General features: G+C 42.2%; 46 protein-coding genes and 1 pseudogene (2 of these 47 cut by a window edge). 29 read left to right on the top strand and 18 right to left on the bottom strand.

Annotated elements, in window-relative coordinates; all coding sequences use genetic code 11:
* From hypE to MsAc7_RS01950, 8 genes are all read right to left on the bottom strand, one after another.
* A protein-coding gene (gene hypE / locus MsAc7_RS01985; RefSeq protein ID WP_338102933.1) for a hydrogenase expression/formation protein HypE crosses the window boundary here: on the bottom strand, positions 1-300 show its 5' end (the start). It extends 768 nt beyond the left edge of the window; the window shows 300 of its 1,068 coding nt (coding positions 1-300); its start codon is at positions 298-300; its stop codon lies beyond the left edge, outside the window.
* 94 nt (positions 301-394) lie between these two features.
* Entirely contained in the window at positions 395-1,084 is a 690-nt protein-coding gene (hypB, locus tag MsAc7_RS01980; protein WP_338102932.1) for a hydrogenase nickel incorporation protein HypB, read from the bottom strand.
* Between the two features lie 344 nt (positions 1,085-1,428).
* On the bottom strand, positions 1,429-1,794 hold the full coding sequence (locus MsAc7_RS01975; protein ID WP_338102931.1) for a hydrogenase/urease maturation nickel metallochaperone HypA: 366 nt from the start codon (positions 1,792-1,794) through the stop codon (positions 1,429-1,431).
* Positions 1,795-1,813: 19 nt separating this feature from the next.
* Entirely contained in the window at positions 1,814-2,917 is a 1,104-nt protein-coding gene (gene hypD / locus MsAc7_RS01970) for a hydrogenase formation protein HypD (RefSeq protein WP_338102930.1), read from the bottom strand.
* A gap of 100 nt (positions 2,918-3,017) precedes the next feature.
* Positions 3,018-3,260 (bottom strand): HypC/HybG/HupF family hydrogenase formation chaperone, encoded by a 243-nt coding sequence (locus MsAc7_RS01965; RefSeq protein WP_338102928.1) that lies wholly within the window; start codon positions 3,258-3,260, stop codon positions 3,018-3,020.
* Between the two features lie 164 nt (positions 3,261-3,424).
* Positions 3,425-3,802, bottom strand: a complete 378-nt coding sequence (locus MsAc7_RS01960) for a methionine-R-sulfoxide reductase (RefSeq protein ID WP_338102927.1) — start codon at positions 3,800-3,802, stop codon at positions 3,425-3,427.
* A 90-nt stretch (positions 3,803-3,892) separates the two neighbouring features.
* Entirely contained in the window at positions 3,893-4,141 is a 249-nt protein-coding gene (locus MsAc7_RS01955; protein ID WP_338102926.1) for a hypothetical protein, read from the bottom strand.
* A 504-nt stretch (positions 4,142-4,645) separates the two neighbouring features.
* Positions 4,646-5,014, bottom strand: a complete 369-nt coding sequence (locus MsAc7_RS01950; protein ID WP_338102925.1) for a DUF3467 domain-containing protein — start codon at positions 5,012-5,014, stop codon at positions 4,646-4,648.
* Positions 5,015-5,204: 190 nt separating this feature from the next.
* On the opposite strand from MsAc7_RS01950, the gene MsAc7_RS01945 reads away from it, so the two are divergent.
* Complete coding sequence (locus MsAc7_RS01945; protein ID WP_338102924.1) at positions 5,205-7,124, top strand: phosphoadenosine phosphosulfate reductase domain-containing protein; 1,920 nt, start codon at positions 5,205-5,207, stop codon at positions 7,122-7,124.
* Between the two features lie 149 nt (positions 7,125-7,273).
* Entirely contained in the window at positions 7,274-9,268 is a 1,995-nt protein-coding gene (locus MsAc7_RS01940; protein ID WP_338102923.1) for a threonine--tRNA ligase, read from the top strand.
* 121 nt (positions 9,269-9,389) lie between these two features.
* Here the strand turns inward: MsAc7_RS01940 and MsAc7_RS01935 are convergent, their stop codons facing one another.
* Entirely contained in the window at positions 9,390-10,916 is a 1,527-nt protein-coding gene (locus tag MsAc7_RS01935) for an MFS transporter (RefSeq protein ID WP_338102922.1), read from the bottom strand.
* 262 nt (positions 10,917-11,178) lie between these two features.
* Here MsAc7_RS01935 and MsAc7_RS01930 point away from each other — a divergent pair, with 262 nt between their 5' ends.
* The 7 genes from MsAc7_RS01930 (at position 11,179) to MsAc7_RS01900 (ending at position 19,136) form a co-directional block, all read left to right on the top strand.
* Entirely contained in the window at positions 11,179-12,417 is a 1,239-nt protein-coding gene (locus MsAc7_RS01930) for a beta/alpha barrel domain-containing protein (RefSeq protein ID WP_338102921.1), read from the top strand.
* Between the two features lie 106 nt (positions 12,418-12,523).
* Positions 12,524-13,453, top strand: coding sequence for a class I SAM-dependent methyltransferase (locus MsAc7_RS01925; protein ID WP_338102920.1), 930 nt, complete (start codon positions 12,524-12,526; stop codon positions 13,451-13,453).
* A 72-nt stretch (positions 13,454-13,525) separates the two neighbouring features.
* Positions 13,526-14,329, top strand: a complete 804-nt coding sequence (locus MsAc7_RS01920) for a YkgJ family cysteine cluster protein (protein WP_338102919.1) — start codon at positions 13,526-13,528, stop codon at positions 14,327-14,329.
* 83 nt (positions 14,330-14,412) lie between these two features.
* On the top strand, positions 14,413-15,690 hold the full coding sequence (locus MsAc7_RS01915; RefSeq protein WP_338102918.1) for a 3-isopropylmalate dehydratase large subunit: 1,278 nt from the start codon (positions 14,413-14,415) through the stop codon (positions 15,688-15,690).
* 48 nt (positions 15,691-15,738) lie between these two features.
* Complete coding sequence (locus MsAc7_RS01910; protein WP_338102917.1) at positions 15,739-16,041, top strand: phosphoribosyl-ATP diphosphatase; 303 nt, start codon at positions 15,739-15,741, stop codon at positions 16,039-16,041.
* Between the two features lie 107 nt (positions 16,042-16,148).
* Entirely contained in the window at positions 16,149-16,895 is a 747-nt protein-coding gene (locus MsAc7_RS01905) for a M48 family metallopeptidase (protein ID WP_338102916.1), read from the top strand.
* A 720-nt stretch (positions 16,896-17,615) separates the two neighbouring features.
* On the top strand, positions 17,616-19,136 hold the full coding sequence (locus tag MsAc7_RS01900) for a cobyric acid synthase (RefSeq protein WP_338102915.1): 1,521 nt from the start codon (positions 17,616-17,618) through the stop codon (positions 19,134-19,136).
* Between the two features lie 172 nt (positions 19,137-19,308).
* Here the strand turns inward: MsAc7_RS01900 and MsAc7_RS01895 are convergent, their stop codons facing one another.
* Entirely contained in the window at positions 19,309-19,632 is a 324-nt protein-coding gene (locus MsAc7_RS01895) for a DUF2551 domain-containing protein (RefSeq protein WP_338102914.1), read from the bottom strand.
* Positions 19,633-19,999: 367 nt separating this feature from the next.
* Between MsAc7_RS01895 and MsAc7_RS01890 the strand changes: the two genes are divergently transcribed.
* Positions 20,000-20,605: a hypothetical protein gene (locus MsAc7_RS01890; RefSeq protein WP_338102913.1), complete on the top strand. Its 606-nt coding sequence runs from the start codon at positions 20,000-20,002 to the stop codon at positions 20,603-20,605.
* Positions 20,606-21,845: 1,240 nt separating this feature from the next.
* On the top strand, positions 21,846-23,525 hold the full coding sequence (locus tag MsAc7_RS01885) for a phosphate--AMP phosphotransferase (RefSeq protein WP_338102912.1): 1,680 nt from the start codon (positions 21,846-21,848) through the stop codon (positions 23,523-23,525).
* A 114-nt stretch (positions 23,526-23,639) separates the two neighbouring features.
* Here MsAc7_RS01885 and MsAc7_RS01880 read toward each other — a convergent pair whose 3' ends face one another.
* From MsAc7_RS01880 to thiI, 4 genes are all read right to left on the bottom strand, one after another.
* Positions 23,640-26,078, bottom strand: a complete 2,439-nt coding sequence (locus MsAc7_RS01880; protein WP_338102911.1) for an autotransporter outer membrane beta-barrel domain-containing protein — start codon at positions 26,076-26,078, stop codon at positions 23,640-23,642.
* Between the two features lie 232 nt (positions 26,079-26,310).
* Complete coding sequence (locus MsAc7_RS01875; protein WP_338103447.1) at positions 26,311-26,709, bottom strand: carboxymuconolactone decarboxylase family protein; 399 nt, start codon at positions 26,707-26,709, stop codon at positions 26,311-26,313.
* Between the two features lie 381 nt (positions 26,710-27,090).
* On the bottom strand, positions 27,091-27,879 hold the full coding sequence (locus MsAc7_RS01870; protein WP_338102910.1) for a helix-turn-helix transcriptional regulator: 789 nt from the start codon (positions 27,877-27,879) through the stop codon (positions 27,091-27,093).
* A gap of 343 nt (positions 27,880-28,222) precedes the next feature.
* A complete protein-coding gene (gene thiI, locus MsAc7_RS01865) occupies positions 28,223-29,431 on the bottom strand; it encodes a tRNA uracil 4-sulfurtransferase ThiI (RefSeq protein WP_338102909.1) in 1,209 nt (402 codons plus the stop codon).
* Between the two features lie 226 nt (positions 29,432-29,657).
* Between thiI and MsAc7_RS01860 the strand changes: the two genes are divergently transcribed.
* The 5 genes from MsAc7_RS01860 to MsAc7_RS01840 all read left to right on the top strand — a co-directional run bounded on the left by MsAc7_RS01860 (position 29,658) and on the right by MsAc7_RS01840 (position 36,421).
* Entirely contained in the window at positions 29,658-30,236 is a 579-nt protein-coding gene (locus MsAc7_RS01860) for a hypothetical protein (protein WP_338102908.1), read from the top strand.
* A 148-nt stretch (positions 30,237-30,384) separates the two neighbouring features.
* Positions 30,385-31,017: a 6-phospho-3-hexuloisomerase gene (hxlB, locus tag MsAc7_RS01855; protein WP_338102907.1), complete on the top strand. Its 633-nt coding sequence runs from the start codon at positions 30,385-30,387 to the stop codon at positions 31,015-31,017.
* Between the two features lie 106 nt (positions 31,018-31,123).
* A complete protein-coding gene (locus tag MsAc7_RS01850) occupies positions 31,124-32,236 on the top strand; it encodes a pyridoxal phosphate-dependent aminotransferase (protein ID WP_338102906.1) in 1,113 nt (370 codons plus the stop codon).
* A gap of 212 nt (positions 32,237-32,448) precedes the next feature.
* Positions 32,449-33,693, top strand: a complete 1,245-nt coding sequence (gene hmgA / locus MsAc7_RS01845; protein ID WP_338102905.1) for a hydroxymethylglutaryl-CoA reductase (NADPH) — start codon at positions 32,449-32,451, stop codon at positions 33,691-33,693.
* Positions 33,694-34,021: 328 nt separating this feature from the next.
* Positions 34,022-36,421 (top strand): heavy metal translocating P-type ATPase, encoded by a 2,400-nt coding sequence (locus MsAc7_RS01840; protein ID WP_338102904.1) that lies wholly within the window; start codon positions 34,022-34,024, stop codon positions 36,419-36,421.
* A gap of 122 nt (positions 36,422-36,543) precedes the next feature.
* Here the strand turns inward: MsAc7_RS01840 and MsAc7_RS01835 are convergent, their stop codons facing one another.
* Together MsAc7_RS01835 and MsAc7_RS01830 are read right to left on the bottom strand one after the other, a co-directional pair.
* Entirely contained in the window at positions 36,544-37,926 is a 1,383-nt protein-coding gene (locus tag MsAc7_RS01835; protein WP_338103446.1) for a geranylgeranyl reductase family protein, read from the bottom strand.
* A 41-nt stretch (positions 37,927-37,967) separates the two neighbouring features.
* Positions 37,968-38,816, bottom strand: a complete 849-nt coding sequence (locus MsAc7_RS01830) for a methanogenesis marker 8 protein (RefSeq protein ID WP_338102903.1) — start codon at positions 38,814-38,816, stop codon at positions 37,968-37,970.
* A gap of 224 nt (positions 38,817-39,040) precedes the next feature.
* Between MsAc7_RS01830 and MsAc7_RS01825 the strand changes: the two genes are divergently transcribed.
* From MsAc7_RS01825 to MsAc7_RS01800, 6 genes and pseudogenes are all read left to right on the top strand, one after another.
* On the top strand, positions 39,041-40,207 hold the full coding sequence (locus tag MsAc7_RS01825; protein WP_338102902.1) for an LL-diaminopimelate aminotransferase: 1,167 nt from the start codon (positions 39,041-39,043) through the stop codon (positions 40,205-40,207).
* Between the two features lie 116 nt (positions 40,208-40,323).
* Positions 40,324-41,046, top strand: a complete 723-nt coding sequence (locus tag MsAc7_RS01820) for a UPF0280 family protein (protein ID WP_338103445.1) — start codon at positions 40,324-40,326, stop codon at positions 41,044-41,046.
* A gap of 179 nt (positions 41,047-41,225) precedes the next feature.
* Entirely contained in the window at positions 41,226-42,188 is a 963-nt protein-coding gene (locus MsAc7_RS01815; protein WP_338102901.1) for a mechanosensitive ion channel family protein, read from the top strand.
* A 324-nt stretch (positions 42,189-42,512) separates the two neighbouring features.
* Positions 42,513-43,814: pseudogene (locus tag MsAc7_RS01810) on the top strand (phenylacetate--CoA ligase family protein).
* 254 nt (positions 43,815-44,068) lie between these two features.
* Positions 44,069-44,497 carry a DUF6978 family protein gene (locus MsAc7_RS01805; protein WP_338102900.1) on the top strand — a complete coding sequence of 143 codons (429 nt, stop codon included), beginning with the start codon at positions 44,069-44,071 and terminating at the stop codon, positions 44,495-44,497.
* A gap of 59 nt (positions 44,498-44,556) precedes the next feature.
* Entirely contained in the window at positions 44,557-45,330 is a 774-nt protein-coding gene (locus tag MsAc7_RS01800) for a DUF1829 domain-containing protein (RefSeq protein ID WP_338102899.1), read from the top strand.
* Positions 45,331-45,458: 128 nt separating this feature from the next.
* Here the strand turns inward: MsAc7_RS01800 and MsAc7_RS01795 are convergent, their stop codons facing one another.
* Both MsAc7_RS01795 and MsAc7_RS01790 read right to left on the bottom strand, forming a co-directional pair.
* The gene (locus tag MsAc7_RS01795; protein ID WP_338102897.1) at positions 45,459-45,824 is read right to left on the bottom strand and encodes a DsrE family protein; all 366 of its coding nucleotides are present in this window, start codon (positions 45,822-45,824) and stop codon (positions 45,459-45,461) included.
* Between the two features lie 299 nt (positions 45,825-46,123).
* On the bottom strand, positions 46,124-48,748 hold the full coding sequence (locus tag MsAc7_RS01790; protein ID WP_338102896.1) for a valine--tRNA ligase: 2,625 nt from the start codon (positions 48,746-48,748) through the stop codon (positions 46,124-46,126).
* 120 nt (positions 48,749-48,868) lie between these two features.
* Between MsAc7_RS01790 and MsAc7_RS01785 the strand changes: the two genes are divergently transcribed.
* The 7 genes from MsAc7_RS01785 to MsAc7_RS01755 form a co-directional block, all read left to right on the top strand.
* Positions 48,869-49,189 (top strand): hypothetical protein, encoded by a 321-nt coding sequence (locus MsAc7_RS01785; protein WP_338102895.1) that lies wholly within the window; start codon positions 48,869-48,871, stop codon positions 49,187-49,189.
* Positions 49,190-49,845: 656 nt separating this feature from the next.
* Positions 49,846-52,890: an excinuclease ABC subunit UvrA gene (uvrA, locus tag MsAc7_RS01780; RefSeq protein WP_338102894.1), complete on the top strand. Its 3,045-nt coding sequence runs from the start codon at positions 49,846-49,848 to the stop codon at positions 52,888-52,890.
* A gap of 267 nt (positions 52,891-53,157) precedes the next feature.
* Positions 53,158-54,096: a DUF7847 domain-containing protein gene (locus MsAc7_RS01775; protein ID WP_338102893.1), complete on the top strand. Its 939-nt coding sequence runs from the start codon at positions 53,158-53,160 to the stop codon at positions 54,094-54,096.
* Positions 54,097-54,472: 376 nt separating this feature from the next.
* The gene (locus MsAc7_RS01770) at positions 54,473-55,390 is read left to right on the top strand and encodes a DUF7847 domain-containing protein (RefSeq protein WP_338102892.1); all 918 of its coding nucleotides are present in this window, start codon (positions 54,473-54,475) and stop codon (positions 55,388-55,390) included.
* Positions 55,391-55,736: 346 nt separating this feature from the next.
* Positions 55,737-56,732 carry a DUF7847 domain-containing protein gene (locus MsAc7_RS01765; protein ID WP_338102891.1) on the top strand — a complete coding sequence of 332 codons (996 nt, stop codon included), beginning with the start codon at positions 55,737-55,739 and terminating at the stop codon, positions 56,730-56,732.
* A 199-nt stretch (positions 56,733-56,931) separates the two neighbouring features.
* Positions 56,932-57,426: a homoaconitase small subunit gene (gene hacB, locus MsAc7_RS01760; protein WP_338102890.1), complete on the top strand. Its 495-nt coding sequence runs from the start codon at positions 56,932-56,934 to the stop codon at positions 57,424-57,426.
* Positions 57,427-57,465: 39 nt separating this feature from the next.
* On the top strand, positions 57,466-57,671 hold the start of the coding sequence (locus MsAc7_RS01755) for an isocitrate/isopropylmalate dehydrogenase family protein (RefSeq protein ID WP_338102889.1). Its footprint extends 835 nt past the window's final position; 206 of the gene's 1,041 nt are visible here — the first part of the coding sequence; it begins with the start codon at positions 57,466-57,468; its stop codon lies off the right edge, out of view.

Genomic DNA, 57,671 nt, shown 5'->3' with positions numbered 1-57,671 from the left:
CATCACAGACAAATCATTGACAGCACCGCAGACGGAAACCCGACCGATGTCGCCGCCCGGGAAAAAAATCGGCTTGACAACGTGGCTGTCGGTGGTCATCACGAGCTCGATTTTATCCGATTGAAATCCGCCGCAATTTTCTTTTAAAAGCGTAATGCTGGCGCCGTCATCCAAAGAGTCTAAACCAACTGTTCCGGCGCATGTTTTTTTCAAATTTTTCAAAATAACGCTGCCGATGAGTGACTGCATTTGCTGGCCGCCGGCGCCGTGTTCCATGGAGATTTTGTTTTCTCTTGCCAAAATAATCATCCTATGAATTGTGAATTGAATTATGAATCGAATTGGGACGAATTATGAATTGAATGTGAACGAATTTATAAATTTTTTGAAGTCCTTACTTTCCCTGCTTTTTGCTTAAAATTCCTTTTTCAATGACATTGACCCAAGCGTCCACGGTCTTTTGATCTTTTTTCGACGTCAACAGAACCGGGATTTTCGAATTTAAGAAATTGATGTCGCGGACCATTGTCGCCGGATCCACGCCAACAGCTTCAGCAATATCGATTTTATTGATAACGGCAAGTTCCGATGTTTTGAAAATAACCGGGTGCTTCAATATGATATCGTCGCCTTCGCTCACGCTCACGACAACAATTTTCATATCTTCGCCCAAATCAAAATCTGTCGGGCAAATTAAGTTGCCGACGTTTTCAATAAATAAAACATCATAATCCTTCAAATTGATTTCAGAGAGAGAGTGTTCCACCAAATGCGCGTCCAAATGGCATTCTTTCCCGGTGTTGGCCGGGATTGTGGTCACGCCGAGACGGATAAAGCGGGAAGCGTCCATGTCCGCAATGACATCGCCCGCAATCACGGCGATTCTGTATTTTCCTTTTAAGGCCTTTATCGCTTCTTCAATCAATGTCGTTTTTCCGGAACCGATCGCGCCCATAATATTGACGGCAAAAACATTCGAATCCTTAAGCATTTTTTTGTTCTTGCTCGCTGTATTCTTATTTTCTTTAAAAACATCGTGCTTCATACTGATAATATGAGACATATTGAGCATTCTCATCCACATTTTTGTCACCTTTAAGTCATGAAATTGTCAAAATCCGATAAATTTAGATAATAATTTTGATTGTTGTTTGAGATTATTTATTGTTTATATTTTGAAAGATTTATTTTAAAATATTTCTTAAAACACATTATTAAAAACACATATCTTTCAAGAGCTATTATATTTTTATATTTTTTATTTTCAAAATATAGTAGCTTTTTGAAATCAAAGGTAATTAATAAAATATATGTCCTCAAACATTTATTTTTAAAGGTATTTTTGAAATAATTTTTAAAAATATTCGTTATAAGATCTATTTTGTAATTTAAATTATTTTGGCAGAGATGTCAATTAAATGTCATATATTAGTCTATATCAATAGAATCAATCATCAGATCCCGCCCGCCAATGATTTCCGCGTCTTTGCCGCAGTTTGGGCATTTGAGAGAAATTAAATAATCCAAAATATCATTCTCTTCAATATCCTTTGGTTTTCCAAAATATCCGCACGTACATTTTAAATCGGGCGCGATCGGCTCAAAAACATAAATCGCGTTTTTGGCGATTGTTTCTTCGGCAATGCTTTGCAGGCAAAATTCCAATTGAACCGGATTAACGTGCGCCAGTTTTCCAACTTTAACGGTGATTTTATTGACAATGGCCGCGTCATTTTCATGGGCAACTGTCAGAACGTTTTCCATCAAATCCATTGCCAGGGAATATTCATGCATAATACGTCTCCGGCTTTTGTTAGTCCCGGCAGTATTTGTACCAGCTGTGGCACATACCTTCATCACTGACCATACAGGGTCCGATCGGTGTTGTCGGCGTGCATTTTTTGCCGAAAATCGGGCAGTTGGCCGGCGTTGCTTTTCCGGTCAAAATCGTTGCGCAAATACAGTTTTTCTTTTTCTTTTGCCGGACCTCTTCCAAGCGTTTGAGTTCGTCTTTGTAAAGGTCGAAAAATTGAATGGCAGCGTTGTGGTCCGCATACTTTTCTTTGAGAACAAAACCGGAATTCGGAATGATTCCAAGGCCGCGCCATTCGGAATCGGCAACATCGAAAACATCGTTCATCATTTTAAGCGCGATTTTGTTGCCTTCCGGTTTGACGGCGCGCGGATACGCATTTTCAATCTTAGCGTCGCCGGCTTTGAGCTGCTTTTGAAGAAGCGCAACCGCCAGCAAAATATCATAAGATTCGAATCCGGCAACAACGACCGGATATCCCAACTTTTCAAAATTGGAAAACGGCGCGGTTCCGGTAATGACGGCAACGTGCCCGGGCGCGATGAACGCGTCAACATTGATGTCTTGGATCAGAAGATCGATGGCCGGCGGCGTTAATTTGAGGGATGTGAAAATATAAAAGTTTTCGGGGAGGCCGCGCAAAACGGCGGCAGCGGTGGTTGGAATCGTCGTTTCAAACCCGATCGCCAGAAAAACAATTTTTTTGTCCGGATGGTCGGCGGCGATTTTAATTGCGTCGTCAATTGAATAAACCATGCGGACGTCGGCGCCTTCAGCGCGGGCGTCAAACAAACTTTCTTCTGTTCCCGGTACGCGGAGCATATCTCCGAATGTGATCAAAGTGAGTCCTTTTTTTGCTAAAACGATGGCTGTGTCAATGTCGTTGTCCGGCGTTACACAAACCGGGCATCCGGGACCGCTTAAAACTTCGATTTCCGGCGGCAAAAGGCTTCGAATTCCGAATTTGGCAATCGTGCGTTCGTGGGTGCCGCAAATGTGCATGATTCGGGCCGGTTTCGGGTTTTTGGAAATGTTCTCAATCAGTTTTTTTTGGATTTCAATCGGATTTTCCAAAAAAGGATCGGTTTTTGAAATAAAATCCACCTCGTTATGATCTAATATTTGATTGTTTGATTTGATTGTTTGACTGCTGATTTATCGGCTGCTTTATTCTCTCATTCTTGATTTGGTTTGATTTGTTGATTTACACGGTTTCGTCTTGAGCCGCCAAAATCATTTCAAAGGATTCAATCGTGAGCCGCGCTTCTTCTTCCGTAATCACCGAAATCGCGTATCCGACGTGAACCAATACGTGGTCCCCAACATTGACTTCGGACGCGCCGCCAAGCAAATCCAAGTTCACTTCGCGATAAACGCCGCCAAAATCCACCTCAGCTTTGTTTTCCGCGATAATTTTTGAAATTTTTCCGGGTATTGCAATACACATAATTCTCCCTCTCGTTTTATTTTACATTATTAGTCATATTTTTTCATTATCTTTCACGAACTAAAAATTTACTTTTATTTAAATTGATTGGGTTCTTTTTCAAAAAATTACCGGATAATTGTCATTTTTCGCGCATCATTCGCTATTTGATGATATTGAGATATTTATCTCGGAATAAATTCCAGAGAAACAGAATTCACGCAATGCCGCACATTTTTTTTGGTCAGCCGTTCGCCTTCAAAAACGTGTCCCAAATGAGCGCCGCAGTTGTTGCAAATAATTTCAATCCGAAAGCCGTCCGAGTCCGGAATTTTTTTGACCGCTCCCGGAATTTCGTCATCAAAACTCGGCCAACCGCATCCGGATTCAAATTTGTCTTCCGATTGATACAAGGCAGTGCCGCATCGTTTACAAACATAAGTTCCCGAAACTTTGTTGTGAAGGAATTTTCCGGTAAATGGCATTTCCGTTCCTTTGTAAACAATAACACGTTCTTCTTCCGGCGTGAGTTTTTTCAGAGATTGATTTTTGTTTTCAGTCATAGACAGAATTATATTTTTCAGACTATATATTTTTATGTTTTGTGAAATTGCCGTACGGATACACTTTGCGGTAGCGGTTGGTTGCAGCAGTCAACATTCCCAACAGAAACCCGCAAGTTCAGAACGCTGAGCGCCGAAGGCGTGAAGCGGGCTGAACTTGGCGGATTGCTCTGAAAAATGAAAGCAAATCTGAGTGTAAATTTCCATTGCGCTGTGCTGTTTGCGCTGTGCTGTTTGCGCTGTGCTGTTTGCGCTGTGCTGTTTGCGCTGTGCTGTTTGCGCTGTGCTGTTTGCGCTGTGCTGTTTGCGCTGTTCATTCAGTGCTGCAACTATGTACATCTCATTTCAGCTAAATCCGAGAAAATCAAACGCAAGCGTTTGATTTTTCGGGGCGGTTTACTTGGGATTTTAGAAGAGGGAGACTAATATTGAGCGACCGAAGGGAGCCGTTCGCGAAGCGAACTTGTTGCTGTAAACCGCTAACATCGCTTTGAAAAATTCCGGAGCGACGCGAAGGAATTTTTCGGTTGATATTTCGGGACGGTTTGCTTGGGATTTTAGAAGAGGGGGACTAATATTGAGCGACCGAAGGGAGCCGTTCGCAAAGCGAACTTGTTGCTGTAAACCGCTAACATTGCTTTGAAAAATTCCGGAGCGACGCGAAGGAATTTTTCGGTTGATATTTCGGGGCGGTTTGCTTGGGATTTTAGAAGATTTTAAAAACGGGAAACTCTTAATGATTTTCCAAAAAAACGCCCATGACTTTTGAAATCCAAAGGAAAATGTGTCGCCATAACGCGCGCGCCGACGCTTCAAAAAAAGAAATAATAAAAAAGGAAACGGTTACGCATATCCTTCCAAAATTTTACTCTTCGGCTGGTCGCCTTCTTCCGGTTTTTGATTTTTAAAGATTGGGCCGAACTTTCGCTCGTAATCTTTCACGTTCTGGTCAAGCCAGCGGGACAATTCAAGCGCCGCAATCGGGGACAAAATAATTTCCGTTCCGATTTTTCGGTGAATTTTTCGAATGCCAGCGCCTTGAGCGAGTTCCGGCTCATCGTTGTAAAAACTGATTCTAAAGTCGTAAATATTGTTGACACCAATCGCGCCGATCGCGTAAAATTGCTTGCAATCCGACTCTTTTGATAATTCCAGAACAACTTCAATTTTCTGCGGCTCATTCTTCTTTTGATTTGGTTCATTGTTTTCCATTGTTGTCAATCCTAATCGTTTGATTGAATTTATTGACTCCTTGATGATTGAAATCTATTTAATATGATTTATATTTAGATATTTGAATAAAAATGGAACCGCAAAAAAGAAACGAAAAAGAAACGAAAAGAAGGATAAAAGGAGACTTTTAAAGGAGGCTTTTTATACCCGCAACATGTAAAAAAGGCGCATGACAAAACAAACTGTCGGATCTCAATCCGTTTTATCTTCAAAGTTTTCAAATCCCACCGGTCATAAAAAGCCGAAAACCGGCGGCTATCATGCCGGTAAAAATGATTTTTTTGATAATAAAAACGGAAACGATCAAAATGAAAAGATTTCATCCGGCCAACAAAAAAACAACCGCGACAATGGCAATCAAAATAAAAACAGAATCAATAGTCGCGTTTTTTATGAAAACGATTCCATTTACTGGTGCAACCACTGTAATTTACCGCTCATCGGTGAAACGTGCGGCCTTTGCCAAAAATCCGGACGTGAAATCAAATTATCCCAGCCGGCTGATGTCCGGTTTGCGCAAGGATATGACATCGAACTTGTCAAAAAGCACTTGATTCGCCTTTTTTCATGTGACCCGCTGGAAGGCCGGGTTTTTTTGCTCAACAAAATTCCCGGGGACGACCAGACGCTTGAAATCATTGCTGACGGCTTTTTGATTGGTATTCTCCGGTTCGATTTAAAAAAGTTGGATTTTGTCTTTGAACTCGCTCCCGACGGCGCCCGCCTTTTCTTTGCCGAACCGTATATTTTCGCCGCGGCGGGAAGAATCGTCGACATTAAAAAAGCAAAATCCCATCTGAACGGCAAAAACATCTCTATTGACATGATTGAAAATTTTCCGGCCGGAATTTCAGCCGGCGAAACGATTCTTCTTCGAAGCGGAAACCTGATCGGTTATGGAATTTCGCATGTGGACAGCGCTGTTGTTTTTAAACTTCAAAAAGACGGCGGCGCGGTTAAATCGACGCTCAGTAATGATGAATTAAAAGAACGGCAAATCCTCAAAGTCAAAAACATCGCCGCCGATTCTTCTCCGGTTTTATCGCCCGAAAAGCCCGGCATGGACGAAATTGTCGCCGCGAATAAGGAATATATCAAAAGTCTTGGAAAAGACGCTCTGAACACGATTAAAGGCGTCTGCAACGCCCGTGAACAAAAAGGAAAGCCTGTCTATGTTTCATTCAGCGGCGGGAAAGACAGCCTGGTGGTTTTGGACTTAGCGACCCAAGCGCTTCAAAACAAAAGCCGTCCAACGCCTTTTACCGCTATTTTCTTCAACACGGGGATTGATTATCCGGAAACCATCGAATTCGCCCGAAACTTCTGCGCCGAGCGCAGCATTCCGTTTAAAGAATTCGATGCCGGCGATGACTTCTGGAAAACGTTAAAGAAACTGGACCATCCCACCAAAGATTCCCGCTGGTGCTGCAAAGTTTGTAAACTCAATTCCGGAAACAAACTGGGGGGCGGGAATGATCACATATCCCTTGACGGCAAACGAAAGCATGAGTCATTCATGCGTGCGAAAATTCCCGCGATGGATACCAATCCGAACGTTGCCGGACAACTGAATGTTTTCCCGATTCGGGAGTGGCGCGCGATTGAAGTGTGGCTTTACATCCACTGGAGAAATTTGCCGTACAATCCGCTTTACGACAACGGTCTTGAGCGAATCGGCTGCTGGATGTGCCCGGCGGCTTTCCAAGCGGAATACTCCAGAATGTCTGAAATTCATCCGGAACTGGCTGAAATTTGGGAAAACTATTTGGACGGCTGGGCGGCAAAAAAAGGCGTTTCAAAAGCTTATACCGACCACGGATTCTGGCGCTGGGAAAAGCTGCCGCCGAAAATGATTAAATTGTCGGAAGAATTGGAAATTGATTTGATTGAAACGGCCGAGGACGAGCCGGAAAAAATCAAGTCAAAGAAAGACAGCCGCCGTGAATATGCCGCGTCAGCGCCGGACCGGAAAAAACCGCAACCACCGGCAAAGAAAAAGAAACAAAGTAAAAGCCCGAATACGGTTGTCAACAATAAAGGAAAAACATCGCCGGTCAACCGCGGAAGAAAAGGCGGCGGAAGGACGTAAGAACAAAATTTTATTTTAATATATTTTTATTTTAACAGATATTTATATTCACCCAATTCAAAATCAAGTCATTTCAATGATTTTAAGTGAATCTATGAATTTAAATAATTGAATGGCATTTCTTTGTCAATTTAGAAGGTGTCAATCTTATGCAAATGCTTCTCATTCACTCGGATTACATCGAGTACGAAACCAAAAAGAAAACGAAAATGGCCGAAGAAATCGGCGACGATATGAAAGCCGGACGGCTTGAAGAAGCCTTGACGGCGTTTATCGCGGTGGAAAAATGCGACGAAGCCAACCCAAACACCGTTGTTCTGGCCGCCGTTTCTCAAATTAAAAATACGTTGGAACAGGTCAAAGCCGACAAAGTGATGGTTTACCCGTATGCGCATCTCAGTTCCAGTTTGTCCGCACCGGAAACCGGCATTTCCGTTTTAAAAGGCATCGAGTCCGCGCTTAAAAATGACGGCATTACCGTCAAACGCGCGCCGTTTGGCTGGTACAAATCTTTTAAAATCAGCTGCAAGGGACACCCGCTCTCGGAGCTTTCCAAACACATCTCTGTCGATGATATGGAAGACGTGGACGACTGCGGCTGCTGCGGAAACACTCCCAAACCAACAGTGAATGCGAAAGCAACGGCTGCCCTTAAGGCCAACGCTTGCGGCGCCAATGTTCAATTGTCCGAAGACGGTGACGTTTTGTCGGAAGCCTTAAAATCGGAAAGTGTCGCCAAATCCTACTTCAAAATTCTCGGAACGGACGGTGTCTTTTACGAGCCGAACGAATTCGATTTATCCAAATACCCGAACTTGGCTAAGTTTGTGAATTACGAAATCGCCAAAAACCGGGCGGTCAACGCTGCGCCGCCGCACGTCGAACTTATGAAGCGGCTGGAACTCGCTGACTATGAACCCGGGTCCGACTCCGGAAACATGCGTTTTTATCCGAAAGGCCGCCTCATGAAATCGCTTCTTGAAATGTATGTGGTGGATCGGACGGTTGTTGATTTCGGCGCGATGGAAGTCGAAACGCCGATCATGTATGACATGAATCATCCGACGCTGAAAAAGTATTTAGACCGGTTCCCGGCACGGCAATATTCTATTGAATCCGACAAGCGCCAGCTCTTTTTGAGATTTGCCGCCTGCTTCGGACAATTTTTAATGAACCACGACATGACGATTTCTTACCGGAACATGCCGCTGAAAATGGTTGAACTCACCCGCTACAGTTTCAGAAAAGAACAGCGCGGCGAATTGGTCGGCCTTCGCCGCCTTCGCGCGTTTACGATGCCCGACATGCACACACTTTGCCGCGGAATGCCGGAAGCCGTTACTCAATTCTTATCCCAATATGAATTTTGTATTGACATTTTGGACCACATCGGTATCAAAGTGAGCGACTTTGAAATTGCGATTCGCTTTACGAAAGACTTTTACAACGAAAACAAAAGTTTGATTGAAACGATGGTCAAAAAGGTCAACAAGCCGGTTTTGGTGGAAATGTGGGACACCCGTTTCTTCTATTTCGTTCTGAAGTTCGAATTTAACTATGTGGACAGTCTGGAAAAGGCCAGTGCGCTCTCCACCGTTCAAATTGATGTCGAAAATGCGGAACGTTATGACATCGTTTACACGGATTCCGACGGTGAACTCAAGCGCCCGACCATTCTTCACTGCTCCCCCAGCGGCGCGATTGAAAGATGCATTTACGCGCTTCTTGAAAAAGCCGCCATGGAGTCCGCCCAAGGAAAAGTTCCGACCATCCCGACCTGGCTTTCACCGACCCAGGTTCGTGTGATTCCGGTCACGGAAAAGCATTTGGATGCCGCCGACGTCGTCGCCGGCAAAATTAAATTCAGAGTTGATGTGGATGACCGGGAATTGACGCTTGGCAAAAAAATCCGGGAGGCCGGAACCGAATGGATTCCGTATACAGTCGTCATCGGCGACAAAGAAGCTGAAACCGGCGTTTTGACGGTGACCGTTCGTTCGAAATCCGAACCGGAAAAACCGTATAAGATGGAAATAACGGTGGACGACCTCAACAAAATGATTGAGGCGGAAACAACCGGTATGCCGTTTAGGGCTTTGCCGCTTCCGAAATATTTGTCCAAGCGCGCGAAGTTCGCGTCTTAAACATGACATCCGATTATTAAAAAACCGAACCGGGCTTTAAAAATTATTTAAAGCCCGAAATCAGGTTTAACCGGTGCGCGCCCCGCCCGCCGAATGAACCCGAATCTTCTTTTCTTCTACTTTAAATATCAAAAACCGGTTCCGGATCCAGTTTTGTGACGTTAGTCCCATTTCCATCTTTGTTTTGCTGCTCCTTCTTGCTTTCCCGGTCGCGGAACACAATCAAAAGCCCGCCAATCACGGCAAAAACAATAAACACTAAAAACGTCACACGCATGGCTGTTAAAAATTCGGGATAGGTCTCAGGTGTCAGTTTGTTGGTGGTTCCGAAAAAGATGGCGATGTTGGCCATGGCGACAACCATGGAAAGAACCATTCCGGATTGGCGGAACACGCCGGTAATGGCGCTCACGTTGCTGTAATCTTTGGCCGATACGGAACTCATCAACGTATTGGTATTCGGAAGAACAAAGAAAATAGTTCCGGCGCCGATGAGAATTCCATAAACGACAATTAATGCCAGCGATGTTGTTTCTGAAATTGTTGTCAGGCAAACCAGTCCGATGATGGTCAGAACGGTTCCCATGATTGTGATATTTTTCGGGGAAATCCGTTTTGAAATTTTTCCAATCATCGGAGAAATGACAATTTGGACAGCCGGAATGGACAACATAATAAAACCGGCTTCTTGGGACGTTAAATTGCCAATGCTTTGCAAGTATAAACTCAAAAAGAAAGATAAAGCGTAGGTGGCCGTAAAAATAAACACGACGGCGTAGTTAGACCAAGCGAACACTTTGTTGGATGAAAACAGTTTGATGTTCATGGCCGGATATTTTTGCCGTTTCTCATAATAAATAAATGCCGGAATGATCAAAATTCCAATGATGGTCAACACAATGGCCCAAGTATTCGGCAGGTTGCTGAGCCCGCCAAGCGTAAACAACAGCGCAAAAGCGTAAAGCAACGATCCGCCCCAATCAAAAGGTTCGCCTTTTCCGAACCGGATATCGCCTTTGATGAGGGCGAAAATTAAAATGCCGGATAAAAGCGCGAACGGAACTATGAAATAAAAAGAGCTTTGCCAATTGTACTGCTGAACCAAAAATCCGCCGATTGCGGGACCAACGGAGGCACCGAGAGCGCCGGCGGCCGTTACAATTCCATAAGCATGCAATCGTTCCGTGCCTTCATAAAAGTGCGTCAAAAGGGACATAGATGTTGCGGAAACGCCGGCCAGCCCGATTCCCGTAAAAACCCGGTACACGACTAAAATGCCGTATGTTGAAGCGGATGGCGTCAAAACGGTTGAAATCAAAAAAATAAGGGTTCCGATGGTAAATATTTTTTTCCGGCCGTAAATATCGGATAGGCGCGCAAACGGAACCAAAAATAAAGCAACGGTCAAAAGAGATGTTGTGGTCAGCCATCCGAGTTGGTGGGCGCCGACAGAATATGTGGTTCCGATGGCCGGAAGCGCAACGTTAATCATCATGCCGCTGAGCGGAAGAACAAAAGCGGAAAGGGAAAAACCCAAAAGAATCAAATTGAGTTGCGTTTTGGTGTAGCTTTTGATGGGAAAATCAATGGATTCTTTTACGGATTCGGCTTGGAGAGGGGGAGTTGAAGTTGAAACTTTGTCGGGCATAGAATCACAATCAAGTATGAGAAAATCTTTTTAACGACAATCAAGGGTGAAATTTTAGGAAATAAATATAATTTTAAAAATAAATTAAAGAAAATGTAATGGAAATGTAATGCAATGATAATATATAAAATATGATATAATTTAAATTAAATATTATTGAACAAAGGAGATGCAAAAGGATAAAATGTAAAAACAGCTATTGCTTAGAAATTTGAATTTTACAGACGGTTTAATTTATGGAAAAATACGACCTGGTGGAGCAATGGTTGAAAATACCTCCGATTTGTCAAGGACAAAAAATGAAGCTGTTTCCGTGAATCTTGAAAAATATACCGACAAATACTTTTTGCGGGCTTATGAGATTTTAAAAAAGGACAACTTAAATCCATATGTGCGGGCACAAGTGTTTGTCCGCAAAGGCCCCGGCTTCATTTCCGGAATGAGCGAAGTTGTTTCGTTTATTTTAAACAATTCCGATTTGATTAAAAACGGCGGCCGGATTTACGCTTTGTCGGATGGGGAAACATATTCGCCTCTTGAAACAATTCTCATGATTGAGGGACATGTTTTGGATATTATCCGTTTGGAAACCATTTATTTGGGAATGATCAGTTCGGCGCTTGCCATCAAAAACGATAACAGGAAGTTGGATTTTAATCAAATTGAAAACAATATGAAACAAATTGTTTCAGCGGCCGGCGGCCGTCCGGTGACTTATTTTGGCGCCCGGCACTGGCATTATTCCGAAGATGAAAAAATATCCAAAGCCGCTATTTCAGGCGGTGCCGCCGGTGCTGCAACAGACGCGGGCGCGGTTTTTGCCGGCCAAAAAGGCGTCGGGACCATTCCGCACGCGCTTGAAAACATTTATGCCTGGAAATTCGGCAAAGAAAACGCTGTTTTGAAGTCGACGCTCGCTTTTGACAAATACATGCCTAAAGACATCAGCCGGATTGCGCTGATTGATTATAACAACCGTGAAATTGACGATACACTTTGCGTTGCCAAGTCCGTTTCGTCTCTTTTTGCGATTCGGGTAGACACATGCGGTGAAAATGTCGCGCAGGGGGCTTTGTCATTTTCGGATTTTGAAAACAAATCCAAAAAAGAAAAAGATGAAATGATCCGCCAATTCTTCAATTTGCCGGCGCCGATTGAAATCCCGCTCGATGATGAAATCTACTGGTTCGGAACCGGCGTTTCCATTTCGGAAGTTTACGTCCTTCGAAAAGCGCTCAACGATAATGGTTTTTCCCGCATTCAAATTATGCTCTCAAGCGGCTTTGGGAAGCTGGAAAAAATAAATGCGTTTTCAGCGGCTGAAAAAATGCTTGGAATAAAGTTGTATGACAGTTTAGGCGTTGGCGGCATTTATGAATCTCGGGACGCGACGATGGACATTGTCGCGGTTGGCAATTCTTTAGCGGATATGGTTCCGGTCTCAAAAATCGGACGAATGGAGCGTCCGAATCCGAGATTGAAGTTCATCCATCCCAAATAACAAACCAACCCTTGTTTTTGACGGGCATGTCTGCAAAAATGTGTTGCTGTAACGCGCGCATTGGCCGGCGTTAATATCCATAAAATGAAAATCGGAAGCAAAAGTCATGAAACCGCAGAAATTAAGAGATTTTGCTAAATGGTATCTGCCGTCCGATGAAAACCATTTGCAGCCATCCGATAAAAGAATCGCCCTGACGCCGGAAGAAGTGGAAATGCTGCCGGCCAATAAGCAAAAAATCGGCGACATCGTGATTGTTTCTGTTCCGCCGGAACTGTCCGGCAAAAAGACTGAAATCGCGCAACTGCTTTTGAAAATGGATTCAAAAACACGGCTGGTTTTAGGCGATTCGGGAATTGAAGGACAATTCCGTATTCCGGTTCGAGAAATTATCGGGCAGCGGAACGCAACGTCCGGTCTTTCGGCAGGCTGCATTTTGAGCGTATCTGACAGTTTTTCCGTTACGGAGACGGTTCACTCGGAGAACCGATGCCGATTCAAGTTGGATGCGGCACAGATTATGTTTTCCAAAGGAAATTTGGAAGAAAAGCGACGATTATCCACGCTTTGCGCCGGTGAGACGATTGTGGATATGTTTGCCGGCATCGGTTATTTTTCCATTCCGATTGCTGTTCATTCCAAACCGGAAAAAATCATTGCCATTGAACTTAATCCGGTCTCTTATCATTATTTATGTGAAAACGTTCGACTCAACCGGGTGGAAAATATTGTTGAGCCTGTTTTAGGCGACTGCGGACGGATCACGCCGAAAGGAATTGCGGACCGCGTTTTGATGGGATATGTCGGCACAACGCATTATTATTTGGCGGCCGGCATTTCGGCCATAAAAAAGGAAGGCGGAATCCTTCACTATCATGAAACAGTTCCGGAAAAGTTATATCCGAACCGGTCCGTCCAAAGAATTATGGATGCTGCGGCGGAATGCGGCAGAGGCGCAACCATTTTAGAAACGCGGATGATTAAAAAATATTCGCCCGGTGTTTATCATGTGGTGGTTGACGCGAAAATTGAATAATAAACAATAGTAATAGCAACAATAATTTGTGTTTTTATTTGAATTTTTATCATGAAAATAAAGGAAAAAATAATGCCGGATCAAAGTTCAATGCCATCTGTTCTTGAAACGTTTAGAGTTGCCGGATATTCTTGTCTCCGGTGCGGGAAGTGTTGCACACGCGCGGCGGGCGATAATTCTGTTTATCTCATGCCGGATGAAATTGAATCCATTCGCTCTTTTCTCATCCAAAAGAACATTCAAATTGACGGACAAGATATTTCCTCTTCTTTTACGGTGCCGCTGTTTCCGGATATTTATTCGGAAAACGGTGATGATTCTGTTTTTGATTTAAAAAAGATTTCAGACAATCTCCGGCTGCTTCAAAATCAAATTTCGGAGGATGGCGCTGTTTATACGTTTGGGGAAATGTTAAAACGGACGCAGAACGGAACATGTGTTTTTTTGGACACGGAAACAAACACGTGCAAAATCTATGACGTCCGGCCGCTTCTTTGCCAAACATATCCGTTTTTCATTGACTTTTATAATGTTGATTTGGAACACCGGAGCAATGTTGACGTGATTGAATGCGAATGCGACGGCGTGGCTAGCGTTTCCGAAACTGACAATTCAATTTGCAATGAACTGGCCGGTCTTTTGATGACACGCGCGCGCCGGGAAAAAGAAGATTACGAGAAAATGAAAAAACACATCCGGGCAGATTATTTTTTGACATCCGGCGCCGGTCTTTCTCAAGCGGAGGACGATTTGAAAAATGGGTTTCTTCGATTTTTTGTTTGTGATTGCCGCGGTGTTTTTGAAATTAAAATTCGAGTGAACGATTTCTTTTTGAATACGGTTAAAACCGATGGAACGGATGAAAAAGGTATTTAAACAGGAGATGATTTTCCATAATCGTTTAATGATTTGAGGAAATATATAAAAATTATAAAAAAACAAAATTGGTCGTGAATTTTATGGAAAAAATACCCTTAACACTTTCCGAAAAAATATTTTCAAAAGCTTCCGGAAAAACAGTAAAAGCCGGAGATTTCGTTACGGCAAATATCGATTGCGCTATGACGCACGATATTACCGGGCCGCTGGCTGTCAAAGGGTTTTATGAAATTATGGACGGAAAAGATCAAAAAAGAGTTTGGGACCCGAAAAAAATTGTCATTTTATTTGACCACCAAGTGCCGGCCGACTCTTTAAATGCCGCTCAAAATCATATTTTGATGCGCAAATTCGCGTCCGAACAAGGAATCTTAAATTATGATGTTTTTGAAGGCGTTTGTCACCAGGTCATGCCGGAAAAAGGTCATGTCCGCCCCGGAGACCTCATCGTCGGAACAGATTCCCATACCTGCGCTTACGGCGCTTTTGGCGCGTTTTCGACGGGACTTGGATCTACCGACATGGCGGCGGTTTTGGCGACCGGTAAACTTTGGTTCAGAGTTCCGGAAACGCTTCGGTTTCATGTGGATGGAAAGCTCCCAAAACACGTCTGTTCGAAAGATTTGATTCTTCACCTCATCGGGGACGTGGGTGTCGAAGGCGCGCGCTATCAGGCCGCGGAATTTGCCGGACCGACTGTTCACAACATGCAAATGCCTGAGAGAATGACCATGTCCAACATGGCGATTGAAATGGGCGGAAAAGCCGGTTTGATTGAACCGGACAGCGTGACGGAAAAATATCTTCAGGAACGAATTGCCGGATTTAAGTTGGACCCGTACTGGAAGTCGGATATAGACGCTGATTTTTCAGACGTTCGCGATTATGACATTTCAAATTTGGAGCCGCAAGTGGCTTGCCCGCACAATGTGGACAATGTTAAACCGGTGACGGAAGTCGCCGGCACAAAAGTAGACCAGATTTTTGTCGGTTCCTGCACAAACGGCCGTTTTGAAGATGTCGAGATGATGATGAACGCGATTGGCAACAACCCGATCGCCAAAAATGTTCGATTGATTGTGGTTCCGGCGTCCCGGACGGAATATATGAAAGTGCTTCGCGCCGGCTATGTGGAAAAATTGATGGAACTGGGCGCGATTGTAGAATCACCGTGCTGCGGCCCGTGTATGGGCGGCTCGTTCGGGCGGCTTGGGGACGGTGAAACCGGCCTTTCAACGTCGAACCGGAACTTTAAGGGACGGCAAGGAAGTCCGAATTCATTTGTTTATTTGTGTTCCCCGGAAACGGCCGGCGCGTCGGCGGTCACCGGCGAAATTACAGACCCGCGGGAAATTTAACCGCCAAAAATCTAAAAATGATGTAAATCAAAATCAGGAGCTTATAAATTGGAAAAAGAAACGGATTTGGCTGTTTTAACTCAAATTTATCAAATCATTGAGGAGCGCAGTAAAACGCAGCCGGAAGGGTCGTATGTTTGCGCGCTTTTGAATGACAAAAAAGGAATCAACAAGATTTTAGAAAAGGTTGGCGAAGAAGCCACGGAAACAATTTTAGCGGTGAAGGATGGAAAGCGGGACGAAATCATTTATGAGACGTCCGATCTTCTTTTTCATTTGATGGTGATGCTTTTTGAATGCGACATAACGCCGGAAGATATCGCCGCCGAGTTGTATCGCCGGCACAAATGAAAATTTTTGAATTTTTTTTCTTTTTATTTATGACAAACATGAGACCTGTTTCCGGTGAAAAGACACAAAGCGTTCTTTTTCAAACGGATTCTTTTAGTCTGCCATGCATGATTATTTATTCGGCCAAGCGGAAGCGGACGATCAGCTATACAGTTCGTTATAATGACAGCGAGGCGGCGCTTTTTGTGCGCGCGCCGTCGGGATTGTCTTCCAAAGACGTGCTGTCGATTTTGTCTGACAATGAAAAAAACGTGTGCGAGCTTTTGGACAAAGCCGCTAAAAAGCAGGACGCTGTTGTCAAAGAATCAAAAAAAACGTATCGAAACGGCAGCCTTTTTTATTATATGGGGCGGGAATACACGCTCGCTGTCTTTTTTGTGGATAAGGAAGACAATCGGAGCAATAAAATTGATGTCCGGCTTTTGGATGGGCAGCTCAAAGCGTATTTGCCGGCAAAAATGCTTCATTTGACGCAGGATGAATGCGAAAAAAAGATCAAAAAGGCCGTTGAAGCGTTTTATATTGAGCAAGCCGATGTTTTTTTCAACGCCCGCGTCGATTATTTCGCGGAAAAATATTTGCCGCTCCTCGGCAAAAAACCGATTGCGGTGAAAGCCCAATATTACAAAGGAAAATGGGGCTGCTGTTCATCCGAGAATGAAATCCGGCTCAATTGGACACTGATTCAAGCCGATACGCCCATTATTGATTATATTATTGTTCATGAGCTTTGTCACATCCGCCACAAGAATCATTCCGCCCATTTCTGGAACTTGGTGGAAACCATTGATCCGAATTACAAGGAAAAACGCAAATGGCTTAAGGAAAATGGCTGGGTTTTAGGATTTTTGTAACTTTTTTTGGCGTCGGCGCCGTTGCGCGCGTTACGGCGCACATTTTTTTAATTTTGGAAAACATGAGGAGTGTTTTTTAAATTTCAGTAGTTTGTTTGACACTTTTTTTGATTTCAAGAAAAACATCCCACATCTTTTTCAAATTCAAACAAACCATCCCGAATAAACAGATGCGTATCGCATCTGTTTATTCGGATTCCGATGGAAGATATGGGATACAGCTGCAGCAGATGCAATCTGAAATGGAAACGGTAGGTGCAATCTGAAACTGAAAACAGCAGGTGCAATCTGAAACTGAAAACAGCAGGTGCAATCTGAAACTGAAAACAGCAGGTGCAATCTGAAACTGAAAAATGGCAGATGCAATCCGAAACTGAAAACAGCAGGTGCAATCCGAAACTGAAAACAGCAGGTGCAATCTGAAACTGAAAAACGCAGATGCAATCCGAAACTGTAAAATAGCAGGTGCAATTGGAAACTGGAGACAAATTTCGAAATTAAAATTTTCTCCAATTTTCATTCTTTTTTTACAAATAAAATATTTGAGAGAAAAAGAATTTATCAACTAAATCTGATTTATTGAGTGAACCAAATCCTTTATTAATCATGCTCTGCTAAAACATTATGTCTATTTATTGAATCTGAAATTGCATTGAACAAATTTTCCAATCTTTTTCAAAAACAATCTATGCAAATATGACAAACGGAGGGAAATCTTTCATGAACGCAAAAACACTTCTTGTCCTCGGAACGTCTTCTGACGCCGGAAAAAGTTCTGTTGTCACGGCAATTTGTAAAATTTTGTCTGAAAAATACAAAGTTGCGCCCTTTAAAGCCCAGAATATGAGCTTGAATTCCTGGGTTTCTAAGGATGGCAAAGAAATCAGTTTTGCGCAAGTGATTCAAGCATGGGCCGCCGGTGCCGAGCCGATTCCCGAAATGAACCCGGTTGTCTTAAAACCAAAAGGGGACAGCATTTCCCAAGTCATCGTTCTCGGCGAACACTATGCCGACCGAACCGCCGGCAATTATTATGAATCCATTGATGAGATGTTTAAGATTTTAAACCGCGCGTTGTCAAAACTTGAGGAAAACTTTGATGTGATTGTGATGGAAGGCGCGGGCGGCGCCGCTGAAATTAACCTTTATGACCGCGACATCGTCAACATCGGAACAGCGCGCCTCACCAAAGCGCCCATCATTTTGGTCGGCGATATCGAGCGCGGCGGTGTTTTTGCAAGCCTTTACGGAACGATCGCGCTTTTGCCGGAAGATGTGCGCCAAAATGTCAAAGGATTTGTCATCAACAAATTCCGCGGCGATCCGGCCATTTTAAAGCCCGGGCTTGACCAATTGGAAAAAATGACCGGAATTCCGGTTCTCGGCGTTTTGCCCTATTTTAAACTGAGAATTCCGTCCGAAGATTCCATGTCTTTTCATGAAAAAGCCGGTTCCGGCGCAATTCCTGAAGAAAAGAAAGGACGCGGCCAAAAGACCGGTCTTGAAATTGCTGTCATTCAGCTGCCGAAGATTTCCCATTTCAACGATTTTGAAGTCTTGGAATCAGAAGCTCTTGTTCGGTATGTTCAGCTTGATGATTGTTTAAAAAATAAAAACACAAACGAATGTCCGGATCTTATCCTTCTTCCGGGATCGGGAACACCGCTTCAGGATCTGAACGCGCTGAAAGAAAGCGGCATGATGGAACAAATTTTAGAGCTGAGAAAAGAATACAATTGTCCGGTTATCGGCGTTGGGGAAGGATATCAGCTTCTCGGAAAAACGCTGACGGACCCGTCCGGAAATAAAGTCGCCGGCTTCGGTCTTTTGGAGTGCGACACGGTTTACGAAAAAGAAGAAGGATACAGCGAAAAACCGGAACGTGTTACGGTTGTAATCGACAGCAAATCCAAAGTAAATGCCGGTATTTTAAAGGAAGTTTCCGGAATGACCGTTGACGGATTTTTGGCCCACAGCGGAAAAACAACCACCCGGTCTCCTGTTTTCGGTAACGATGGCGCTGTCAGCGCAGACGGCATGGTTCTTGGAACTTTTACACACGGCCTTTTTGACAATAAACAGTTCCGGAAGGCTCTTTTAAGATACCTGGCTGCACGTAAAGGAATTCAATATGTCGAAGAAGAAGAGTTTACGGTTCAAGACGGATTTGCCGAATTGGCAGCTGTTTTTGAAAAAAATGTAGACATGAAAGCCATTTACAAAATTATGGAATTAAAATAAGAATCAAGAGGATTTGTTTCTAAAATTGCCTTTTTTTCTTTTTTGTTTCTATTTTTATTCCAATTCCTTACTTTTTTCTTATTTTCGACATTTATTTTGATTCTTTACCGTTCGAAAATATGAATACGCTGCCGTCACGGATTGAAATTTATCAACAAAAAAAGAAAAGGATTTAAATGCCGGCAACACTTTGAGGCGATTTCCCGACGAGTAATTTTATGATGTCAATATATTCATCTTTGACCGTGTAAACAATGGGCGTTTTGTAAGATTCTTTATGAGATTTTAAGATTCCAACCTTGGATTGGATGTATCCGACCATAGACGCCACTTCATTCCGGGTGACAGCATACTCTTTTGAGATTAAATCATGAATCTGGTCAACGGTAAATTCTTTGCACTTAATCACAAGGTCAAGGAATTTTTTCCGATAGCCGGTCACGTCAGCCGCAACGAATTTTTCGAGTCTTGTCATAATACTTGCTTTCAATGACATAAATCCGAGCCCCCTTTTCGTCTTTTCAAAACATGTGTGATTTATATGAATGATCTTATATGATGCAAAATGCTTATATCGCATCATTTATTCTTTAATTGTGGCGAATAAATCTGTCCCACGCCTGTTCTATCAAAATGATATATTTTGATAATTTAGACCGTACAAATTCTGACTATAATAAATATAATAAAGAACTATACTTATTATATCTACTTAAATAATAAGAGGATAGATTATATATAAATCTTATGTTCCAATACTACGTTTATACGAGTCGTCTATCTGATATTTTGCGGACTGAAAAATTATGGCCTATAAATACAACCGAAGATCAAATCAACTTTTTTTCAACGATCACGAATTAATGTTGATTGATTCCGAAATGAATGAAATCGGTGCGTGTGTTCAATGCAAAAATCCGCTCGAATCAGTCAGCTCTTATCAAATCGAGTCTCAAATTCCAAAATCAGGTCCGGCTTATGTAATTCTTTCGAAATGTGTTTCTTGCTTTTCTTTTTATGCAGATATTTATGATTTAAATTGGTCATGGATTGAAGAATCAGATCCAATGTTGCTTGAAAAAACAATTCTTGAGGAAAGTTCGGAAAGTATGAACTTGGAATTAAACAAGGTAATGCCTGAAATAGAAATTTCGAAAAATAAAGAGACGAACGAAGATCAAGATCTGTCGTCAAAAAACAATCTTCCACTCCCGCCTCAGAAAAGAACCGGTCAAAAAACCAAAAATCGGAAATATAATATTCCGGTTTACTCAGACATTGTTGAGTCCGCTGACGATTTGAAAAAAATACCATTGATTCAGCTTAAATCCGTATTTTCGGAATCGGAAATTGAAGCCATGATGGAAAAAGCAAAAGGAGAAAAGCCGGTTCGTCAGTATTTCCATCGGGCCAAGAAAAAATACAAAATATTTGAAGATATTTTCGGGATTAAAATTAATATCAATTAATCCGGTAATATCAGATACAGAAAAGAGTTTGTAACATTTTGTTGTGACGCTTTTTGGATATAAATTTTCATAATATTCTAAATATGTTCTTTCAAAAAAAAATATTTTCAAATATAATCTGTTTAATATGAATAGATTTTAAAATATATAATTTAAATATTCAATATATTATATAATTCGGAATTTGAATATCATAGCCGTATAAAAATATCCAATATATATAAAATTTCAATTTAATATAATATTATATCATTCATATCATCTTTATAAACTAAAATAATTAGAAATGTGTAAAATTATAAGGCTATATTTATATAATATATTTTTGGCTAATTAGTATAGACTATTTAGTTTGAAATTATGATGGAAAATATAGCAAAAATTCAAAAAATATTTAAACTATTGTGTATTTTTTAATGATGTATTGGTCTTAAAAATTCAGCTGAAAAATCGAATAAAATGTAAAAATATTTCATTCATAGTAATTATATGAATTGTTTTTGAGCCGGCACTTTTTTGGAAAAAATGTGCATTTTTGAAAACTCAATCATTCCATATACTTTATGAATACGCTGTTTTGGAACTATTTAATCCCCATTTAATGAAAAAAAGATAATTCTTTGGATATAGAATCAAAAAAATCAAGTCATTCATAATCTCTATGGAATATGCAAGAAAATATGTTTTAAAATATTGAATCCTTTGGAATATTATCGGAAATATATTCAAAGAAAATAATGGATGTTTGTGCATTTTTTGGTATTTATTGAAAAGACCGGATTGCAAGAGAATGCACTTAAAATTGTTTCAAAATAAATTGGACAGACAACCGAAATATGAAAAAGAAAGAATTTTAATTAATATTTTTTATTATTCTTTTCTTGAAATTTTATCAATTTTTTTAAGAAATATATTCATTTATTTTAGATGAATTTTAAAAATAGATTATATATTGTATGTATGAATTGTAGAATATTTATTATATTTAGTCTATTCAATTTAGTTTAAAAAATTAATAATAAATATATGTTTTTTAAAATCTACACTATATGAGTTTTTCAAAAATATTATATATTCTTTAAGAAGACTATTTAAAAACATATTTTTAAAAAACTATTTTGTTCGTTTTTTTAAATATACAATATTTTTATATAAATTGGATTTAATTAAATCAGATAAGTTTTCGAATTGCAAAAATTATAAGATATGAACGTATTAATCGGTTAATATTAAATGTTACATGAACGAAGTGACGTTGAAGGATGTGAAAACGGTGGTTTTGTCCAAAGTTTCGATTGATATTCCAAACAATAAAACATACAAGGATTTGATTGAAGAGTATGGCAATGAACTTGGAATTTTACAACGTGAAGTCCGGCGGTTGAATCTTTCTGTTACGATCGTTTTTGAAGGCTGGTACGATTCATTTATCGGAGAAATCATAAATCAACAACTGCTTCCTCTGGACTCGCGCGGTTTTGATTTTTATTTTACGGAAGCGCCGACATCCGAAGAACGAAAAAAACCATTCATGACGCGGTTCAGTCAAAAAATTGCGCCGATGGGAAAAATCGCCGTTTTCGATCGCAGCTGGTATATGCGTGGATTGATCGAACATCTGATGGATGATTCAAATCCTTTGATGTGCGGTCAAAACCCGGCGCTTGAGAACAACAGCGCCTTATCTTTATTTACGGAAACCACCAAAAAAGAAATCATTCATACGGAACGGTTTGAAAAATTGGTGAATAACATCAACGGTTTTGAAAAAACACTCACGGATGACGGCAGCATTTTGATTAAAATTTACTTCGGCATTTCCAAAGAAGATCGCCTCAAGCGAAAAAGCACATGGAAGAAAACAATTCCGTATATTATCGATAAGCGGTCAACGGAAAAAGTATACCGGGAAGACATTTACGTCATCAAAGAACTTTTGGACCGCACGCACACGGAATCTTCCCCCTGGAAATTAATTTTTGTCAAACAAGATTTGGACTTTGCGATTCTTCAAACCATGAAAACCATTATCGACCAGCTCAAGCCGGCGGTCGAGCATGCCCAATTAAAATTGGAAACAGAATACAAAAGCGATACGGATGTCACGGTTATTGAAAAAATAAACGATTTGGTCAGGCCGGCCGGTGAAACTATTTCAGTTTCCGGATACGCGGATCATTTGGGAAAAACGGATTTGACAAAGTCGTACACCAAAAAAGAATATCAGAAAAAATTAAAGGAATATCAAAACCGTTTGTCATTTTTGCATTATGTCCTTTATTCTCAAAAGAAATCGATGGTTTTGGTCTTTGAAGGATGGGACGCGGCCGGAAAAGGCGGCAGCATCAAACGGATTGTTCAATCCATGAATCCCCGGTTTTACCGCGTGATTCCGATTGCAAGTCCGACCGACGTTGACCTTCGCCACCACTATCTTTGGCGTTTTTTGGACGGCATTCCGACATGCGGCAAAACGTCCATTTATGACCGCAGCTGGTACGGACGGGTCATGGTTGAGCGGGTGGAACACTTCTGTACGGAAGAAGAGTGGCAGCGTGCGTACAGTGAAATCAATTTGTTTGAAAGAATGCTCACCGATTCCGGAATGATTGTGATTAAGTTTTGGCTTCATGTCAGCAAGGAAAAGCAGTTGGAGCGGTTCAACGCAAGAGCGGCCAATCCGCTTAAACAATGGAAATTGACGGAAGAAGACTGGCGCAACCGGGAAAAGTGGGACGAGTATTATGACGCGGTGAATCAAATGATTGAGGAAACCGATACACAAGACGCGCCCTGGGTCATTGTTGAGTCGGACGATAAATATTATGCCCGAATTAAAATTTTGAAAAATATCATCAAACACATTGAAAAGGCAATTCCCGGCCCTGAAAAAGTCGATAAGAAAAAACTGTTTGAATAAATGTTCTAAAAAAAGATAGAAAAAAACAGAAAAAAGATGACAATCCGTCAATCATTTATCAAAAAGAAAATCGGGAATTTGTTTCATCCCGATTTTTTATTTTTTATTATTTCTTTACGGATTCTTTTTTTCTTTTCGTCTTCGAAGAAGAAGCAAGAGCAAAAGAATTGCCAATATGAGCGCAATCAAAGACAGAACAGCGTTAATCAAAAACATATTGCATTCTTCTTTAATCGGCACAGGCTGGCATGATTTTGAAGGCGGAGCTGCCGGTTCTTCAAATCCTCCCGCCTCTTCTCTCGGTGGCGTTGTTTTCGGGTCGGTCACATTTGCCGAACCGGTTCCGCCACTCGGATCGCTGCCGTTTTTCTCAAAGACGGCGTGAATAATGTTGGCGGTGGTGGCATTGGTGGATGACAGCTCCGAATAATTCACGACAACTTGATCTCCGGTGACAGTTTTTGAAAAAACGCTGCCATCTGCGGCGGTCAAAGTCACTGATTTTACTTTCCAGCCGTCTGCCGCTTTTGTATAGATGTTCTCAGAACTGCCCGGATTTATCGTCGCGGAAGTTGCCGTCGGGTTAGAAATGAAATAAAATTCTCCGTCTCCGTCGTGGGAAATATTCAATGTCAACGGCCCGGCTTTTGTTTTGGCCGCAATAACAACGGCATATCCGTTAACAGCCGCTGCATCTTTTGTCACGTTTAACTCAAGCCCGTTTGAAACGCGGGTTGGTGTTATGTATTGAGCTGTTGAGCCGCCGGTTCCTGAAGTTGCGTTGAGGGGCGTGACGATTGCTAAATATTCGTAATCATTCTGGTCACCCGGAATCGGAAGAATGTTGACAAAACTGAATGCGGGTCCGGTTGTTTTCGAATCCACCCACAGACTGTTCTTTAAAGAACCGCCGTAACCGGCATCATGAGTGGTTAAACTGTTGAAAAGCTCCGTCGATTGTGTCGCGTTCAAAGTTCCGAAAAGCATAGCCGATTGGAAGTTTTCAACGTGAACGGCTTGGTGATAACCGGTGCTATTGCTAGCGTTTGAAGAATCTCTGACCGAAATTCCGATTAATTTGTCTCCGACAACAGTGGTTTTGCTGATGAATATGGAGTGGCCGCCCGTTGCGCCAACAAAATTTTCAGAAGAGGCATTTGTTTTAGTGACTCCGAGAGCGATGTCATTTCCATAAGTTGCATTAGTGCTATCTGTCACTAGATTATTTTTAATTGTCCCATTATTGAAAATAAATCTGGGACCGATATAAGTATCTGCTTTTCCGGCTAAAAATACACCGCCACCAGCCGCAGCTTTATTGTCTGAAATTGTACCTCCGTTCATGGTAAATGAACTGCCCCGGACAATAGAAACGCCACCGCCACCAAAGTCACTGTTGCTGGAGTTGGTTGAAAAAGGACCCAACGCCTGATTTCCGGAAATTTTTCCACCATTCATAGTCATTGTTGAGTTATGGTTGAGATAAACGCCCCCGCCGGACCCGCCACCACTTGATGCTTGTACAGTATTATTTGAAATATTACCGCTTTCCGAAAGGATGAGGGAGCCACTCCATATCGCATAAATTGCACCACCATTATTAGAAGTGCAAGTGTTGTTCGAAATTTCACCGGAAATATTCAGACTTCCTCCTGAAATGTAGACCGCACCAGCATTTGCTTTGTTATTTCCTGATATTTTACTGTTTTTATGCAATATGACATTAGATCCCCCGGACTGAATAACATGTGTTACATTACAATTTGAAATATTTCCATAAAAATCAATAGTTCCGCCATTTTCAGTTAAAATTATAACTTTACTACTGTTATTTAAATCAGTAATTGTTGCATTAAATGTTAATTTTACATTATTTACCATGCGAATGAGTGGAATGCCCCTCAGTGAATTAATGTTGCCACCGATTGTACTTCCGTTTTCCATGACACAACTGGCTCCGTTGGTCAGCATAATGGCTGAATAACCGCCCGGGTTTTTGATTTTTGCGCCTTCTCCCATAGTAATTTTTGTTTTGCTGTCATAAGCGGATAAGACGGAATCATAAACGTGTACCGCATAACCGCCCACCGGATCTGGGGCACCTTGCGGCGTTGAATTTGTCATTATTGCAACATCCGGATTATTGGCATCGTCAAAAGTAATATTTTTTAAAATAACTTCTGACCATTTGGAATTGTCGGTAACATTCGAAACGGCAACTTCCAGCATTCCGGGATTAAACCAACTTCTTTGAGTATCACTTGCCGCCGAAAATCCGGCCCCGCGCGTGATGACAATATCCGGATTAATGCCTTGAATTGTGATATTTTTGTCAACGATATATGCTCGCTTGGTTATCGTGATGTTTTCAAGCACGGTGATTGTGTGATCATTACCGGGTTCTGCATTTAAAGCAACAACAGCATCCGCAAGAGTACTGTAATCTCCGCTTGTTCCGACTGTAACAGTTTTTGCGTCGGCATTCATCGGCAAAACCGTTAAAAGTAAAACAATTGCGGCAACCGCAAATAATGTCGAATATGTTAATTTCATAAAATCCAGACCTCCTATTTAAAACCGTTTTTAATTAATTATATTTAAGATTATATAATATTTTGACCAAATGATACTATCGCAATGATATATTTAAATATTATTACAAAAAAAGTATAGAATTTATATTAATGGATTATACAATTCAAAAAAGATTTATTTAATGTAAAAATACAAATTAATTATGATGGCAAAACCACGCAAAAAACGAAATAAATAAGAAAAAAAGAAATTAATCTCTTTTCCCGTTCACTTTTTTGCCGTCCATATTTCCTTCCAAAAGAAGAACGCGCAAGGCTTCACGGCAAGCGGCAACCGCCGGCGCGCCGGAGGTAATCGAAATCACTTCCATGGTTTCCATGATTTCTTCTTTGGTGGCGCCGTTGTGAATCGCGCTTCTCATTTGTGACATCACGCAAGATTCGCATTGTTTAGACGCGACAACGGCAAGCGCCATTAATATTTTGGTTTTGGCGGGCAAAACACCGTCATTTAAAAGCCGGCCGTCGCAATGGCCGTACCTTCTGACAAAATCTTCATCAAGAGCGACAAGTGTTTCAAGAACGTGGGGCGTAAAGCCCATTTTTTGGCCGATGCTTTCGACAACTTCTTTTCCGGATTTTTTTTCCATATTCACAATGACCACCTCATTTTTATAAAGAATGTCAAAATAAAAATACAATTTAATTTATATAAATCTATTTCATCGGTTTTTGCCGGTAACCAAATCCGGATCGCTGTGCCGATTGATGTGCCGATTGATGTGCCGATTGATGTGCCGATTGATGTGCCGATTGATGTCTCAATCCGATTCAATCAAACGCTCCGCGTTGATTGAATCGGGATGGTTTGCTTGAATTTTTAAAAAACCGGAGAATTGTTTGTCATGATTTTCCAAAAAAACGCCCACGGTTTTTGAAATCCGAACGAAAATGTGCCGCCATAACGCGCGCGTACGACGCCGTCCAAAAAGAAAAGAAAAGAGAAAAGAAAAGGAAAAAAGAAAGAAAAGTTACGGCAATTTTTCAATCTTTTTGGAACGGTCAACGAAGAATTTCGTCAAATCGGAACCCCAATTAAGGGAACGGTCGTCCATGGCCACCAGGTATTTCTGAGAGTCATAAAGACCATTTTTGTAGAACAACGAGAAGTAAAGGTACGTGTCGGTCGTCATCACGAACAAGTTCACGGAATCAATCACATAAAGCTCGTTTCCTTTGATTTTGATGAAAGATTCAAGGAGCGGCTTGTAATCTAACCGGAATTTATCGTAAACATCCTGCGTCAAAACGAACTTCGCCGGGATCTTGCGGTTGGCGGTCTCTTCAATCATTTCAAGACTGGACGGCATGAAAACGGAAATAACTCCTTGAATGGATTTGGCGGTGTCGAGCTTTTCCAAAATCAAACGGTTTTGCTCAAACACGTTTTTGGCCGGGTCTTGGAACATCACGCAGTTTTCAAGTTCGTTGAAGCGCTCCAAAAGCGAAAGCGGAATCGCGTTGGTATCGTGGTCGGTCCAAAATTCACTGGTTTCTTCCAAAACATTTAAGATTTCAACCAACGGACGGAAGTAACTTAAAACCACTTTCCCGATCGGTGTTAAGTGGTATTCGTTGTTGATTTTTTGAATCAAATCGGCTTCCAAAAGTTCTTTGATTCTCGGATAAATTTCAGGCGTCTTGACGTCGAAATAATTCTTAATTTCGATTAAAGTACGCGGTTTTTCAGCAATCAAAAAAAGCAAATCTCTTCTCTTTTCTGAAAACGTAATAAGACTTAAAAGTCCTTTTCCTTTCATTAATAAGACCTCTTCATTCTGTTTTTAAACAAGATTACATGTTCTATTACGATTCTGTTTAGATATTATTATATAAAGTATTTCATTTTAAATGAATTATTATATTTTTTGACTAACCATTATATTTTTTGAATAATTAATAGTTGAATCAATATGAAAATTATAGTAGTCGTATAAAAAAACTCATTTAATCATATAAAGTTTTCGAAATAAACTTTTGCCAAGAATGAAGTTCAGAATTGATTTAAGTCTGAAATTTAAAAATGGAATGATTCAAAAATAAGAATCAAAAGAACCAAAAGAAAAACAAAAGAAAAAAGAAAACAAAAAAAGAATTCAGCGCTTATTTTCCGGGAAAATCAATAATTTCCGCTTCTCTTGCCAATTTCTGAACCAAATCTTCCACCTTGAAATTAAATCTTTTTTCCTCATCCAAAGCCGCTGTCAATTTGGCTTTTATTTCCGGTTTTTCGGGAACTGCCGAGCACTCTTTTTCATCAGAGCTTCGAATCGAATTCTCAAACGTACCGATTTTTTGAGCAATTGTGACAATTTCCTGTTTGTCAAACGCAATCAGCGGATGGTAAAGCGGAAGGCATAGCCCGTATGTTTCCGAAAGCATATTTTCAGCGGTCTGCGACGCCACTTGTCCGAGAGAAGAACCGGAAATAATCCCGGACGCTTCATTCATTTTCATAACTTCGCCGGCGACCCGGAACATAAAACGTTTGCACATCAGGCAAATGTTTTTCTGATGGCACGTTTCCATCATGGATTTCATATATTCGCCGTTTTTGATTCGGTAAAACTTATGCTTGCGGCCGGGCACCCAAGAAAACAACGCTTCAGCGTTTAAAAGCGCTTTTTCAAGCGCAATCGGGCTCATATAAGGCGAATTATCAAAAAAAACCGGAATAATGTCAATGCCGCGCTTCATCATCAGCCACGCTGCCACCGGGGAATCAATTCCGCCCGACAGCAAAACAACCATTTTTCCTTGCGTGCCCGTCGGAAAACCGCCCGGTCCTTTAACGCTGTCGAAATAAACATAAGACCGGCTTTGCCGGATCTCGATAAATATTTCTTTGTCCGGATTTGTCAAGTCAACAGCCGGCGTTTTTCCTTGAGAAACCATTTTTTCCCAAATCGCGTCTCCGCACAAACGGGCGGCATCGTTGGATGAAAACGGGTGATTTCCGTTTCGCCGCGCACGGACCGCATATGTTTCACCGCTTTGAATTTCCGGAGCGGATACGTCCGCGCATAAAGACGTGATTTCTTCCAAAACAGACGCGCAAACGAATGCCGGCGATACGCTGACAACACCGAAAACCCGGGAAATCACGTCAGACGCAAGCGGGTGGTTTGTTTCGACAAAAATCCGCCCGAAATCCCGCCGGATATTGGAAAAGGGAATGTTGTTGGCTTTCAGCATCGCGTGAATATTCATCTTCAAAATTTCTTCATACCGGTCCCGAACGCCGCGGCTTTTTAAAGACAACTCGCCGTACCGGACAATCACGACACTTTTTTCGGGGACAGGTTCAGTCATATCCCTTGATTCAGGCGCTTTTTATATGAACTTTTCCAAGTGAGAAATTGAGAGATGAAACGAAAAAATCGTTTTTTTGCCGATGAGGATTGCAGCGAATTGGAGAAACATCGCCAAAAAGGAAACAACAGACGAATTTTTTTGAAAAATAGATTAAAATAAGTTCTTATCCTTTAAGATTTCAGTCAGGTAATTTTTGAAAACAAATGGATTGCGGGGAATGAATATGTATACGGATCTTGAAAATGAAATGATTGAAGAAATCAAGACGCATTTGTCTCAAGTCAAAGGTGTCGATTGCGTCTTTATGTTGACCGAAGAAGACAAAGCGGCTGTCGAAAAGTTGGAGGAGGCCGCAAACGGCAATGTTTTGATGGGAATGGGCGAAGGCGACAACCAAGGCGTGAAAGAAGTCTTCAAAAAAGAATGTATTCTTTGCTTTACCACCACCAAAGAATATGTCTGGCCTAAACCGCCCAATGTGATCATGATGCAAGGCGGCGAAATTGTCGGCTTTGACTGCGCGGCGGAAGATGTTTGTAAATATGAAGGCAAAGTGGACTATTTGGTGATGGGAACATTCATCATCGACAAAAGCAAAGTGCCCACTGCCAGCGGAAAACCGATTGTCATTTTACCGCCAAAACCGTATGAGCTTGACGATTCCTGTCAAATCAAAGAAGCGGTATTGGGATCGCCGTCAACGCCCAGCGACGAGTATATCCGAAAAGTCTACAATTTTGACAAATCGCCGGAGAAGGGAACATTTTTCCTTGGATTTGACTTAAGATGCGATGTTAAATGAAACAGATAACGAAAAATAAATAATGAAAAACAATAACAAATAATAAAAAACAATAACAAATAATAAAAAACAATAACAAATAATAAAAAACAATAAAAGAAAAAATATTGATCAATGAGTTTTTTGTTTTATGATTTGAGGAAATCTTATGAAATGTGACAACAGAGAAATCAGCGCCTATAATGTGACGTCTTGCGACACCGTTTATTCATCCATGGAAAACATCACGGCTCAAATCCAATCCGTAATCGGCGACATTAACCGTCCGGATGTTTGCGCCATGCTTGAGGAAATTGCGGAAACGAAAAAAAGCGGCGGCCGCATTTTTGTGGTCGGCGCCGGACGGTCCGGCTTGATGGGAAAAGCTTTTGCGATGCGCCTCATGCACATGGGATTTGACGCATTCGTGATTGGTGAAACAATTACGCCGTCCGTTAAAGAAGACGATGTTGTGATTGCGATTTCCGGGTCCGGCGGAACAGCTTCCGTTCTTCACGTCGCCAACAAGGCGAAAAGTTTGAACGCCGGAGTCATTGGAATTACATCCAAGAGCGGATCCGATCTGGGAAAAATATCAAATGTCAATGTCATTCTTCCTTCAAAATCAAGGGCGGACGCAATTGAACCAAAAGCCGGAGCCGTTAATCAAAAATCAGGACCGATGGGAACTTCCTTTGAAATTCTGACGCTCATCTTTTTAGATTCTGTTGTTGTGGAACTCATTGAGATTACGAAAGCGTCGGAAGAGGAAATGAGAAAAAGACACGCAAACACTGAATAAGAATCCGTCTCATCTTCAATTAAAATCCAAAATACGGCATCCGTCACATTCATAAATCATACATAAATCTAAAAACAAAATCTAAAGACTCATATGGGGAATAAAAATGTCAGAGAATAAATTTTCAACCGGCGTTTCCAACGTGAATATTTCCGGAATTCGCAAACTCTTTGAAGCGGCCGGTCCAAACGCCATCAATCTCGGAATCGGAGAGCCGGATTTCGACACGCCCGAAAATATCAAAAAGGCGGCGATTCAAGCGATCAACGATGGTTTTACGGGATATACCGCCGGTCTTGGAATCATTGAACTCAGAAACGCTATTTGCGACAAATTGAGCCGGGAAAACCACATCTCCGTCAAACCAAACGAAGTGATGGTAACATCCGGTGCCTCAGAAGCGCTTTATATTTCCCTTTCGGCTCTGGTCAGTCCCGGCGACGAAGTTTTAATTCCGAACCCCGGATTTTTGGCGTACAATTCTATTGTCCGCCTGCTGAACGGAAAAGACGTCAGTGTCAATTTAAAAGAAGATTTGACGCTGGACATCGACGACGTTCTCGAAAAAATCACGCCCAAAACCAAAGCCGTCATTCTCAACTCCCCCGGAAATCCGACCGGCGCTGTTTCTTCAAAATCGGACATTCGGGCGCTTTCCGAAATTGCCGACGACAAAAACATCACCATTATTTCCGACGAGGTTTACGAATATTTTATTTATGAAGGCGAACACGTCAGTCCCGCTCAGTTTTCGGACAACGTCGTCACAATCAACGCTCTTTCCAAAAGTTACGCGATGACCGGTTGGCGTGTCGGCTATTTGGCCGCCAAAGAAAATTACGTCGGACAAATCTTAAAAGTTCATCAATATCTGCAAGCGTGCGCCAACTCAATCGCTCAAAAAGCGGCTGTTGAAGCGTTGGCAGGCCCGCAAGATTCAGTCGTCCGCATGAAAAACGAATTCAAAAACCGGCGTGATGTTCTTGTCAAAGGTCTCAATGACATCGGACTTCCGTGTGTGATGCCGAAAGGCGCGTTTTACGCATTCCCGGAAATCAAAAACTGTGACAAAGCGGCGGAAACACTTCTTAAAAACGATGTTGTTGTGACGCCGGGAACAGCTTTTGGATCAAACGGAATAGACCACATTCGGATTTCATACGCAGCGTCGATGGACGATATTAAAAAAGCGTTGGCCATTATGGAAAAAGTCCTTTAAATTTTGAAAGCGAAAGGCGTAAAATCAGGTTCAAACATCTGATATTACAATATCGCCTATTTTTGTTTTTTTATTTTCTCTTTTCTCTTTCTTTTTTTATTTCCTTTTTCTTCCTTTTTTTGTTCCATTACCTTTTTATGAATTTAGATATTTTTCATAAATAATATGAACAATTATAATACAGTCATTTTAGCAATCAAAGGATGGAAATCATGTCAACGACGGAAAAACTGACAAGCGAAGAACAAGTTCTTCTTAAAAAAATGGTTTCGGGAGAAATTTCTCTTCGAAAAATCGAGGAGTTTTTGGGTAAAGACGATTCGGCAAAACTCAGGCGCGCTTTTTTGGAATCCAAAAGGGAGGTCGCTTTTGACCACGTTGGAACTTATACGTTTGATGTAGAATCGGTCGGTAAGAAAAACATTGAAAATATGATCGGTGCCGTTCAATTGCCGCTCGGCGTCGCCGGTGAAATTCAAATCATCGGCGATTACGCAAAAGGAATCTATTATCTCCCGCTGGCGACAACAGAAGGCGCGCTTGTGGCCAGCGTCAACCGCGGCTGTTCCATCATTACGAAATCCGGCGGCGCAAATGTCCGCGTGTTCAAAAATATGATGACGCGCGCTCCTGTTTTTAAGTTTGACAATTTGGATGAAACAAAAAAATTTTATGATTGGATTCTTTTGCCGGAAACGTTTGATAAAATTAAAAAAGCGGCAGATGCGACAACACGGTTTGGTGAATTTTTGGATGTTTGTCCGTTTGTCAGCGGCAACAACATCCACCTCCGTCTCGGGTTTGATACCAAAGACGCGATGGGCATGAATATGATTACCATTGCTTCCGAAGCGATTACCAAAATGATTGCCGACGAAACCGGCGTTGAATGCGTGTCTCTTTCCGGAAACATGTGTACCGACAAAAAACCGTCCGCTATCAACGCTATTCTCGGCCGCGGAAAAACCGTCATTGCCGAAGCGCGCTTGGAATCGTCCTTTATCAAAGAAACATTAAAATGCACACCGGAAGCGATGTTTGATGTCAATTACCGGAAGAATTTCCTCGGGTCCATGCGGGCCGGATCGCTCGGTTTTAACGCGCATGCCGCAAATATCGTCGCCGCCATTTTTTTAGCGTGCGGGCAAGATCCTGCCCACGTTGTCGAAGGCAGTTTGTGCGTGACGGAAATGGACATTGACAGCGATGGGAATTTAGTTTGCTCGGTGACGATGCCGGCCGTTGAAGTCGGAACCGTTGGCGGTGGAACCACCATTGCGACGCAGCAAGAATGTTTAAAACTGCTCGGTGTTGCCGGCGCCGGAAAAGTGCCGGGAGAAAACGCGTTGGCATTGTCCGAAATTGTTGCGGCGGCGGTTTTGGCCGGCGAAATTTCGCTTGTGGCCGCCCAAGCGGCCGGACATCTGGCGCGGGCGCACGCTCAGCTTGGAAGATAAAAAACGAAATAAATAAAAATAATGAAAATGAGAGCCGAAATCTTAAAAACGGCTTTTCATCTTTTTTTATTTTTATTTTTATTTTTCGATTCTTTTCAATTGTTTTATTTAAAATTTCAATTTGTTTTATTTTTCGATTTTTATCTTTTGTTGACTCTTTTTTATCGTTTCTCATTTATGGAGCCTATTTGTTTGAAAAAGTGTTAAAAAGTCATTAAAAAATAATACTCAAATTCAATATGTTTATATAGAATCCAATTTTATGACTATTTCGTAATACTTTTTTAAAAATAGTTAAGAATTTAAAACTTACAAAACGTGAATCAAAATGGTCAAAAAAGAATATTATTTGGAGGGGTTGGGATGTGCCAACTGCGCCAATAAAATTGAGTCGGCTGTTTCGAAACTTTCCGGCGTCTCTGAATCCACCGTCAACTTCATGACAGCGACATTAATCGTTGAACTGAGCGACGATTATTCGGGCGACATTCTGCCGGAAATCGAAAAAATCATCCGGTCAATCGAACCGGATACGAAAGTTTTGGAAAAAAAGAGAGGCGGCTCTTTGAAAAAGAGTCCGTCTTCTCCGAAAAGTTCTGTTTCTGTCATCAGCTTGGGCAATCCGAAAGTCTCTTCAAAAACAGAAAAAGAGGAAACCATTGCTGAAAATCTGTCCGAGAAAGACAAATCAAATGTGAAAGATACGCCGCCGGAAATGAATTATTATTCTTCAGTCTCTTCGTCTTCCCCTCCGCCTTCTTCCCGCTTCTCCCGTTTTTTTGAGTTGGTGGACAAGAAAAAATTTATTCGAATCGGCATCGGTACCGTTTTGTTTATCATCGGCATGATTCTTCATTTGTCCCATATTTGGGATGCCGCCGCTCCTGATCTCTCTCATTTTTCCTATGTGATTGAGTTCGGATTTTTTGCGGTCAGTTACATTTTGGTTGGCGGTGATGTTGTTTTAAGTGCTGTTCGAGACATTTCCAAAGGACGGGTTTTTGATGAAAACTTTTTGATGACCATCGCAACACTTGGCGCTTTTGCAATCGGCGAATTTCCGGAAGCTGTTGCGGTCATGGTTTTTTACCAAGTCGGCGAATTCTTCCAAGAGGCGGCCGTCAAAAAATCCCGAAAATCCATCACGGCACTTATGAATATTCGTCCGGAATACGCCAATTTGAAAGACAAGGATGCTGATACGTTTTCCAAAGTGTCGCCGTTTGATGTCGCTGTCGGCGACACCATTCTTGTCAAACCGGGCGAAAAGGTGCCGCTTGACGGAAAAATTATTTCCGGCGAATCTTTGGTCGATACCTCGGCGCTGACCGGCGAATCTGTTCCCAGAACCATGCGGCCGGGAGAAAACATTTTGTCCGGTTCCGTCAACCAAAATAAAGCCCTTTTGATTCGGGTTGAAAAACCCTTTGAAGACTCTACCGTTTCAAAAATTCTGGAAATGGTGGAAAACGCCGCTTCCAAAAAAGCGCCGACGGAGAAGTTTATCACCCAGTTTTCCAGATACTATACACCGTTTGTCGTCGTAGCGGCCGCTTTGATCGCGTTTATTCCGCCAATTGTTCTTGGCGCCGATTTTGACGATTGGATATACCGTGGGCTTGTGTTTTTGGTTATCTCCTGTCCCTGCGCGCTGGTCATCTCCATTCCGCTCGGCTATTTCGGCGGAATCGGCGCTGCTTCCAAAAACGGTATTCTTGTTAAGGGAAGCAACTATTTGGAAGGACTCAACCAGGTCAAAACAGTCGTTTTTGACAAAACAGGAACGCTCACCAACGGCATTTTTGAAGTTGTTCAAATCGAGGCGGAAAACGGCTTTTCAAAAGAGGAAGTTCTGTACAACAGCGCTGTTGTCGAATCTTATTCCACGCACCCGGTTGCGCTTTCAATTGAGCGGGCTTACAAAAAAATGTCCAAAGGCGCCGCTCTTGATGAAAAAATATCCGATTACACGGAGTTTTCGGGTCTCGGCGTCAAAGCAACGCTGAACGGAAAAACAATTTTGGTCGGAAACGACAAACTGATGCGGCAGGAAAATATTTCGGTTCCGGACCGTCCGGCGTTCAAGAACGCGTTTGACGCGGGCGACGTGCAAACCCATGTTTTGGTTGCCATCGGCGGTGTTTTTGCCGGACAAATCGTGATTTCGGATGCCGTCAAAGAGGACAGCAAGCAAACGGTGGCCGATTTGAAAAAATTCGGCGTGAAAGAAATCATCATGTTGACCGGCGACAAAAAGAGTGTCGGAAATGCCTGCGCGTCATATCTGGGAATCAATCGTGTTCAAAGCGAACTTTTGCCGAACCAAAAAGTGGAAATGCTTGAGGAAATTGAACAGAAGAGCCGTGAGCGAAACAAAAAAGAAAAAATTGCGTTTGTCGGCGACGGCATCAACGATGCGCCGGTTTTGGCGCGGGCCGACATCGGCGTTGCCATGGGCGGAATCGGTTCCGACGCCGCTCTTGAAGCCGCAGATGTCATTTTGATGCACGGCAAACCGTCTCAACTTGTCACCGCTCTTAAAATTTCCAAGAAAACGACAAAAATCGTGTGGCAAAATATTCTCTTCGCGTTTGCCGTCAAAGGAATCTTTTTAATTCTCGGCGCTTTCGGAATCGCCACCATGTGGGAAGCCGTTTTTGCGGATGTCGGCGTGACAATGATTGCGGTTTTAAACGCGGCCAGAATGATGCGTTTTAAAGAAGAATAAGGCCGGTTCTGTTCAGACCGGTTTTATTTCAATTTTTTGTTTTTATTTTTTGTTTTTACCTTTTTGCTTTACTTTTTTGCTTTACTTTTTTGTTTTTACTTTTTTGCTTTACTTTTTTACATTTAAATCAACGACTTCAAAAAAGCCCCAAAAACCTTCATCATCTTCCACGAATGCTTAGACAACATCAGTTTTTGAATCAAAACCGACGGATGGTCCATGTCTCCGTATTCATTGATAATCGCCAGAATTTCCGGATCGTTCAGTTCCGCAAAAATCGCGTTCATATCAGCGTCGCCCATTTTTTCACGCCGCCCGTGCGCCATCATTCCGATATCAAATTCCCGTTTAAGTTCCTTTTTCCATAACTTTTCATATTCCGACATCTTCTTTTCGGAAAAGTTATTGGAAAGGACAGCTTGTGCCGCCACTTTTCCGGCAATTTTCGCCGCCACCGCGCCCGGATAAATACCGCCGCCGGAGATGGGTTTGCATTGGCCGGCTGCGTCGCCGACGACCATAAATCCTTCCGCATATGTCTTTTTCATCGGACCGATCGGAATATTTCCGGCCGTCAGATTCATCGGCTCGGATTTTATTTTCGCCGCCACTTCCGGACGCGCCAAAAATTCCGTCAAAAATGATTTCGCATTGGCTTTTTTCTCATCATTTGAATATTTTTTGGCACAGTCACGGTCAATCGCAAGCCCGATCCGGGACGACTTGTCCGACATCGGAATCGTCCACGCGAAAAATCCGGGGGCAACGCTGCCGACAAAAACTTCCACAAAATCAGAGTCCATCGATTCATATTCGGCATCCACTTGAATGCCGGACAACAATTTTTCACAGGGGAGAAGTCCCGCCCAGCCGGCTGCGCGGCCGTTGGCGCCGTCGGCGGCAATAATTATTTTTGAAAACATCTTTTGGGTAACACCGCTGCTTGCCACCGTTAAAATCCAACCGTCCTGTTCTTCAAATTCGGCGTCAATGACATCCTTTTTTTGGGCAGGAGCGTTGCTTTTCGGAGTCATCATTTCTAAATTATCCGCACTTTTCAGATTATCCTTTGAATCCGAGACGGCTGTCCTCTTTTTGGGATCAGCTCCCCGCTTCATTCCGATTGCCTTTGTTTTCAGGCGGATTTCAACGCCCGACTTTTCAGCCATTTCCGCCAGTTTTTGATCAAAAGCGGATCTTGAAACAACATAAGCCATCGTCTCTTTTCCTTTGATTTGCATACGAACGCCTGAAGGCGGATAAACATCCGCGCCAATCACGGAATTTAAAACAAAGGAATCATCCGGCTCGACTTCCGATTCCCTTAAAGCGGCAACGCTTAGCAAACCGGCGCATTGAACCGGAATTCCGACCTGAGAATTTTCCTCAATCATCAAAACCCGGGACACGCCGTTTAATTTAGCGTAACGCGCGGCCGTTGAGCCGATCGGGCCGCCGCCAATGACGATCACGTCAAAACATTCCGGCTCGTTTTCGCATTCCATGTCCAAAAAACAATCCTCCAAAAAAAGGTTCAATTTTAATTTTAAATTAAATCTCGCGGCTGCTTTTGTTCCGGAAGATACGGAAGCGGCATGGTGTTGACCAAAAGCGGGCTTTTCACATATTTGGCGCGTTCCAGCAACAATTCCCGGCCTTTTTGTGTCACCGCAATCAACGGAACCGATGTTCCGACTTGAAGAAGCGGTTTTATTGTCCGCAAATATTTGGACGCGCAAAGCGTAATGATGTCCGAAAATTGAGCGATTTTTTCGGATTCGGCGCAGGAAAGTCCGGTCGTGTGAACCGCGATAATCATGAAATAAACGGGATAATCATCTTGAAGCTGTCGAATTCGTTCAGCTGTTTTGGCATCCGCCACCGTCACCGCGATTTTTTTAAATCCGAGTTCCGCTGCTTTTTGAGCACCAAGATATGGATCGATTGTCGCCGTTTTCTCATCCAAAACAAGGCCGTCCCGGTCTTTAATTTTTTGAATAATTTCGGGAATCGGTTCGGTATAGACAAGCCCGGACATTCGGGCGCCCATTCCTTGAACCAAGGATGGATTGGCCGTAATCACCGTTCCGGCGCCGTCACAAACACTCACAGACGCGTCAATAATCCCGTGCAGAAGTCCCGACATCATGGTTTCGGACGCGCCAAAGCCGACAAAATCCTCAAAACCATCCAGTTGACGTTTGGGCGTAAAAAATCCGAATGTCTGAATCCGAAACTCCATATTCTTTTTCACTTCGTCCGGATTGATTTCAATAATTCCGCGCGCCTTTTCAAAAAGAGGACACCAAGTTACTTCCGGAGCCGACACATCGACGACCATGCCGTCTTCAACGACAACGCGCGTTTTTCCAACCATTTCCATCACATGACGCATAAATTCCACTCAAACAACATAGGTTTTCGGTTATAAAAAGCTCACGTCAAAAACTAAAAATTTGTGACAGTTTGGTCTGTCGGATATTTTGAATATTATTGGAACATTTTGCGATAGGAACGGCTATATACAAATATTTCAGTTAAATAAATGTTATTTACTTTTTGAAATGCCAACAACAAATTTTATACCCAATGATGAATTTCTAAAAAAAGAGTGATAAAATGAACTATTCCGAACGCATTCTGACTCTCCCGCCGTATCTTTTCGCCTCCATTGACGAAGCCAAAAAAGCCATGATTGATAAAGGAGTTGACGTGATCGACCTCGGCGTCGGCGACCCGGACCGTCCGACTCCGCCGCATATTGTTGAATCGATGGTCAACGCCGTCCGAGACCCGAAAAATCACCAATACCCGTCCTATGTCGGTCTTCCGGAATTCCGCGCTGCCGTTGCCGAATGGATGAAAAAGACCCGGAATGTAACAATTGACCCGAAAACTCAAGTTTTGACGCTTCTCGGCTCCAAAGAAGGTGTGGCTCACGTCCCGTTCGCGTTTATTAACCCGGGAGATGTGGTTCTCTGTCCGAACCCGGGATATCCGGTCTACACCATCGGCACGAAATTCGCATGCGGTGTCCCGTATGAAATGCCGCTTCTCTCCAAAAACAATTTCCTGCCGGACTACGACGCGATTCCGAAAGACATTCTCAAAAAGGCGAAATTGCTGTTCATCAACTATCCGAACAATCCGACCGGTGCCGTTGCCGATAAAGCGTTTTTTGAAAAAACCGTGAAGTTCGCCAAGGAAAATAATTTGGTTGTGGTTCATGACAACGCCTATTCGGAAATGGTGTACGATGACTATAAAGCGCCGAGCTTTTTAGAAGTTCCGGGCGCCATGGATGTCGGAATTGAACTTTACTCAATGTCAAAAACATACAACATGACCGGCTGGCGTCTCGGCTTTGCGGTCGGCAATAAGGATTTAATCGCAGCGTTTGGAAAAGTAAAATCCAACATTGACTCCGGTGTTTTTGATGCCGTCCAACGCGCCGGAATTACCGCTCTCACATCGTCCCAGCAATGCGTTGCGGATATGAATGCTGTTTATACGGAACGGCGAAACGCGCTCATTACCGGTTTGAAATCCATCGGCCTTGACGTGAAACCACAAAAAGCAACGTTTTATGTATGGGCGCCGGTTCCGAAAGGCTATGATTCCATGGGATTTGCGAAACTTCTGCTGGAAGAAGCCGGCATTGTCGCAACGCCCGGCGTCGGTTTTGGAAAAAGCGGCGAAGGCTTTGTTCGGTTTGCGCTCACGAAAGAAGTCAACCGCATTAACGAAGCAGTCGAACGCATGAAAAAGATCAAATCCAAAATTTGATGATAAAGGGTGAATGAGACGAAACAATCTTTTCATTCATTTGATTCTTTTTCTTATTATTTTTCTTATTATTTTCATTTTTTATTATTCATGTTTTGTTTTTGGTGATATATTTGATCAAGACGCATTTTGAAATCAAGGAAACGATTGTCACCATTTTGGCGGATTCCGATCTTTTTATTGAGATCGCCAAAAAGGAACTGGCTGCCGGCCGCTTTATTGTTGAAAATTATATTGCGGAAAATCCTTTTTTTGAAGTGACGCTTGAAGCTTATGAACCGGACCCTTCGGCTCATCCGCTCATTTGCCGGATGATTGATGCCGCCAACACTTTTGGTATCGGCCCGATGAGTACGGTTGCCGGCGTAATCGCTGAAGCTGCCGTTTTGAAAATGAAAGAAGCCGGCGCGACAGTCGCTGTTATTGATAACGGCGGCGACATCGCGCTTTACAACGCCGGAACAAAACCGCTTGTCATCGGCATTTACGCCGGAAAATCCAATGTTCGGAACTTGGGATTTTCAATTGAGCCGAGTTCTGAAATCCTTGGTATTTGCACATCATCGGGAACAGTCGGGCATTCCATCAGTTTCGGAATTTCCGACGCTGCCATCATTTTCTCAAAAAATGTCGCTTTATCGGATGCCGCCGCAACGGCTCTTGGAAACGCGCTCAAAGAACAGGGAAAAGAAAATATTGAAAAAGCTCTTGACGTTGTTAAAGTTCCCGAAATCGACGGCGCCGTTTTAATTGAAGGAAATGACATCGGCATTTGGGGAAAAGTTCCGAAAATCGTGAAAGCGAACGTGAATTATGATTTGATTACGAAGGGCGAATAAAAGCCGGCATCTTTTTGAAATATTTAAAACACATGATTGAGACGCAAGCACCAAATCGACAAAAACCAACCCTTAGTTTTTTATGTTTTCAAAACTTTAATTCTTTATCTTTTATTGATTTTATTAAATATTTTAAATGTTGGGTTTTTATTTTATAATCAAACTCGGCGGGGATAATTTTGCTTGAAAATTTAGTTGATTCGTTATTAAATGTCTTTTCAAACGTTGTCAACGTTATTTATGACAATATCGGAACTGTCATTTACATTTTAGTCCTCTTGCTCTTAACGGCTCTTGTTGCCCGTTTTGTGAATAATCGATTTGTCAAATATTCCAATAGAATCGAAAACAACATGAAAATGGACATCACCCGCTTTACGATGCTCCGCCATGTCACAATCGGCTGCATTTATTTGGCCGGAATTATCCTGATTCTTTATACGATTCCATCTCTGCGTTCACTTTCATCAACGCTTCTTCTCAGCGCCGGCGTGATTGGAATTGTTATTGGTATTGCCGCCCAAGACACTTTCGGAAATATCATTTCAGGAATCGCGCTGACCTTTTTCCAACCGCTCCGGGTCGGAGACTTGGTGACGACCGACAATGTTTACGGCGAAGTGATTGATGTCAATCTCCGGCAAACCACGATCAAAACGCCCGACAACCGCCTTGTGATTATTCCCAACTCGGTTTTGAACAAAGCCACCGTCACCAACTGGACGCTGAACGACCGAAGTGTCCGCTGGCCGGTGGTCGTTCAAGTCTCATATGAGTCCGACATTGATATTGCTCGGCAAATTATGATGGAAGAAGCCCGGAAAAACAAGTATGTCATGTCGCCGGAACTCGTCTTTCGAATGCATCCGGATGTTACCGACGATGTGCGCGTCCGAATGACCGGACTTGACAGTTCCGGAATTAACTTGTCGCTTGATTTTTGGGTGGCTGACCGCGACGACGCTTACTCGGCCGAATGCGCCATTCGGGAAGGCATCAAAAAAAGGTTTGACAATGAACAACGTGTGACAATTCCGTACCCGCACATGATGATTATCGAAGACGATACAGAATGCATGCGGCGATTCAAAAAACCCGAAAAAACAGAAGCTGGCGCGGAAAAGCAAAAAGTGAAAAATTAAATTTTCACTTTTTCTTTCATTTTTTGGTCCTTCTTTTGGCGGGCGGCCTGCGCGCGCGTTACAGCAACACATTTTAAAAAAAGGAACAAAAGGAGGAGACGTTTTTCATCTCATTCTTTTATTTCATCCCATTTTTACATTTTCATATTGATTGACCAACTCTAATTTATTCAGTTTTAATCGATATATTTAAACTTTATATACTATGACACGTATTAACATAGCATGCTTTGGGCTTCCAAACTGCATTATTATCTCATATAACATAAAATTCAACATCAAATCAAATTTGTTTTTATTTTGATTTTAAGAAGGATTTATTTCATGACATACTGGGACTCTCATATTGAAACAATGAACCGGAAGGAGATGAACGAACTTCAATTAAAGCGGCTCCAAAATTCCGCGAAAACGGTTTATCAAAACGTTCCCTTTTACAAGAAAAAGTTTGATGAATTGGGCGTCAAACCGGAAGACATCAAGTCGCTTTCCGACATTTCAAAATTGCCGCAAACCACCAAATACGATTTTACGGACAATTACCCGTACGGTCTTTTCGCGGCGCCGATGGAAGACATTATTCGTATTCATTCATCTTCGGGAACATCCGGAAAACCAAAAGTTGTCGGCTACACCTAGAACGACATTGATATTTGGGCGGACCTTCTCGCTCGGAATTTCTCCATGGTCGGCATCACCAAACACGATATTTTTCAAAATTCAGTGAACTACGGACTTTTTACCGGCGGACTTGGCATTCACAACGGAATTGAACGCCTCGGCGCCACCGCTGTTCCGGCCGGCACCGGAAATACGCTCCGGCAACTGGAAATGATGATTGATTTTGGCGTCACCGCTATTCACTGCACACCATCTTACGCCCTTTATTTGGCGGAAACGGCGGTTGAAAATGATTTGGTGGATAAATTAAAGCTCAAAACCGGCTGTCTCGGCGCGGAAGCTTGGTCGGACAACATGAGAAAAAATATTGAGGAAATGCTCAACATCAAAGCGTATGACTCTTACGGTCTTTCCGAAATGTTCGGTCCCGGCATTGCGTTTGAATGCCCCGAACAAAACGGTATGCACATTTGGGATGACCACTTCTTTGTGGAAGTGCTCGACAAAAACGGCGAACAAGTTTCTGAAGGCGAAAAAGGAGAATTAGTTCTCACGTCGTTGACAAAAGAAGGCCTCATCAGCATCCGGTACCGGACCGGCGATATGACCCGTCTGCTGGAATCTGAATGCGAATGCGGACGCCACTCCACCCGGATTTCCCGATTGATCGGACGTGCCGACGACATGATTACCGTGCGCGGCATCAACGTTTATCCGACGCAAATTCAAGATGTGATTTCCAAAATTCCGGAAGTGACGAACCAATTCCAAATTGTTCTTACCCGGAACAGTAAAAAGTTGGATGAAATGACCGTTCAAGTGGAAATTGAAAAAGATGCCTTTACAGACGATTTGCTGAAATTGGAACGCATTCAAAAGAACGTGGTTGCTCAATTAATGAATGTGCTCAACGTTCGAACCAATGTTGAACTCCTGGAATTCGGAAGCATTGAGAGAACAGGCGGCAAATCCAAGAGAATTATTGATAAAAGAGAAGCAATTTAACGATTTTTATTTCTCTTTTTTTACTTTTTTCCTCATTTTTCTTTTTGTTTTTTCCTCATTTTTCTTTTTGTTTTTTTCCTTTCTACGTTTTTTTTCTCTCTGTTCTTTTTCTTTTTGATCGAATTAAAAATAATTTTATCTAAAAATTTTAAAAAATATATAATTAAAAAATAAATTTAAAAAGTGTTTTATACTTTACGGTTTTCATTACTTTTGCTCCCTAAAATAATTTATTGATATCATGAGGGAGTAAAATGACACTAACAGATGAAGAAGCCAACCATTTAATAAAAATGGATAAAATGTATGTCGGAAATAAAGTTTACCCATTTCCGGAACGTTTAAGTATTCCTTTGTGTTCCACAGACCGGAAAGTCGAATTTATATTGGACATTGCCGCTGGCAATGTAAAATTATCAAAAAGTAAATTTCAAAACCGTGTTTATAAAAACATCGTTTTAATGCGAATTGATTTGGATGGAAATCCGCACCGAAATCCGAATGGAGAAATCATTCCATGTCCGCATCTTCATTGCTATAAAGAAGGATGTGTTGACAGATGGGCAACACCGCTGCCGAAAATATTTACCGGCCCAAGCGACCCGTTTAAAACACTTCAAGAATTCATGAACCACTGCCATATCATTTTGAAACCGGAATTTGAAAACGAATTTGAGAAATAAATATGAAAAAATAACGAATAATAAAAAATGAGCAAATAAACCATTGAGAGGGGAATACAATGCAAATTGATGAAGCCGGCCGATTGTCTGAGAAACATGCCCGCTGGATTTTGGAACAAACAACTTTTCGAGAAATCAGCGGCTGCATTGAAATAACAACACCTTTTTTAGACAGGCATAATGACTGTCTTCGTTTGTATGTTCAAAAAGAGAACGGCGGCTACATTCTCACGGATTGCGGTGAGATTATTCAAGATTTGGAAGATTGCGGATATTTTTTGGACACACCCAAACGAAAAGAGTCGTTAAATAATGTTTTAAACGGTTTTAACGTTCGAATGGAAGGAAACAGAATATATTCACAAGCAACGGATGAGAATTATCCGCTTGTATACAACAACATGATTCAAGCGCTGATTTCCATTGACGATTTATTTCAAACATCGTATTCCATGCTTCCATACGCTGAAAATTTATTTTATAACGATGTTTCCGAATGGTTGTCTTCTCACAAAATAAGATACAGTCCACATATTAAATTGTCCGGAAAAACCGGATATAACCACGAATTTCATTTTTTGATTCCAAAATCCGAAAACTTGCCGGAGCGGTTTATTCAGACACTTGCTCAGCCTCAAAAAGAAAAAATTGAAAAGCTGATTTGGCAATGGGAAGATTCAAAAGCCGGCCGGCCGGAAAATGTTCTTCTCTATACAATTCTTAATGACAAAACATCCATTTCCAAATCATTGGTTTCCGCTTTGAAAAATTATGATATTCAACCGCTTCTTTGGTCTTGTCGGGAAAAAACAGTTTCGGAATTGGCAGGTTGATCATTTTGTACATACAAAAAAGAACTAAAAACAAAACAATGAAACAATTAAAATAAACAAAAAAGGAACAATAATGGAAAAACAGCAAGAAAAAAGGTATACCTTTTTTTTAACAGTTCATCCGAAAATCAGACGTACATGATCAATTGCCCTTCTTCCGTATATTGAAGAAGCATGTCAGTCAATTCTTTTGTTGTAATGATTTCGGTTCCCGGAATCATTTCATCCGGCGTCATTCCGATAATAGACGCCGCCAATTCGCAACATTTTATTTTGACCCCCAAATCCAAACACTCCTGAACTTTTGCGTCATAATTTTGAGTGCCGACTTTATTTTTCTTTGTCAAAATCGCGCCCATCGGCCCCCATGCGAGAATTGTTGTTTCAAGCCCCCTTTTCCTGTAACAACGCGCAAACCGAAGAGCATGCTGAGGCGCCGTACTCTCGTACACCATATCTTTGAGTAATAATAGAACTTTTGTCACTTTGGCCATAACTCTTTAAACCTCAAATAATCCGCTTAAAATGATTATTCATTGAAAAACGAAACAGTGTCTACAAGGATGTATTTAAAGGTGTTCCTTGGAATTCAAGGGGAAAATGACAAATAATGAGGAAGGAATGACAGATTTTGACTTGAAAAGTCATTTGAAAAATATCCGTCTTTTTTGAAAGATTCATAAAACGTGCTGCCATAACGCGCGCAGCGGCGGTGGAAAATAAAAACGGAATGAAGATCAGAGAAAAATAGAATTAAATAATAGAAAATTTGAATCCGAAAAACGGATTCAAATCATTTGACAATCACAACAACCGCGTCGCCGACATTTAAAATATCAACTTCACGACCGCCCGAAATCATTTCTTTTTTAATTTCAATGGCGTTTTCCGGAAGTTCAATCGTTTCTCCGCCGACTTGAACGGTGATTTTTCCGGCGGATTTCATATTCTCCGCGTCTTTGGGCGAAAGCGCCTTTAAAGCCGCAGAAACAGCGCCTGCGCGGTCTCTGAACGTTGGCCCGATTAAACCTTGGTTCGGCTTCACTTCAACCGGCACGTGCTCAAATTCAGGCTTTTTGGACATGAGTTCCACCGGTGACGTTGTAGCGCCGGAGATGTCGCTTGCGTCAATTTTGACGTTATAAATCTCAATCTTTTTGAGCGGCGCGTTGAGAGCCATTTTCCGGTCGGATTTGTAACTGCGGATTTCGCCGGTGATATTTTTGATCAGTTCGCCGGCGGCTTCGGCATCGTCCGATAAGAATTTTTCATCGGCAACCGGCCAACTCTGTTGGTGAACGCTTTCCGATCCGATTCTGGAATACATTTCCTCCGCCAAAAACGGCGTGAACGGCGCGAGAAGTTTGCATAATGTTGAAATGGCGGTAAAGAGCGTGTATCGGGCGGCGTTTTTGGCGTCGGCGTTGTCGCCGTAAAGCCGGGCTTTCACCAATTCCAAATAGTTATCGGCAAGAGTTTCCCAAGCAAAAATACGAATGCTTTTAAACGCTTCGTCAAAACGCGCGTTTTCCATCATGTCGGTTGTCTCCGCAATCAAACGGTTCAATTTTGAGAGCAGCCAGAGGTCAGTCTGCTTGAGCTTTTTTGTGTCAAACGCCTTTTGGTCTTTCTCGGCGAAATTGTCCAAATTCATCATGGAGAAACGGTAAATATTCCACATTTTTTGAATCAGCCGCGAGGCGGAAACCACATCTTTCCAGCGGAACATGACGTCGGAACCGACGCTGCCGCCAAGAGCCGCCCACTGGCGGAATGCGTCGGCGCTGTGTTCCACCAAAACGTCTTCCGGCGAAATGACATTTCCAAGCGACTTGCTCATTTTGTGGCCGTCGGGACCGAGAACCATGCCGTTAATCATGATGGTTTCCCACGGGATTTGGTTTTCAAGGGCTTTCGCGCGCAGAATCGTGTAAAATGCCCAAGTTCGGATAATATCGTGTCCTTGCGGGCGCATCTGCGTCGGAAGGCGAAGCGTTTTGTCGCTGTCCCAGCCGCTTACGTGAAGAGCCGTGAGGGATGAGTCCATCCAAGTGTCGAGAACGTCGGTTTCCCCGTAAAATTCCGTCGAGCCGCAAGAACAGGCTTTTGGCGGTTGCTTTTGCGTCGGGTCAATCGGAAGCCAAGACTCTTCCGCCATCATAATTTCACCGCACTTCTGACAGTACCAGACCGGAATCGGCGTTGCGAAAATACGCTGGCGGGAAATGCACCAGTCCCATTCCATTGTGTTGGTCCAGTTTTCAAGGCGCACCTTCATGTATTCGGGAATCCAATCAATTTTGTCGGCGGACGACAGAATTTCTTCCGGTTTGACTTTCACGAACCATTGCGGTTCGGATAAGATTTCAATCGGGGTTTTGCAGCGCCAGCAAAGGCCGACGTTTTGGTCGAGCTCTTTTTGGTCGTACAGATAATTTTCGGATTTGAGGTCCTCGATGATTTTCTTTTTACAATCCGGAATGGTCATTCCGGCATACTTTCCGGCGGCGTTGGTCATCAAACCGCAGCGGTCGATGGCTTTGGTGACTTTTAAGTCATGAACTTTCGTCCAGCGGATGTCTTGTTTGTCACCGAACGTACAAATCATCACAACGCCGGTTCCGAATTCCGCTTCGACGGCATCGTCGGCGATAATCGGCACTTTTTGTCCGAAAATCGGAACAATCAGATGTTTTCCGACATACTGTTTGTAACGTTCGTCCGCGGGAGACACGGCAACGGCCGCACACGCGCACAGAAGTTCGGGGCGGGTGGTGGCGATGCAAAGCTTGATGTTACCGTCTTCTGCAAGCGTAAAGTGTAAAAAGTTTAATTTGGTTTGGTTGGATTCATATTCTACTTCAGCCAAGGCGATAGCCGTTTCGCAACGCGGGCACCAGTTAACGGGATGTTCTTCGTGGTAGACATAGCCTTTGTCATGCATTTTAAGGAAAGATTTTTGGGTTTTCACGAAGTAAGACGGCTCCATCGTAATGAATTCGTTGCTCCAGTCGTTTGAAAAACCAAGCCGAAGCATTGTATTTCTCATTTTCACGATGTTTCCGCGCGTCATGTCTTCGCACATTTGCCGGAACTGCGCGCGCGGGACTTGGTTCTTGGTAATGTGGTTCATTTCTTCGACTTTCACTTCAGTCGGAAGGCCGTGGCAGTCCCACCCTTGCGGAAACATGACATTAAACCCGCGCATGCGCTTGTAGCGGGCGACAAAGTCGATATAACACCAGTTGAGTGAATTCCCGATATGGAAATTGCCGGTCGGATACGGCGGCGGCGTATCAATAATATATTGCGGGCGTGTGTTGTCCGCCCAATCGAAATAATACATGGATAAATCCCACGTGTTCATCCATTTTGTCTCAACGTCGTTGGCAACGTAATCTTTCGGGATTTCAGACATAGTAACTCCTTTGTTCGATAATATTAAATGAAATATGGGTTTATGTAAACATCATTTGTTATAAAAATGTTTTACCACAAAGCCAATCAGACGGTCAAAAATGAGCCGGGAATGAAATTTATGGATGAAATTTCTAAAATTGATGAAAATGTCGTAAATTCCGAGATTACCCGTTTGGTTCGGGAAATTAAAGCAGTTCGGGATGAGTTGGATGAGTTGACGGAACTGGAAGAGACTCTCAAAAGCGAACTGATCGATCGGTTCAAATCCGAAAATATTGATAATTATGAAGGAGCAGGTGTCACTGTCGATTTGGTGGAGGCAAAAATCGAAAACAGATTAGACACAAAACGGCTGAAAGAAGAAGACCCGGATCTGTATCAGAAGTATTTGCATCCGGTTGAAAGGCGGGAACACTTGAGATTTCGAAAAACGGATTGATTTGACTCTTTTTTGTTTTTGGAGGGCGGCAGCGCGCGCGTTATGGCGATACATTTTCATTTCGAGTCAAAGAAAAAGGGTGCAGTTTTTGAAAAATAAAGAGAAACAGCCCACGCTTTTATGATAATGTCATGCAAACCGCCCCGAAAAATCAAACGCTTTGCGTTTGATTTTCTCGGATTTCGAGGAATGCCGGCAGAATTGGAAACAGCAGATGCAAATCGGAGCTGCAAGCAACAGATGCAAACTGAAACTGTAAACAGTCAGCGAAAACCGGAACCGTAAGCAGTAAGGTGCAATCTGTAAATTTAAAAATAGAATTCGTCTGCAAGTGATACCCGTTTAAACAGACGCAAAATGCGTCTGTTTAAGCGGGATGGTTTGCTTGGCTTAAAAACAAAAAATTACCGACCGGCTTGCTTGATTCAAATCAAAAGTGTGTCGCCATAACGCGCGTGCCGGCAACACGCTTTCAAAAAAGAACGCAACAGAACTCGTTTTTCCAGAGAATCAGCCCGGAGAGATTACTTTCACCGCGCAATAATTAGGTTTTTATCTATCCTCTTAATTGAAAGACATAGCTTATTACATACCATCTAAAAATCTGCAAATTTCAACAAATCAGATTCAACCCGAATCTCTATAACAGGATCCTTATGAAAGAACTCATGATCAAAGGTGCCCGCGAGCACAATCTCAAAAACATTTCCGTCAATATCCCAAAAGACCGCTTAACCGTTATTACCGGCGTTTCCGGTTCCGGAAAATCAACGCTGGCGTTTGACACGATCTATGCTGAAGGACAGCGCCGATATGTGGAATCGTTGTCTTCTTACGCCCGCCAATTCTTGGGACTCATGGACAAACCCGACGTCGACAGCATTGAGGGTTTGTCGCCGGCGATTTCCATCGAACAAAAAACGACGTCCAAAAACCCGCGCAGTACGGTCGGAACCGTAACTGAAATTTATGATTACTACCGCCTGCTGTTCGCAAGAATCGGAACGCCTTACTGTCCGGAACACAATCTTAAAATCGAATCCCAATCCCCGGAAAAAATCGCCGATCTTGTTTTTTCCGAATTTGAAGGAATGGTGACCGTTTTTTCGCCGATCGTCCGGAAAAAGAAAGGAACATACCAGCAGCTGATTAAAGATTTGAACGCCGAAGGATTCACCCGCGTCCGTGTCAACGGTGACATTTATCGGACGGACGAAGAAATCGATCTTGAGCGCTACAAAATGCATGACATCGACGTTGTCATTGACCGGATTGACGTGGACGACGAAAACGAGCGCTCGCGTTTGGTTGAAGCTTGCGAGCGCGCCACCGAAAAATCAGGCGGTCTTGTTTATGTTAACGGGAAGCCGAATTCGTTTCGAAAAGACGGCAAGGAAACAAAAGGCCTATCCCGGAAAATTATCCGCAAAAACGCAACCGTCAATGATTCAAAATCCGGCGGCTCAGATGCGGATGTTCTCATCGAAGTCACATATTCGTCCAAAATGGCTTGCCCCGAATGCGGCCTGTCCTTTGAAGAACTTCAGCCGCGTATGTTTTCATTTAACAGCCCGTTTGGCGCCTGTCCGGAATGCAACGGTCTCGGCATTAAAATGGAATTTGACGAAGATCTTTTGATTCCCGACAAATCCTTGTGTTTGGCTGAAGGTGCCGTTGCCGTTTACCGGAATTTTTTAGATGGGTACCGTCAACAATATTTGACAGCGGTTGCCAAGCATTACAAATTCTCGCCGATGACGCCGATTTGCGACTTATCGGAAAAACAATATGATGCTCTCATGCACGGTTCGGATGAAAAAATTAAATTCGATATGAGCATGAGCGGCGGCGACGTCAGTTATACGTCAACCAACTATTGGGAAGGTATTTTGCCGCAGTGCATCCGCCTTTATTCGCAAACGGAATCGGACTACCGCCGCCAGGAACTGGAAAAATTCATGAAAGTATCCAAATGCCAAAAATGCGACGGCCAGCGCTTGAATGAAAAAGCGTTAGCGGTTAAAATTAACGGCTTTAATATTATTGATGTCACCAAAATGTCCGTCGCGGAATCGATTGAATTTTTCAACACGGTGCCGCTTTCGAACAAACAACAGGAAATCGCGGCGTTGATTTTAAAAGAAATCCGCGCCCGTTTGAACTTTTTGGACCAAGTCGGCATCGGTTATTTAACACTTTTCAGAAACGCGGGGACCTTATCGGGCGGTGAAGCGCAGCGCATCCGGCTGGCGACTCAAATCGGTTCAAACCTGACGGGTGTTCTTTATGTTTTGGATGAGCCGTCGATCGGGCTTCACCAACGCGATAATCAAAAGTTGATCGATACACTCCGCCATTTGCGCGACCTTGGAAACACTTTGGTTGTGGTCGAACATGACGAAGATACGATTTTAAGCGCCGACTATGTGATCGATATGGGCCCGGGCGCCGGTGTGACGGGCGGGCATGTGGTTTCCGCCGGGACGCCCGACGAAATCGAAAAAGATCCGAAATCGCTGACCGGCCGCTATTTGTCCGGAAAAGAAAGTATTCTGCTTCCGGCGACACGCCGTGTGTCGGACCAGTTTATCCGTTTGTCCGGCTGTACGGAGAATAATCTTAAAAATGTGAATTTAGAAGTTCCGATGGGAACGCTGACGGTTGTGACCGGCGTTTCCGGTTCCGGAAAATCAACGCTCATTTACGACACGCTTTACCCGGCGCTTATGAAAGAAGTTCACGACTCCAAGATGGATGCCGGCGACTACAAGTCTTTGAAATTAGACCTCCCGGTCGATAAAGTAATTGTGATTGACCAGGACCCGATCGGAAAAACGCCCAGATCGAATCCGGCGACGTACACCAAAATTTTTGACCGCGTCCGCGACATCTTTTCGGAAACCAAGGAAGCGAAAATCCGCGGTTACGCGCCCGGCCGTTTTTCATTTAACGTTCAAGGCGGCCGCTGTGAAGCTTGTCAAGGCGATGGGTTAATTAAAATCGAAATGAACTTTTTGCCGGACGTTTATGTGGAATGCGAGGAGTGTAAAGGAACGCGCTACAATAAAGAAACGCTTGAAGTCAAGTATAACAGCAAGTCGATTGCCGAAGTTCTGGACATGACGGTTGCCGAGGCTCAGGAACACTTCAAAAAAGTGCCGTTCATCCATGATAAGTTGGACACGCTTTCCCGCGTCGGCCTGGATTACATTAAGCTTGGTCAAAGTTCAACAACGCTGTCGGGCGGCGAAGCGCAGCGCATTAAGTTGACCCGGGAATTGTCCAAGAAAGCGACCGGAAGGACCGTTTACCTGCTTGACGAGCCGACCACGGGGCTTCATTTCCATGACGTGAAAAAATTGATTTCGGTTCTTAACGATTTAACCGATATGGGCAACACCGTGATTGTGATCGAGCATAATTTGGATGTGATCAAATGTGCCGACTACATCATTGACATGGGTCCCGAGGGCGGCGACGCCGGCGGAAAAATTATCGCGACAGGAACGCCCGAAGAGTTAATTTCCAATAAAAAGAGCCATACGGCGGTTTATTTGAAAAAGTCCATCGAAAAATCGGAATATGGTGAGTTGCCCTCCGGTGAAAAGAAGAAGCCGGCCGGAAAAGAAAAATCGGCCGGCAAATCAGAAATTCCGGAAAAAGAATCCGGAAAAAAACCAAAAGCGGCCGTCAAAAAATAACGAAATGTAAATTCGTTTATTTTGATTTCTCTTCTCTCCTCTTCTTTTTTCATATTTTTCATTTTTCTTTTTGATTATTTTATTATTTTGGTATTGTTTTCATTATTTCATTCTTATTTTTACATTTCATTGCCATTGAATTATATTTCAATATTTTTAAATAAGAGCAGAACAATTCCAATTTAGAAATCATCTTCGATTTCTTATTTTATTATTTTTTGATTTTTGAACATACTATAAAACAATTCAAGACGAGGTGTTTATTTTATGAGTGAAAATTTAATGGACACACTTTCCAAAGGGTTTTCTCATTTCTCTAAAAACCCGATTTTATGTGCGCCGGTCCTCTTGATGTACGCAAGCATTATTCTCATTACGTTCGCGTTTGTATTTGTACTGGTAATTGTTTTTGGCGCAGCCCTTTTCTCTTCGCCAACCGCCGGTGTTCCGGATATTTCCGGCGGCATGGTGGGTGCTTTACTGATTGCCCTTTTGCTTTTTGTTGTTGTGACTCTCATCATTTCATCCTACATAACGGCCGGCTTGACCGGTATGTGTAAAGAAGTAGAGACCACCGGAAAGACAGTTCTTTCGGATATGTCTAAATACGGCAACAAATCCTGGTTCAGAGTTTTGATTTCGACTGTTTTGACGGGATTGCTCTCGGCTTTGTCCATTGTGTTCTTAATTCCAGCCATTTTCGAATTGGCTGACTCCGGCGTTACCAGTCAAATGTGGTTGGACGCTGCCAATTCATATGCTGCAGGAAACTTATTTGCGTATGAGCAAATTGTGACAATGGCTATGGAATCCGCCGCATTTTCATTGACCGGCGGTCTTTTGTTAATGCTGGTTTATTTGCTGATCATCACATTCGTGTTTTACTTTATGACATATGCGATTGTTATTGATGATTTATCTGTCACAGCCGGTATTAAGAAATCGTGGAGTTTACTGAAAACAAACCCGGGAACAGTCATTTGGTTTATCATCGTTGTCATAATAATTACCGGCTTGATTTCCTTGATTGGATCTTTCATGTCGAACATTTTGGCTTCCACCGTCATTTTATCATTTGTCGGTGTATTAATTTCCCTGATCCTTAAAATTGTCATTATCGTTTTGGTAACGATTTGGACAACTCGGAAATATCTCATTTTGACCGGGCAGCCGCTTTACGAAGAAGAAGATTTGCTTTCGTATTAAAAATCAGAATCTGTCTGTAATATCCGTCAATTTATTTCGCAGTTGATTCGATCCCGCTTTCGGTTTCGAATCTTTTTCAATTTTTCAATATTTTCCGTTTTTTTGTTTTTCCGTTTTTTTCCGTTTTAATTGTCCATTTTTGAAAATCCTCGTTTTTTGATTTTTCATTTTCAAGAGCCTTCTTTGGAATAATTATATATACTTATATTTTTATAATATATTTGTTTATTTATTTTGATAGATATTTAAAACATTCAAATTTAAGCTTACTGTATTCGATTTGATGTTTTTGATCTTTTAAAATAAATATTTCACATATTCACATAAATACAGTGATTGTTATCAATTTTTGTAAAAATCAATAAGGAGTTTATTTATGACGGAAAGTTTGCAAGAAACACTCAAAAGAGGCTTTTCCGATTTTAAAAGGAATATGATGCCTCTGACAATTCCGCCGCTTTTGATGATGGTTGTAATTTTCATTTTAAGCATCATTTTCGGCGCGATTCTCGGCTATTTTATGTATATGGATATCGCAAGCGTTGGCAGCGGAACGGTGACATACAACTATTGGGCCTTCCTCATTCTGACAATTGTTTTTGTTCTCGTTATTCTGTTGATTTCCGGTTACTTTACCGCCGCAATCGTTGGCCTGTCCAAAGAAGCGGTGACTATCGGCACGACCAAATGGAAAAACATGTGGGGTTACGGCAAAAAATACTTTGTCCGGATTACTTTGGCCACCATCATTTCAACCATTTTAAGTTTGCTTGCCATTATTTTTTACCTCCCGCTCATCTATGAGCTTTACAAAGCCGGAACTGACCCGACAGTGGTTTTCGGAACGCCGGTGGCGATGATGCAGCTTTTGGACGATATGACCATTTACTACTATGCCGGCATGATTCTGTCAACGATTTACTATATTTTGCTCTCGTTTGTCATTTATTTCGTGTCGTACGCCATCGTTGTCGACGATATGAAAACCATTGCCGGATTCAAGAAATCCTATCAAATGCTTAAGGAAAACACCATCCAAGTCATGTGGTTCGTTTTGGCGGTGACCATCATCAGCATGTTGGTTGTTATGGTGATTATGTTCCTCTTCTACGTTTTCGCCTGGCTGCTCGGTATTGCCGGCCTTTACATCGCCGAGATTTTGGCGTTTATCATCATCATTTTCCTGGTGGCTTTGACATCCGTTTGGGGCGCCCGCGCCTATTTCGTTTTGGAAAAGCGGCCGGTTTTTGTCGATGAAGACTCACAAAAAAAGACGGCGGAGCAAACTCAGTAATTTATGAAGTATAAAATTATGAAAATCGGAAATGAAAGCTCATTTCCCCTTTTCATTTTTCTTTTTTCCATTTTTTTCGTTTTTAATGAGTTTGATTCCACTCGGATTCAATTCAAAATTCAATTCAAAATTCAATTCAAAATTCAAAACGATTTCTTTTTTCGGAATGTTTAATTTTTTTCAATTCGCTTTTCCAATAATTATTTATACTCTTCAATTTAATATGCATTGTCGATTGCAATGTTTTACCTATTTTTAAAGATTGCATCATCAGATTTTGTTTTACTGACCGGACCAATTCAATAAATTTGGTCAATTGTTATTGTTTTTAAAAGGAGTTATTGTTATGGAAAGTATATCCGATACGATTACAAAAGGTTATCACACGCTGAAAAAGAATCAATCACTTGTTTCTCCGATGTTGATTTATTTAGTGGTTAATTTCATTGTCAGCTTTGTTATTCAAATTCTCAGTATGTTCACGGCAGTATTGGGATACACCGGTTCATATTCAATTGTTATGATCATCTTGCTCATTCTTTCTCTCATTTCCATTGTTATTATGATGGTGCTGGGCGCCTATTTCAGTGCCGGCGCAATCGGTCTTGCAAAAGATGCCACTTCTACCGGAAAAGTCAATTGGTCCGATATGTGGGCTTACGGAAAGAAGTACTATGTCCGACTCTTTTTAGCTCAAATCGTTCTGACATTGATCAGTTTTGTTTCGGTCTTATTTTTCATTCCATTTATCTATGAATATTCTACATACGTGACATTTATGGGCGTGTCCAGCACAGCCATGGTCACTTATCTGATTCTGGGTCTTCTTTTGGCACTGATTTATTTGATTGTGGTTAGTATCATCTTGTATTTCGTGAGCTATGCGATTGTCATTGACGATTTGTCTGTTACAGAAGGATTTAAAAAATCATACAAATTGTTCCGGGAACACACAGTGAAAATTATTCTGTTTAATTTGGCGATCATTGGAATTGCTATATTCATTGGAATTGTTTTTTCGCTGATTATGGCTTTCTCGGTTGTTTTCTTTATATCCCCTGCTTTAGCAATCATCGGACTTTTGATTATGATGATTGTGTATCTGATACTGATTGTTGTTTTCTTCCTCTTCTTAGTTTTAATCTACATCTGGAGCACCCGCTACTATATGGTCTTGACCGGAAAGCCGATCTTTGACGGCGACAACGAACCTCACCAAGATATACCCCAAAATCATTTGGCGGAAATGAGATCGGAAGAAGAAACGGCTTCATCTTCTCAAACGGAAGAAAACCCTCAAATTAAAACCGACGACGACGAAGAAAGCGAATTAAACAATTAACCATGATGTGATTTTCACATCATTTTTAATTTTTTGTTTTACTTCTTTTTCTCTTTTCCTTTTTATAATTTTATTTTTTTCTTTTCATTTTTATTTTGTTTTAGGTTGCTGATTAGATAATTCTTTAAATATCCGGGATATATGAAAGAATACCTTTTTATTAAAAATTTACAATATATTTCGCTTTGAGGTCATATTTATGGAAAAACAAATTCATGGGAATGTTTGGAAATTCGGGGACGACATTGATACCGATGTCATCATTCCCGGTAAATATTTGAGAACAACCGACATGCAAGTGTTTGCTGACCATGTTCTGGAAGGAGTAGATCCTGATTTTTCAAAAAAAGTTCAAAAAGGAGACATTATCGTTGCCGGCGACAATTTCGGCTGCGGTTCATCCCGTGAACAGGCGCCGCTCGCGATTAAATATGCCGGCGTTTCTTGCGTGATCGCGAAATATTTCGCCCGTATCTTTTTCAGAAACGCGATCAATGTCGGACTTTTAATTATAGAGGCTGACATCGACGCCCAAGAAGGAGATACAATTGACATTGATTTGGAAAAGGGAACCATTTGTGTGAATGGCGACAAAAATAAAACGTATCCGGCCAAAAAAATCCCGGATTTCCTGTTTGAAATTTTAGAGGACGGCGGTCTTGTCGAACACCGGAAAAAGAGTCCGGCCAAATAACAATACGAACAGACAAAATACAAATTTTGGTGTTTTTAAATGAGAATCGCAATTGTTGAGGGAGACGGTATCGGAAAAGAAGTCATTCCGGAAGCCGTTTCGATTTTGGATTATTTCAATGAAAAACGCGGCCTTGGATTTGAAAAAGTGCCGGTAGAAGTCGGATTGGGGAAGTGGGAAAAAACAGGCGAAGCTATTTCAGATGCCGATATTGCGCTTCTCAACTCATGCGACGCCGTTTTATT

The sequence above is a fragment of the Methanolapillus millepedarum genome (genome assembly GCF_032594115.1).
In the GTDB taxonomy this organism is placed as follows: Archaea; Halobacteriota; Methanosarcinia; order Methanosarcinales; family Methanosarcinaceae; genus Methanolapillus; species Methanolapillus millepedarum.
Note: the sequence above shows the minus strand (reverse complement) of the source record. Positions and strands in the feature narration are given on the sequence as shown.

Excerpts from the sequence above, each read along its gene's own strand:
- MsAc7_RS01800 (WP_338102899.1), top strand. The coding sequence starts at position 44,557 with ATGCAAATTGATGAAGCCGGCCGATTGTCTGAGAAACATGCCCGCTGG.
- MsAc7_RS01805 (WP_338102900.1), top strand. The coding sequence starts at position 44,069 with ATGACACTAACAGATGAAGAAGCCAACCATTTAATAAAAATGGATAAA.
- hypB (WP_338102932.1), bottom strand. The coding sequence starts at position 1,084 with ATGTGGATGAGAATGCTCAATATGTCTCATATTATCAGTATGAAGCAC.
- MsAc7_RS01795 (WP_338102897.1), bottom strand. The coding sequence starts at position 45,824 with ATGGCCAAAGTGACAAAAGTTCTATTATTACTCAAAGATATGGTGTAC.
- MsAc7_RS01890 (WP_338102913.1), top strand. The coding sequence starts at position 20,000 with ATGTTGATTGATTCCGAAATGAATGAAATCGGTGCGTGTGTTCAATGC.
- MsAc7_RS01860 (WP_338102908.1), top strand. The coding sequence starts at position 29,658 with ATGTATACGGATCTTGAAAATGAAATGATTGAAGAAATCAAGACGCAT.
- hacB (WP_338102890.1), top strand. The coding sequence starts at position 56,932 with ATGGAAAAACAAATTCATGGGAATGTTTGGAAATTCGGGGACGACATT.
- MsAc7_RS01965 (WP_338102928.1), bottom strand. The coding sequence starts at position 3,260 with ATGTGTATTGCAATACCCGGAAAAATTTCAAAAATTATCGCGGAAAAC.
- MsAc7_RS01925 (WP_338102920.1), top strand. The coding sequence starts at position 12,524 with ATGAAACCGCAGAAATTAAGAGATTTTGCTAAATGGTATCTGCCGTCC.
- MsAc7_RS01835 (WP_338103446.1), bottom strand. The coding sequence starts at position 37,926 with ATGGAATGCGAAAACGAGCCGGAATGTTTTGACGTGATCGTCATTGGC.
- MsAc7_RS01955 (WP_338102926.1), bottom strand. The coding sequence starts at position 4,141 with ATGTACATAGTTGCAGCACTGAATGAACAGCGCAAACAGCACAGCGCA.
- MsAc7_RS01960 (WP_338102927.1), bottom strand. The coding sequence starts at position 3,802 with ATGACTGAAAACAAAAATCAATCTCTGAAAAAACTCACGCCGGAAGAA.
- MsAc7_RS01920 (WP_338102919.1), top strand. The coding sequence starts at position 13,526 with ATGCCGGATCAAAGTTCAATGCCATCTGTTCTTGAAACGTTTAGAGTT.
- MsAc7_RS01940 (WP_338102923.1), top strand. The coding sequence starts at position 7,274 with ATGCAAATGCTTCTCATTCACTCGGATTACATCGAGTACGAAACCAAA.
- thiI (WP_338102909.1), bottom strand. The coding sequence starts at position 29,431 with ATGACTGAACCTGTCCCCGAAAAAAGTGTCGTGATTGTCCGGTACGGC.
- MsAc7_RS01880 (WP_338102911.1), bottom strand. The coding sequence starts at position 26,078 with ATGAAATTAACATATTCGACATTATTTGCGGTTGCCGCAATTGTTTTA.
- MsAc7_RS01975 (WP_338102931.1), bottom strand. The coding sequence starts at position 1,794 with ATGCATGAATATTCCCTGGCAATGGATTTGATGGAAAACGTTCTGACA.
- MsAc7_RS01950 (WP_338102925.1), bottom strand. The coding sequence starts at position 5,014 with ATGGAAAACAATGAACCAAATCAAAAGAAGAATGAGCCGCAGAAAATT.
- MsAc7_RS01945 (WP_338102924.1), top strand. The coding sequence starts at position 5,205 with ATGACAAAACAAACTGTCGGATCTCAATCCGTTTTATCTTCAAAGTTT.
- MsAc7_RS01915 (WP_338102918.1), top strand. The coding sequence starts at position 14,413 with ATGGAAAAAATACCCTTAACACTTTCCGAAAAAATATTTTCAAAAGCT.
- MsAc7_RS01895 (WP_338102914.1), bottom strand. The coding sequence starts at position 19,632 with ATGTCATTGAAAGCAAGTATTATGACAAGACTCGAAAAATTCGTTGCG.
- MsAc7_RS01825 (WP_338102902.1), top strand. The coding sequence starts at position 39,041 with ATGAACTATTCCGAACGCATTCTGACTCTCCCGCCGTATCTTTTCGCC.
- MsAc7_RS01875 (WP_338103447.1), bottom strand. The coding sequence starts at position 26,709 with ATGGAAAAAAAATCCGGAAAAGAAGTTGTCGAAAGCATCGGCCAAAAA.
- MsAc7_RS01930 (WP_338102921.1), top strand. The coding sequence starts at position 11,179 with ATGGTTGAAAATACCTCCGATTTGTCAAGGACAAAAAATGAAGCTGTT.
- MsAc7_RS01775 (WP_338102893.1), top strand. The coding sequence starts at position 53,158 with ATGAGTGAAAATTTAATGGACACACTTTCCAAAGGGTTTTCTCATTTC.
- MsAc7_RS01885 (WP_338102912.1), top strand. The coding sequence starts at position 21,846 with ATGAACGAAGTGACGTTGAAGGATGTGAAAACGGTGGTTTTGTCCAAA.
- MsAc7_RS01935 (WP_338102922.1), bottom strand. The coding sequence starts at position 10,916 with ATGCCCGACAAAGTTTCAACTTCAACTCCCCCTCTCCAAGCCGAATCC.
- MsAc7_RS01790 (WP_338102896.1), bottom strand. The coding sequence starts at position 48,748 with ATGTCTGAAATCCCGAAAGATTACGTTGCCAACGACGTTGAGACAAAA.
- MsAc7_RS01905 (WP_338102916.1), top strand. The coding sequence starts at position 16,149 with ATGATTATTTATTCGGCCAAGCGGAAGCGGACGATCAGCTATACAGTT.
- MsAc7_RS01830 (WP_338102903.1), bottom strand. The coding sequence starts at position 38,816 with ATGCGTCATGTGATGGAAATGGTTGGAAAAACGCGCGTTGTCGTTGAA.
- hmgA (WP_338102905.1), top strand. The coding sequence starts at position 32,449 with ATGTCAACGACGGAAAAACTGACAAGCGAAGAACAAGTTCTTCTTAAA.
- MsAc7_RS01850 (WP_338102906.1), top strand. The coding sequence starts at position 31,124 with ATGTCAGAGAATAAATTTTCAACCGGCGTTTCCAACGTGAATATTTCC.
- MsAc7_RS01870 (WP_338102910.1), bottom strand. The coding sequence starts at position 27,879 with ATGAAAGGAAAAGGACTTTTAAGTCTTATTACGTTTTCAGAAAAGAGA.
- MsAc7_RS01900 (WP_338102915.1), top strand. The coding sequence starts at position 17,616 with ATGAACGCAAAAACACTTCTTGTCCTCGGAACGTCTTCTGACGCCGGA.
- MsAc7_RS01840 (WP_338102904.1), top strand. The coding sequence starts at position 34,022 with ATGGTCAAAAAAGAATATTATTTGGAGGGGTTGGGATGTGCCAACTGC.
- uvrA (WP_338102894.1), top strand. The coding sequence starts at position 49,846 with ATGAAAGAACTCATGATCAAAGGTGCCCGCGAGCACAATCTCAAAAAC.
- MsAc7_RS01785 (WP_338102895.1), top strand. The coding sequence starts at position 48,869 with ATGGATGAAATTTCTAAAATTGATGAAAATGTCGTAAATTCCGAGATT.
- hxlB (WP_338102907.1), top strand. The coding sequence starts at position 30,385 with ATGAAATGTGACAACAGAGAAATCAGCGCCTATAATGTGACGTCTTGC.
- MsAc7_RS01765 (WP_338102891.1), top strand. The coding sequence starts at position 55,737 with ATGGAAAGTATATCCGATACGATTACAAAAGGTTATCACACGCTGAAA.
- MsAc7_RS01770 (WP_338102892.1), top strand. The coding sequence starts at position 54,473 with ATGACGGAAAGTTTGCAAGAAACACTCAAAAGAGGCTTTTCCGATTTT.